This window comes from Pseudomonas sp. GQ91, from assembly GCF_059758795.1.
On sequence record NZ_JCAXED010000012.1, the window covers coordinates 57,248 to 112,103 of the forward strand.

Consider the following 54,856-nt stretch of genomic DNA (forward strand, 5'->3'; position numbering starts at 1 on the left):
ACGGCTGGATGGAAAGCCGGCGGGGTGGTCGTGGGACGGTGCCGCTGGTGGATGTAACCGATTGATCAACCAAATGTGTTAACTGTCTCCCTCTTTCTTGATGGGGTAAGTCATGGTTGGCAGGTGCTTCTAACGTCATAGGGCAGTAACGTTGCGGTTTCATATTAATCGGCAGGCCCGGCTCTCCGGTGCGGGTGGCTACTCGGTCTATAGCGATAGTCTGCTTCTGACCGGAAACATCTCCCCAGGCCAGAGCCCAACTTCACTTATACAAAATCGCCTGATGAATATCCTCCAACGCCATGATGCGCTGGGCGGCGTTGAGCTTGATGGCTTCCTTGGGCATGCCGAACACCACGCAACTGGCCTCGTCCTGGGCCACCGTGGCGGCTCCGGCCTCGAGCATTTCTTTTAGTCCGCGTGCGCCGTCGTCGCCCATGCCGGTCATGATGATGCCGGTGGCATTCTTGCCGGCGAACCTGGCGACCGAGCGAAACAGCACATCCACTGAAGGCCGATGTCGGTTGACCAGCGGCCCGTCGATCACCTGGGCGTGATAATAGGCGCCACTGCGGGTGACCATCAGGTGCTTGCCGCCAGGGGCGATCAGGGCCAGGCCGGGGAGGATGCGGTCGTTGTTGCGCGCCTCGCGCACTTCGATCTGGCAGACGCTGTTGAGGCGCTCGGCGAAGGAGGCGGTGAATTTCTCGGGCATGTGCTGCACGATCACCATGCCTGGGCACACCCGCGGCAGTGCCGTCAGCACCGCCTCCAGCGCCTGGGTGCCGCCGGTGGAAGTGCCGATGGCGACGATACGTTCAGTGGTCTGCGCCATGGCATGGCCATTGGCGGCGGGCAGGATCGCATCCGCACTGAGCTTGCCGGCCGGGGCAAGTGTTGGCGTCGGCCTGACGCTGCGCTTGCCCAGGTTCCTGACGTTGGAGTTGGCCGCGGCGCGGATCGATGCGACCAGTTCGGCGGCTGATTCGATCAGGAAACTCTTCAGCCCGGTCGTGGGTTTGGTGATAATTTCCACTGCGCCCGCCGACAGCGCCTGCAAGGAAGTTTCCGCGCCTTTCTGGGTCAGCGAGGAACAGATCACCACCGGCGTCGGCCGCTCGCTCATGATCTTTTTGAGAAAGGTGATGCCGTCCATGCGCGGCATTTCCACGTCCAGCACAATCACATCCGGCCATTCCCGGGCGAGTTTGTCCATGGCGAAAATCGGGTCGGAGGCGGCGCCCATGACGTGGATATCCGGCGTGTCGCTTAAAATCGCCAGCAGCACCTGGCGCACCACGGCCGAATCATCGACCAGCAGCACACTGATTTTTTTGGTAGGCATCTTGGTTAAGTGTTCCCATTGGTTGGTGCCGAACCCAGACGTTGCCGTTCCACAGGTCGAACATGATTGTGCGGTAACCGGTACTGCCCATGTCCTGGGCGGTCAGGTGCAGTTGATGCTGCTCGGCCAGGGCCAGCGCCGCGCGGATATTCAGGCTGGCCACGTCCTGCGCCGGCAGGTGGCGCTGCTGCTCGGGGAACATCTGACCGCCGCCGAACAGCTTGACCTGATACTCCTGCGCCCGCGTGCCATTGGCGTGGGCGTGGTGCAGCAGCAATTCGAGCGCCTCGTCGGCGTATTTGCCGTCCAGCGGTTGGTCCTTGCGCGAGCGTGCCGGCAGCATGAAGTGACACATGCCGCCGATTCGCCGTTGCGGGTGCCAAAAGGTGATTGCCACGCAGGAACCGAGCAAGGTGCGCAGGCGCGTAGGCCGCGTTGCAAAGCTGACCTGGCCAGGTGCCAAGATCACTTCGGTCGCACCGACAGGCTTGTTCATGGCTTGCGGTAAATCGACGGCGCCACCAGCTTCAAGGTGTCATTGACACCGTTGAGGCTTTCCGAGTGACTGATGATGAAGTAGCCGCCTGGCTTGAGCAGCGGCAGCAGACGCGCCACCACCTGGCTTTTGGTCTGCTGGTCGAAATAGATCATCACGTTGCGCAGGAAGATCACCTCGAATTCCCCGAGGCCGGGCAGCGGTTCGTTGAGGTTGACCTGGACAAAGTTGACTCGGTTGCGCAGGGTCTTGTCGATCAGGAAGGTGCCCTCCTGGCGGCCGATGCCCTTGAGGCAATACTTGGTCAACAGCGGCTGGGGCAGCGTCGCGGCGCGCTCCATGGAGTAATGGCCGTTGCGCGCCTTGGCCAGCACTTGGGTGCTGATGTCCGAGCCGATCACTTCCCAGGGTGTGGTGCCCAGGGTCTCGGCCAGGGTCATCGCCAGGCTGTAGGGCTCTTCACCCGAGGAGCTGGCCGCGCTCCACACGCGAAACACCTTGCCCGGCGCGGCCTTGGGCAGCACCTGCTGACGTAGGAAGTCGAAGTGCTTGGGCTCGCGAAAAAAGTAGGTTTCGTTGGTGGTCAGCAAGTCCAGCGCGACTTGCAGCTCGCCCTTGCGCTGATCGCTCATGATCAGCTTGAAGTACTCACCATAGCTCTGCAGCTCATAGTGCTTGAGGCGCTTGAACAGGCGCCCGGCCACCAGGGCTTTCTTGGCGGGAGACAGGTTGATGCCTGCCGCGCGGTACAGCCAGGCCTGGAACTGACCGAATTCACGATCGTCGATGGAGGTGGTGTCGGGCATGATCGGGCCTCAACGCGGGTCGAAGTCGAGGGCCTGCGCCTGGCCGTTCTCGGCGAGGCTGGACATCTCGTCGATGGACAGCACCTTGTCCACTTCCAATACGATCACGAACTTGCCGTCGACCTTGGCCATGCCACTGATGAAATCGGCGCGAATCCGCGCGCCGAAGCTGGGCGGCGGCTCGATCTGCGCGGTCGGGATCTCCTGCACGGCGGAAACAGTATCGACGAGCAGCCCGATGTCCTGGGATTGGCCATCTTCAATACTGGCTTCGATGATGATCACGCAGGAGCGTCGGGTGATCGCCGAGTTGGCCCGCCCAAAGCGCGCCGACAGGTCGACCACCGGCACCACCGCGCCGCGCAGGTTGATCACTCCGCGCACGAAGGCTGGCATCATCGGCACCACGGTCAGGCTGCCGTATTCGATAATTTCCTTGATCCCCAGAATGCCGATGGCGAACATTTCGCCGCCGAGCATGAAGGTCAGGTATTGCGCATCCTCATCTACTGCAACTGCGGTATGACGAGTAGTCATCACTGCGCCCATGTCATTCTCCCTGTAAGCCCGCATCGATTCTTGCGATCAGAAACGGGTGAATTCCGATTCGTCCGGGGTGCTGGCCGTAGTGTAGGCAAAGGCCTTGCGCGGTGCCTGTTGTACCGGGCGTGGCGCCTGGCGGCTGGGCTTGCCGGGGGTGTCCACGTTGCTGCCTTCAGGGGCGGCCTTGGACGTTGAATCGAGCACGAAGAAGCTCATCGCCTGTTGCAGTTGCTCGGCCTGGCCGCTCATTTCTTCCGCGGTGGCCGCCAGTTCCTCGCTGCTCGACGCGTTCTGCTGGGTGACTTGGTTGAGCTGGGTCATCGCCGTGTTGATCTGCGCGACACCCGCCGCCTGTTCTTCGGATGCGGCGCTGATTTCCTGCACCAGGTCGGAGGTCTTGTTGATCGACGGGACCATTTCGTCAAGCAACTTGCCGGCTTTCTCGGCCATGTCCACGCTGCTGGAGGACAGTTCGCCGATTTCCTGGGCGGCTACCTGGCTGCGCTCGGCCAGCTTGCGCACTTCGGCGGCCACCACCGCGAAACCCTTGCCGTGCTCGCCGGCCCGAGCGGCCTCGATGGCGGCATTGAGGGCGAGCAGATTGGTCTGGTAGGCGATGTCATCGATGATGCTGATGCGCTGGGCGATTTTCTTCATCGCCACCACCGTCTGCTGTACCGATTCGCCACCGTCGGTGGCTTCCTTGGCGGCCTTGCTGGCCATGCCATCGGTGACCTTGGCGTTTTCGGTGTTCTGGTTGATGCTGGCGCTCATCTGTTCGACCGAGGCACTCGTTTCCTCGACGCTGGCCGCCTGTTCACTGGTGGCTTGGCTCATCGATTGCGCGGTGGCGCTGACTTGCTCGGAGGCGCTGGCCAGGTTATCGGCGGCATTGCGCACTTCGCCGATGATATGCGCCAGCTTGCCGACCATGTTGCGCATGGCGTTGAGCACCATGCCGGTCTCGTCTTTTGCGCCAGGCTCGATGTGGGCGTTGAGGTTGCCTTCGGCCAATTGTTCGGCGGCGGTCGCGGCTTGCCTCAGCGGACGGGAAATGATCCGTGCGATGAACACCGCCAGGCCCAGGCCGATCAACAGCGCAGCGACCAGCACCGCGATGATCGACAGGCGTGCGCTTTCGTACAGCGCCGTGCCCTTGTCACCGGCGACGGTAGCGCCGGCGTCATTGAGTTCGACCATTTTCTGCAGGTGGCTGGTCACCTCATCGAAATGCACCTTGGACTCACCCCTGAGCAAGCCGCGTGCCTGGGCATCCTGGTTCTGCCGGGAAAATTCGAACAACGCCTTGCTGCTCGCCAGGTAGGCGGTCCAGGCGCTGTTCATACTGGCCAGGAGCTGGCGATCTTGATCATTCGACAGCAACTGCTCGTAGGTGCCCATGCGGGTTTCGAACTGCTGGCGCGCCTCGGCGGCTTCCCGCTCGGCCTGCTCCTTTTCCTCCACGACCTCGGTGCTGATGTGGTTGTTTTCTTTCAAGCGATAGTTGGCGGCAAAAAAGCGCATGCCCGCCGCCGCGCGCATTGAGGGCATCCAGTTGCCCTTGATGTCCTGGGCCGCCTGGTTCACGGCGCCAAGCTGGAGGACGGCGAACACCCCCATCACCGCTGTGAGTGCCAGGACCACCAGGAATGAGCTGATCAACTTGGTGGAAATCTTCAGATCGTAGAACCATTTCATCGGGGAACCTCCATGGAATTGCAAATGCGTCAGCGAACGACGACCGGTGGCGACTGAGGTGCCTGGGGCGTGCGGGCTTCCAGTTGTACGAGTTGGTTGAGCAGTGCCGGTACATCCAGGATCAACGCCACCGCGCCACTGCCCAATATGGTCGAGCCGCTGATCCCGCGCAGTGCGCCGAACAGCTTGCCCAGGGGTTTGATCACGGTCTGGAACTCGCCGAGCAGGTCATCCACCACCAGCCCGGCCTTGTGCTCGGCGTAACGCACCACCACCACATTCTGGCGGCGAGCGGCCGGACCTTCGTGGCTGAAGTGGTCGCGCAAGTCCACCAGCGGCAACACCTCGCCACGCAGGTCTGCATAACCCTGGTCGCGGCTGGACTGGCGCTGGTGTTCATCCAGCTCGATACATTCCTGGACCATGTCCAGCGGGATCACGTAGGTGGATTGGTCGACGCCGACCAGGAAGCCATTGATGATCGCCAGGGTCAGCGGCAAGCGAATGCGCACCACGGTGCCCTGGCCGGGCCGGCTGTCCAGGTCGACGGTGCCGCGCAACAGGGTGATATTGCGCTTGACCACATCCATGCCCACGCCACGCCCGGACAGATTGGTCACCGCCTCGGCGGTAGAGAAACCTGCTTCGAAGATCAGGTTGTAGATCTCCTGATCGGTGAGCACCGCACCGCTGGCGACCAGCCCGCGTTCCTGGGCCTTTTCCAGGATGCGTTCGCGGTTGAGCCCGGCGCCGTCGTCGGCGATTTCGATGACGATGCTCCCCGAGTCGTGGTAGGCATTGAGACTCAGATGGCCCTTGGTCGGCTTGCCAGCCGCACGCCGGACATCGGCGCTTTCGATACCGTGGTCCATGGCGTTGCGCAGCAGGTGCATCAGCGGGTCGCCGATCTTCTCGACAACGGTCTTGTCCAGTTCGGTTTCCGCGCCGTTGATGATCAGTTCGATGTCCTTGCCGAGTTCCTGGCTGACATCACGCACTACGCGGCGGAAACGGTTGAACGTGTCGCCGATGGGGATCATGCGCAGGTGCAGGGCGCCATCGAGAATCTCTTCCACCAGCCCCGAAACCATCGAAGTGGCCTCTTGCAGTGGGTCGTTGTTACAGGAGCGGGCCAGCAGGCTCGCGCCGGCGCTGGCGATGACCAGTTCGCCGACCAGGTTGATCAACTCGTCGAGCTTGTCGGCGTTGACCCGCACGTAATTGCCATCCCGGGCTTTCGGCTCGCTGGTCGCTGGCAGGCGCTGCGGCGAGGTCGTCATGGGGCCTTGCTCGGTCTGCGTGACCAGCTCGGTACCTGGGGTGGCGATGCTGTCGGACGCTTCGTCGACTGCACTGATGTGCACTTCACAGTCGTCGCGCACGAAGTCAAACACTTCGTTGAGGGTGGCGTGGCTGGCCGTCGAGCGCAGGTCGATCTCGAACCCCAGGTAGCAGCTTTCCGGGTCCCAGCTGTCCATGGCCGGGATGCTGTCGGTCAGGGTGCTGACCTGCACCATCTGCCCCAAGGTATCGAGGTAGCGCAGGAACGACAGCGGGTCCATGCCATTACGAAACACGTCCACGCCGAAGCGCAGGGAAATGTGCCACAGCACTTCGGCGGCCGTGTCTGCAGCGGCTGCGACGGTTTCGACGCTTTGAGCGGGGGCGCCGGGCGCCTGATAGGCACTCAACGCCTCGCTCAATGCCGCCTCTCGTTCCAAGGCCGCGGGCTGGAGCGTCTCGCCCCGGTGGGCGACGACCTCGATCAGCTCGAGCATATGATCGCCGCACTTGAGCAACACTGCGATCAGCGGGGCATCCACGGCCACGCTGCCGTCGCGCAGCCGGTCGAGTACGTCCTCTACAATATGTGTAAAGTTCACGATAGGCCCCAGGCCGAACAGGCCGGCGGAGCCCTTGATGGTGTGCGCGGCGCGGAAAATCGCGCCGATGGCATCCTGGTCGGCGGGCTCGCTTTCCAGTTGCAGCAGGGATTGCTCCATGGCCTGCAACAGTTCGCGTGCCTCGACGATGAATGTCTGCTGTGCCTGATCGAGATTGATGCTCACTTGGACTTTCCTTGTCGATCAATGAACGAGGACGCGCTGACTACACGGCGGCGCTGCCACACAATTGGAGTACCTGCGTAACCGCCTGGCTCTGGCCGGTCACGCTCAACGCTGTACCGGCGACGCCGGCTTCACGCTGGATGACCGCGAGCAACTGCAGGCCGGCGCCATCCATTTCTGTGACCTGGGACAGGTCCAGCTCCAGGCGTGGCGCCGCGCCAATCCGCGGCAGCAGCGCGCCCGCCAGTTCTGCCACGGTGTAGATCGTGAGTTCGCCGTCAATGCCCACGCGGGCGGTGTCGTCAAGTGTTTCACGGGTGATCGGCATGGGAGCCTCCCTGGCGCCGGGTGTCACGGCAGGATCAGTTTTGATACCGCTGCCAGCATCTGCGCCGGCTGGAACGGCTTGACCACCCACGCCTTGGCGCCGGCGGCCTGGCCTTCGGCCTTCTTCGATTCCTGGGACTCGGTGGTAAGCATGATGATCGGGGTGAACTTGTAGTTGGCCAGCTTCTTGACCTCCTTGACGAAGGTGATGCCGTCCATGTTGGGCATGTTCACGTCGCTGATGATCAGGTGCACCTTCTGCCCGGTGAGCTTGCCCAAGGCATCCCGGCCGTCGCTGGCCTCGATCACGTCGTAACCGGCGCTTTTCAAGGCAATGCCGACCACTTGCCGCACGCTGCTGGAGTCGTCGACCACTAATACACTCTTCGCCATGATGTGCTCCTAAAAGAAGGTGATGTCTTGAGAATTCTGCTGCACGGCTGCTTTTCCATGATGGGTGCGCCGTTGCTCGTCGGTGGCGTAGGTGGCTTCCATGCGCTCCAGCCACTGCCGGGCATCGACGCCCACCGCCTGGTCCGGGGCCTGGCGGGCCTGCAATAGGTGGTCATGCAAGGCGTGCATGTTGTCGCGCACGTGGCTGAGGATCTGGCTGACCCGATCCTGGAATTGCAGGTTGACCAGCACCTCGGTCATCTCGTCACGAATGCCGTAGCTTTCCTGCTTGAGCAGGTCGGCGGATTCGGCCAGGCGCCCGGTGATGTTCTGGAAACGCTCGAGCACCAATTGAATACTGTTTTCGGACGCGGCCACCGACTGGCTGTCCTGGTCGGCGCTGCTGGACGCGGCCTGCACCAGTTCGGTAATGGCGTTATTGATGATGTCGACCTTGGCCGACATCTGCTGGCCGGTTTCGCTGGATTTGCTCGACAGGCTGCGCACCGCATCGGCCACCACCGCGAAGCCGCGACCGGCTTCACCGGCACGCGCCGCCTCGATGGCCGCGTTGAGTGCGAGCAGGTTGGTTTGCGCGGCAATCGCCGCCACGTCGGCGGCCATGGTGCGCAGTTCGCCGGTATAGGCAGTGAGGCTGCGCACTTGGACCAGGGTCTGGTCACGGCTGGTTTGAGTGGCCTTGAGTGAGTTGATCACCTGGCTCAGCTCGCTGTCACTGCGCGCCAGTACCTTCAGTGCGCCGTCGGCCGCCTGTCCATCCAGTTCACCGGCAGCATGCTGCGATGCCTGGACCGTTTCCTGCAATCGCGTGGCGATCCCGGTAAAACGGTTGGCCAGGCTCACAATCGCTTCTTCGGTCTGCTGGCGCGAGCTTTCTACCTGCTTGGCCCAGATCGGCATGGCACCCAGCAACACCTCATCGAGCTGCGCCCGCGAGGCCATGCCGTTGTGCGCCGCGTCTGCCTCTGACTGATCCGCCAGCGTCCCAGCAGTGGCTCGCAGCAGCGCGTCACGCTGCGACCGCGTGCTCCAGACGCAGGCGCCGAGACCGATCAGCACCAGCACCGCGCAGGCCGCCAGGTTGGACAGGGAGGTTGACTGCAGGAGTATCCACATGACGGCGGGCACGACCGGGATGAAACCGAACCAACGAAAACGCGGAGGACCGGGAAGGGGAGTGCGGCTGGATTGGCGCGGGATCATGGGTTCGGTCCTTGAACGTTGTTGCGGATATAAATGACATAGGGGTTATCTGCCCTGTGCGCCGCAACTTTAGACCCTCCTGGATACCTTCCGTCTGGTTATGACCAATAGGTTACCGATCAGGGCGTTACGGTCGCCCTAACCGTTGAGACTGAGGTGCAAATGCTGACGCCAGCCACTCAAACTCCTCGGGATCAGCTCGAGAGGGGGGATACCGCCCGATCTGGTTAGCGTCGGTGACGGGTTAAAACGTGACCTTGGGACGGCGCGGAACCTGACATCGGCGCACGTTGGGGACCCGGCGCGATGTTGCGTCCAGAAAGGCCTGGAGCCTTTAAACCGGCCGGCTGAGCAACAACAAACGTGCTGCCAGAACGGTCATTACCGCAGCGAAGCAATAAGAACCCAGGCGTTTGTGGATCGAGCCTTTGCGAAGGCTCGCATGCAGCCGTCCGGCGCAAAATCCGAGCAGGGAATGAAAGACCAAGGCGATCAGCGCAAGCAGCAAACCCAAGAACATCAATTGCAACGTGACGCTGCTGGTGCCGACGCTGACGAATTGCGGTAGGAACACCATGAAGAACAACAGCGCCTTGGGGTTTAACAGGCTGTTGAGCGTGGCCCGGATCAAGATCTTCCGCAATGAGGCCTGCGTAGGCTGAGTCTCAGTATCCGAAGGGGGCGTCCTCAATGCTTGCCAGGCCAGCCACATCAGATAACAAGCGCCTGCCCACCGCAGCACGTCGAACGCCGGTGCCCAACTCATCACCAATGCCCCTAAACCCGCGCTAACCATGACGGTCATCAGAACATCGGCCAGGGTTATTCCCAGCGCCGCCGCGAGACCGGCGCGCCAGCCGTGCGCGACGGCGTGGCTGGTGACGATAGCCATGTTAGGGCCTGGCACAATCAGCAGCAGCAAGGCGGCAACGATGAAAAGATAGAGATTAGTGCTGTCCGGCATGGCGCAATACTTCCTTGGATGAAAAGTAATGCTAACCGGGAATGTTCAGGTAGAAGCAGATACAGCGAGGACGGATTTGGCCGCAACAGTCTGGTGTAGAGAGGCAAATTGACAGTTGTTAAGGTTGACGGGCATTGGGCGACTCGTAATGGAGATCCCTTTGACGCTTGGTAATCATGCGGGGTGGTCCAAAGGACCTATCCCGCAAGCCTCACCCACACGATCTGTGTACCGGAAAAGGCCGGCGAAGAAGCGCTTTACTTCATCTGCCGTGTGCGCTTCCAGAGACTGCCCGTCATGCACGGTTTTCCAGTCCAGGTGCGAGATCAGCTTGTCCCTTGCATGAGTAGCGTGCGCTGCAACACGGCTTTGCCAGGGGACAGTGGTGCATACTGGGCTGGGCAAGGCCTGTACACGTGAGATGTCTAGAGTTCGCCTGCGGGTTTTTTCAGCACAATGAAACCTGACAGCAGAATAAGGACCAGGCCGGTAGCGGTTCGGCTGTTCAGCATTTCGTTGAACAACAGGGCGCCCCAGGCGATGGCAAAAATCAGGTAGGTGTAGTCAAACGCACCAATGACCGAGGTCTCACCAACCTGGTAGGCCTTGGCGAGCCCGATGCTGACGACCACCATCAGGACCGCCAACACGATCATGATCCACCAGTCGGCCTGGCCCATGGCCGACCAGCCCCCAATCAGGAATCGCAAGCCGTCATCCGCCGGAAAATGCGGGCCGGTCTGCAGCACTACCAGGCTGCCCACCACTCCAATGATCAGCAACGCGACATTCATGGCCAACGCCAATAATACGGGGTCCTCATCGGCACATTTGCCCTTGGTCACCACCACGGCAAGGGCGTATAGAATGGCGGCGAGTACAGGCAGTAGCGCGTAGGTATTGAAGTCTTCGGTGCTCGGCGCCAGGGTAATCACGACCCCGACAAAACCCAGGCTGATCGCCAGCCATTTGCGTATGGTCACGTTCTCCTTCAAGGAGAGGGCCGAGAACAAAGCGATGAACAGAGGTGTGGTATAGATGGCCAAGGCGGCGACGGTCAGGCTGATGAAGGGCAGTGCGCCGTAAAAGGCGATCCACATCAACGACAGCAGCAGGCTTCTTATCACCACCCACAGGGGAGACAGCGGCCACAACTGCGGGGCGCCGCGCAGGTGAACCACCAGGGCCATCAGAATGCCCGAGGCCAGGAAAGAACGGATTACATACAATTGCCACATTGAAGTATCGGCACTGGTGGCCTTTATGATGGCGTCTGACACCGAGAGTAAAAATACCGAACCTACAATGATAAGAATGCTTTGTCGGTTATCGCTGGCGGTTATCGTAGTGCTTCCAGACATGAGTTTTCCTTGATTAACTGCTTTAAGGATTCTGGGTGTGCACTGGCTGTATTTAAAGTGACTTATGGTTACGCAGCAGGACTGAAAGTTATGGATAATTTCAAACGCTCACTGCCCCCGCTGTCCAGCCTTGTGCCTTTTGAAGCGGCGGCGCGACTTGAGAGCTTTTCCAAAGCCTCTGAAGAGTTGAACTTGACCCAGGCCGCAATTAGCAAACAGGTACGTACTCTCGAAGAGTTCCTGGGGGTTGCTTTATTTACCCGCAGAAATCGGGCGGTATTCCTGACGGCGGCGGGTGTCGAATTTCGCGATACTGTTCGGAGCGCATTCCTGGGGATTGCGTCGCGAGCCGAAGACCTGAAGAAAGGCCGGGATAACAGCGAAGTAGTTCTGGTGGCACAGTTGTGCGAAGCTTTTTATTGGCTGACGCCCAATATTCCCGCGCTGCATAGGAAGTACCCGGATATGGAGGTGCGCCTTAACGCATCGACCCAGCCCATCACCGCAACCGCTGAAAAATTTGATATCGCCATCCAGACCTCAGGCCGGGCTTCTGGCGATCACACGCGGTTGTTTACCTTGAGCGACGACATCTATCCGGTCTGTAGCCCGCGCTACCTCGCTTCTTTTGGCAGTACACCGCCGGCCTTGACGGACTTGGCCAACCTGCCGTTGCTGCACCACGTTGCGGTGCCGCAAGACTGGAGCACCTGGAATGATTGGTTGCTGGAATTCGGCATCAAGGCAGGTGACCCCAAGGACAAATTCTTCGACAGTTATCCGGTGATGATGCAGGCCTGTGTCGAGGGGTTCGGTTTTGCCTTGGGATGGCGCCGGACCACCGAAAAAATGCTCGCCAGCGGCGATCTGGTACGGCCCTTTGCCGAATCCACCCATCTGCCGGACGCCCTGAGCGTCTACAAATGGCGAGACGCCAACCTGCGCCCGGCAGCCCGGCAGTTGCTGGATTGGTTGAAGTCATCCTTTGGTGACTGAGCCTGCGTTCGACCCTTTGGACTGCCCCTCGGCAGCGTAGACATCTCCAGCCTATGCTTGGACGTCTAGAAACAAGAAAGCCCGCACGAGGCGGGCTTCTTGAGGTGATTCATAGACTGCTGTAGACATCTATGGATCGGTACTTGGTGGCTACACAGGGACTTGAACCCCGGACCCCAGCATTATGAATGCTATGCTCTAACCAACTGAGCTATGTAGCCAAGTGGCGCGCATTATTCGCGTAGAACGAAGATGCGTCAAGCCTTTTTGTTGAAAATTTTTCTACGCTTTCAACCGTTTAACGAAAATCACCGTTACGGACGACGAGTGGCCGTTGAAACGGCTGGGTGTTGAGTAACTCGTTAGCACCCTAAGGGGATAGCCAGCGCGCAGCGAAAAGTGGCACATTGTCGCTCCTGCACCTGTGCATCCATCTGCTGTACGGAAACGCTCTTCATGGCTCTCACCCATCCCCAGCCTTCAGTGGCTACGGCGTCAGCCGCCGGGCAATCCAGCCCGTTGGTCATGCGTGTCATCGGCGCGGTGGCGCTGGCGCATCTGATCAATGACTTGATCCAGGCGGTGTTACCGTCGATCTACCCAATGCTCAAGGCCAGTTATGGCCTGACGTTTACCCAGGTCGGCCTGATTACCCTGACATTCCAGCTTACCGCTTCCTTGCTTCAACCTTGGGTGGGGTATTACACCGATCGTCATCCCAAGCCGTTTCTGTTGCCGTGCGGGATGATTTGCACGCTGATCGGGATATTGATGATGTCTCAGGTCGGCAGTTTCCCGATGATCCTGCTGGCGGCGGGGTTGATTGGGGTCGGTTCGTCGACCTTTCACCCTGAAGCGTCGCGGGTTGCGCGCCTGGCGTCCGGCGGGCGCTATGGCCTGGCGCAGTCGACCTTTCAGGTGGGAGGCAATGCCGGTTCGGCCTTCGGGCCATTGCTGGCCGCCGCGATCATTATTCCCTTTGGCCAGGGCAATGTGGCCTGGTTCGGCCTGTTCGCGGTATTTGCCCTGGGTGTGCTGTACGCCATCAGCCGCTGGTACCGCAATCATCTGAACCTGTTCAAGCTCAAGCAAGGCCAGGCGGCGACTCACGGCCTGTCCAAGGGGCGGGTGCTGAGCGCCCTGATCGTGTTGGGGGTGCTGGTGTTTTCCAAGTATTTTTACATGGCAAGCTTCACCAGTTACTTCACCTTTTACCTGATCGAGAAGTTCGACCTGTCAGTGGCCAGTTCCCAGTTGCACTTGTTCCTGTTCCTCGGGGCGGTGGCGGCAGGCACATTCTTCGGTGGGCCGATTGGCGACAAGATTGGGCGCAAGGCGGTGATCTGGTTTTCGATTCTGGGCGTGGCGCCGTTCACCTTGCTGCTGCCCCATGTCGACTTGTTCTGGACCAGCGTGCTCAGTGTGGTCATCGGTTTCATCCTGGCCTCGGCATTCTCGGCGATCGTGGTGTACGCGCAGGAGTTGGTGCCGGGTAACGTCGGGATGATCGCCGGGGTGTTCTTCGGTTTGATGTTCGGCTTTGGCGGGATTGGTGCGGCGTTGCTCGGGCATTTGGCGGACATTCATGGCATCGAGTACGTCTACCGGCTGTGCTCGTACCTTCCCTTGCTTGGCGTCCTTGCCATCTTGTTGCCCCGTTCGAAAAAAGCCTGATGCGTCTAGGGGCAAAACTGCAAGCGCTGGGAAGTCAGTGTGCTGGAAGCGTCAGGCCGTAAAGGTTGACGCTTCGTTGCTGCTCACCGAAGCGTGCGACACCGGGTAAATATCCCCAGCGTTCCAGGCCCATTGCCTTGGCGATTCGCAGGCTGCTGTCATTGCCTTCCAGTACCCAGACCACGATGGAGCCGAAGCCGTAGCGGCTGGCAAGAGTGAGGGCGGCCCTGGCCAGGACCACGCCGGCCCCACGACCTCGATGGTCCTTGCGTATGTACAACACCGTTTCACCGGTACGCTTGCAGGCATCCCCGCCCCAGCAAAAACTGTGCACCCAGACGAATCCGATCACCTCGTCTCGACGCTTGAGGACATAAATCGGAAAGCCCTGGCGCTGATAGCCATTCACCACATAGGCGAACTGCTCCGCGCAAATTTTTTCCGTCAAGGTGGAGTTGAACCCGGTCTCGATGGTTTCATTCAGGATGCCGCGCATGGCTTCCAGATCCTCGGGTGCGAAGGCCTGCAGCCCTTTGGGCAGTGGTGTGCGGTGGCTGATCGGGTTCATCGACTCAGCCCGCCATACGTGGCTCGCTTGAGCTGTTCACGGGCCCTGGACAGTCTTGAGCGGACCGTTCCGATCGGGATATCCAGCACATTGGCGGTGTCCTGGTAGCTGCCGTCGGTTTCCAGGGAGGTGTAGAGCGTCACGCGCATTTCCGTGGGCAGGCGATTGATCGCCTGGAGCGCACGTTCAAGTCGACGGTTGATCTCGAACTCCCACCCCAGGTCGCGCCCTTCGTCCTGGCCATGCCAGAGCGCCTCATCGAATTCGCAATGCACGGGCTTGGCATACAAGCGGCGAAAATGATTGCGGATAAGGTTCTGGGCAATCCCGCACATCCAGGTACTCAAGGTGGCCTGGCCGCTGAAATTCGCTCTGCTGCGCCAGGCTTCCAGATAGGTTAATTGCAGAATGTCATCCGCATCTTCGGGATTGAGGATGCGTTTGTGAATGAAGTTACGCAGCTTTTTCCGATGGTCATCGGAAAGATCGAGCATCGATTGTGGAAAGCCAGGGCGGGTTGGTTCTACTGCATCGAAAGGGTTTTCCATTTTTTGTTCCTCAGGTAATCGCCATCGAATGGGTTTCGATGGAGACCTCCTAAGCAGCGCTTATGCCAACCTCGCTTGAATCATAGGTTGTTGATATATCTATATATTTTTTATTGCTTGAGCGTGTTGCATGCAAGATCTGGCACTGAGACTTATGAAACCGTGCCAGTTATTACGCGGGCAATAAAATGTTTCAGCAGTGGGAACTGTTTGAATGGCGGTGGCCACACAGAGGCATGAAAGATCACTCCCGGCCCCCTCTATGAAAGTTGAAGCACGCCATAGCGAAGTTGAAAAAATCAATCAACTGAACCGTGCTTCGGCCGTGGCTCAGTCACCTTTGCCGACGCCCCATGCCGCGCAGCACAACGCGGCAGAGGAAGTTGGCCTGCTCTTCAGTCAGCAGATGGAGCGCCGTAGTAAAAGCCTGGATCAGCGTCAGTTGGTGGTTGCGGGACCTGGGCAACGGGTGCAGAAAATCGAGCACTTGGCCCAGTTATACGAACAGCTGGGGCATCCCGGACAAGAGAGCCTGGCTCACCTGGCGCGACAGGTCCGGGTGTTGCTGTTACAGAAAACCAGTGTCGAAGGATTGCTGGAATTGACGGGAGGCGACCCGGCCAGGACGTATGTGGTGTTGGAGCACATCAGTGCTCAAGCCGAGGCCGAGGCGCGCCAGGTGGAAGCGGCGCGGGCCCGCGATTGCCTGACAACGCTGACCGAGCGCTACCAGGCACAGATTCAAGCTGCCCTGAATATCGCGCTGTCGTTGCAAAAAGGTACCGATGACCAGGCGTTACGCCAAGCCGTCCGCCAGTTGTATTACTCCAGTGTGGTGGTGCGCCAATCCTTGGCGACGATGATGCAAGCGTTGCTCGAACTGTTCGGCGGGGAGCAGTTCAATCACGGCTTGCAAGTCATGCGTCGGGCGCTGGCGGATGATGTCGGAGCCCAGGTTTCCTCCGTGCCCACGGCCAAGTTACGTACGTTATTGCTGGGGCTGCAGGCCTGCGGACAGCTCAACACGGTCTTGCGCGACTGTGCCGGGCTGGCCTTGCGCCTGACCCCGCAAGCCGTCGACAGCAACCAGCAGGCGGTGGTGCTGTTGCAACGTTTGCTGGGGTACGCCAGCACCGGTATTGCGCCCAGGGAGGTCGAGCGTCTTGGCTGCGAGTTCGGCGGGGAAGCGCTGTCGAGCCAACTGGTCTCACTGAATGCGCTCTACCCCTTGATGCAGCGCCTGCCAATGGCGTTGTGGCGCGATAGCCGAAGCCGCCAGGAAAGCTTGAGCAATTTCCTCTTGTGCATGGGGCGAAGCACAGCGGTGGAAGGGCGCACCACCGGCAGCCTGGCGGAGGTGTCCACGTGACTTCGCTTCAATGGCTCAACGCGGTGCTGTTGAGTATTGCGCGCCGCGCCGAAGTCATGGGCGCGGTGATTGTGCTGGCCATCGTGTTTATTTTTATCGTGCCGCTGCCCACCTGGTTGGTGGACATTCTGATCGCGCTCAATATCTGCATTTCCTGCCTGTTGATCGTGTTGGCGCTGTATTTGCCCGGGCCTCTGGCCTTCTCTTCGTTTCCGTCAATCCTGTTGTTGACCACGATGTTCCGTTTGGCGCTGTCGATTGCCACGACTCGGCTGATTCTGCTGGAGCAGGATGCAGGCGACATTGTCGAGGCGTTCGGCAACTTTGTGGTGGGCGGCAACCTGGCGGTGGGCCTGGTGATTTTCATGATTTTGACCATCGTCAACTTCCTGGTGATTACCAAAGGCTCGGAACGTGTCGCCGAAGTGGCGGCCCGCTTCAGCCTCGATGCGATGCCCGGTAAGCAGATGTCCATCGACAGCGACTTGCGTGCCGGCCTGATCGATGGCAACCAGGCCCGCAACAAGCGCGAGCAGTTGTCCCGTGAAAGCCAATTGTTCGGTGCGATGGACGGCGCCATGAAGTTCGTCAAGGGTGACGCGATCGCCGGGCTGGTGATCGTGGTGATCAACCTGTTGGGCGGGTTTTCCACCGGTATGTTTCAGCATGGCATGAGTGCTTCCGACTCTATTGCGTTGTACTCGGTGCTGACCATCGGCGATGGGCTGATTGCGCAGATTCCGGCGCTGCTGATTTCGTTGACTGCCGGCATGATCATTACGCGGGTCGCGCCGGACGGGCTTAACCAGGGCGCCAGTCACGTGGGTGCGGAAATTGCCCGGCAGATGACCAGCGAACCCAAGAGTTGGATGATCGCCTCGGTCGGCATGCTGGCGTTCGCCGCGCTCCCCGGCATGCCGACCGGCGTGTTCATTGTCATTTCGTTAATGACCGGGGCATTGGGTTATCACCTTTCACGTCAACGTGGGAAAGACCAGGCGCCTGAGGGACAAGGCGCGCCGCCGGTGGCGCCGCAAGACAATGGTCATGAAGACTTGCGCGGTTTTGATCCGTCTCGGCCTTACCTGCTGCAATTTGCCGCCGCGTGCGCGGGCGATGCCCGTGTCGCGGGGTTGATTCAGGCGATTCGCCAAGCACGTAATGCGATTGTCACCAGCGTCGGATTGACCCTGCCCCCGTTTGAAATCGAATACAGCCCGGCGCTCGCGGTGGACGAATTCCGCTTTTGCGTGCATGAAGTGCCGATGTTCAAGGCCTCACTGAGTGAGCGCTTGGCGGTGGCGCGGACCGACTGCACCCACGAACCGCCCCAGGGAATCCAGGGCCTGGCGGCTCGGGATGAACAGGATTGGTGGTGGCTGCCCGCGGATGACCCGTTGCTGGCCGACGAACAGTTGGAACGGCTTAGCGCTCAAGAGCTGATTGTCGACCGTATGAAGCGCGCCATGATGCTTAGTGGGCCTCAGTTTCTAGGCATTCAAGAAAGCAAATCAATCCTCAGTTGGCTCGAGTTCAACCAGCCTGAACTGGTCCAGGAGCTGCAACGCATCATGCCGTTGTCGCGCTTTTCCAGCGTGCTGCAACGCTTGGCCAGCGAAGGCATATCCCTGCGTGCGGTGCGCCTGATTGTCGAGGCGCTGATCGAGCACGGCCAGCATGAACGTGAGCCGGAAGCCTTGGCGGACTACGCTCGAATCGCCCTCAAATCCCAGATATATCACCAGTACAGCGAGGCCGACGGCTTGCATGCCTGGCTGTTATCGCCCCACACCGAAAACATCTTGCGCGAGGCGCTGCGGCAGACCCAGACCGGTGTGTTCTTTGCCCTGGACACTGAACACAGTGCATGGCTGGTCAGTCTGCTGAACGAAGGTTTCCCGCCGCGGGCCAAAATCAAAAGCGTACTGCTGGTGGCCCAGGATCTACGCAGTCCGTTGCGTACGTTATTGCTGGAGGAATTCAACCATGTACCGGTGGTGTCCTTTGCCGAGCTGACGAGTGCGGCGAAGGTCAAGGTCCTTGGCCGGATTGATCTGAACCAGGACGGTTTGCAGCATGAGGAGGTGGCGTGAACCCGCCCACGGCTGTGTCTGTGGGCCTGCGCTTACGTGTTGCGGGGAGGCCTGGTTTTGTTTGAGTTGCGGGTACTCACGGGGCTGCATCAAGGGGCCGCATTGCCGCTGTTCGGCGAGCAATGGAGCATCGGCGCCAGTCAGGACGCCGATCTTGCGCTGTACGATCCAGGCATTTCAGAACGCCACGTACAGTTGCGTTGCGCAGCCGGCCGATGGTCGGTGCAAGCGGAGCAAGGCCTCTTGCAAGATGACACCGGCCAGCCTCAGGCACAGATTCCCGACCTGGGGACGAATACGCTCTTTTCCATCGCTGAGGTTCGACTGTATGTCGCCGATGCCGAGCAGCCCTGGCCCCAGGTTCCGACGCCTGCTTCCACGCCAGCGATCGACGTCGAGGATTCCCCGCAATCGCCGCCGTCCTCTGCGCCGACGCTGCGGCACAAGCGCTTCCTGGGGATTTCGGCGGTCGTGGCGCTGGTCATCATCGCGCTGGGCCTGACCCCCACCGAGGAGAGTCAGTCCCAGGCCTCGCTGAGGCCGACGCTGGAGCAAAAAAACCTGCTGTCCAGTGCGTATGAGGTACGCCAACAGCTGTTGAAGATGCTGGAGGCGCGTGAGTTGGCCGATCGCTTTGCGCTGGACGTCATCAATGGCCAGATAACCATCGACGGCACCGGTTCCCGGGATGAACTCGCGTTGATTTCACGGATGCTCGACCGCTTCCAGGAGCAATTCGACACGCCTGTGCCTGTGATCAGCCGGGTACATGAACGCAATACCCGGTTGCCCTTCAAGATCGTCCAGATCGTGGGCGGTAAAAATGGCCACGTCGTTCTGGAGGATGGACATCGATTGTTTCTCGGCGATGAAGTGGAGGGGCTGCGCCTGACCGCCATCGACAACGACAAGGTGGTGTTCGACGGTCAACAGCGCTATGAGGTGAAGTGGTGAGTAATCCGTTCACGGGGCGGCTCGAGCGTTGGCAGCAGCGCCAGTCGGAGACGCTGGCGGGCTATTCGCCGGTGGCGATGCGCGGGCGTATTCAGCGGGTCAATGGCATGTTGCTGCAATGCCGTTTGCCGCAGTCACGTATCGGCGATTTGTGCCTGGTGGAAAAACTGGGTGACGACAGCATGCTGGCGGAGATTATTGGTTTTGATCAGCAGGACGCTGTGCTCAGTGCCCTGGGCAACCTGGAAGGCGTGCAGGTGGGGGCCAGCGTGCAACGCCTGGGCGTACCGCATCGGGTGCGGGTGGGCGACGATTTGCTGGGGCAGGTACTCGATGGCTTCGGTCGCTCGATTGACGGCACCGGCCCCAGTGCATTCGCTGGCGCCGATACGGAAGGGGCGACTACGGTGCTGTGCGACGCACCGCTGGCCACCGAGCGTCCGCGCATCCAGCGGGCGTTGTCCACCGGCGTGCGCTCGATCGATGGCTTGCTGACCCTGGGCGAGGGGCAGCGTGTGGGGCTCTTCGCGGGCGCCGGTTGCGGCAAGACCACATTGCTGGCGGAGATTGCCCGCAACGTCGATTGCGATGTGATTGTGTTTGGTCTGATTGGTGAGCGCGGTCGTGAGCTGCGCGAATTTCTCGACCATGAACTCGATGAGACGCTGCGGGCCAAGGCGGTGCTGGTCTGCGCTACCTCCGACCGCTCCAGCATGGAGCGCGCCCGCGCGGCGTTCACCGCGACCGCCCTGGCAGAGGGCTACCGGAGCAAGGGGCAACGGGTGTTGTTGTTGATTGACTCCCTGACCCGTTTCGCCAGGGCCCAACGCGAGATTGGGCTGGCGGCCGGCGAACCGTTGGGGCGCGGAGGCCTGCCCCCTTCGGTTTACAGCTTGTTGCCGCGCCTGGTGGAGCGCGCGGGCTTGACGCGCCAGGGCGTCATCACTGCCCTCTACACCGTGCTGATCGAACAGGATTCGATGAGCGATCCGGTGGCGGATGAAGTGCGCTCGCTGCTGGACGGCCACATCGTGCTTTCACGCAAATTAGCCGAGCGCGGTCACTACCCGGCGGTCGACGTGCTGGCCAGCCTCTCGCGGATTCTCAGCAACGTGGCCCGACCGGAGCACATCCAGGCGAGCACCGCATTGCGGCGGCTGTTGTCGGCCTATCAGCAGATTGAATTGATGCTCAAGTTGGGCGAATACCAGGCCGGCGCCGATGCGCTGACGGACCTCGCCGTGCAAAGCAGGCAAGCAGTGGATGCGTTTCTGCGCCAGGACCTGAGAGAGCCTTCGCCGATGGCCCTGACCCTGGATCAACTCAGTGAGCTGACAGCCTATGTTCCTTTCTGAAATAGAGACGTTGCGCCGTCTGCGCCGGCACCGGGCCGAGCGTGCCGAGCGCACCCTGCGTGATGCCAAAAGACTCCAGGGCAGCCTGCAGGACCAGCTCCACCAGGCACACGCGGCCCTGGACCAGACCCGCCAGCAGGCTGCGCAGAAAACCGCCGAGCTGGTGCGCAGGCACCAGGGGCAAGTGGTGTCGCTACAGGACTTGAAGACCTGGGGCAATCAGGAGCGCCGGTTGTTGGCCGGCACTGCGCGTGAAGAGGGTGAGCTACGGGAGCTGTACCAGCGGCAGCAGCGGCAAGTGACGCACGTCGAGACGGCGCAGCGGCAGGTCACTCAATGCCTGCGCGAAGTTGAAAAACTTCAGGAGTTGGCGCACTTGCTGGCGCAGGAGGAGTTATGAAGCCGTTGTCGATGGAAAAAACCGAGCGCCGGCATGCACCTGAATCGGATGCCGAGGCAGGCGTGGGCCACACCGTGTCTCTGGAACAGAGCCGATTATTTGCCTGCTACTTCAGTGACGACAGCGGGCGCGAGGGTTTTTCCAGCCGTTCGCCGGGGCAAGTGGCACCGGCCAGTGAGCCGACGATCGAGGCGCTGGTCGAACAGTTGGAGATGCGCCTGAGCGGCGTTTCCCAGTGGCCCTTGAACATGACGCTGTACTTGCCGCGATGGGGACGGATCAACGTCTGTGCCGGGCATGAGAACCAGTCCTGGGACATCACCCTGGAGGCTGAAGAGGCGCGAACCTCGATCTGGCTTGCCGGTGTTCGTCAGGGTTGCCAGGAACGACTGTGCCGGGGACTCGGGCAGCCGGTCAGCCTGCGTCTGCGGAAAATCGGCCAGACATGATGTTGCCTGCATTGAAGTTGCCGGTGGTCGATGGCACCAAAGTGCTCGCGCGGCGTCGCTTGGGGCGTGGGCTGCGCTTGCCGTTCGAGGTCGCCGGCCAGTCGGGCGAATTGCTCCTGGAGCCGGGAATCGCCCCCGCGGGCAAGCGGCTGATGTCATTTGAGACGGCTCGCGGAGTATTGACGTTCAGTGATTCTGGCGCCGTCTTGAGTCTGTTTGGCGAGTGTCCGGTCGGGCTGGCCGAGGCCGGCAATGATCCGGCTTCCTGGGTCTGGGCCTTGTTCCAGCAAAGCTTGAGTGCGCAGTTGAACGACCTTTTTGGATATCTGCAGCCCTTGGGGCAACTGCATCGCCAGACGTTCGGCTGTCGCTTCACGGTAGCGCTGGGAGCCTCCAGGGTCGTGGCGCGCCTGATGCTGGCGCCTGCCAGCCTGCTGGCATTGTGTGATGCCGCCCCGTGGCGCCCGATGGCGAAGGCCTTGCCCGGTTCACTTGCGCTCTCGATACCGGTGACGCTGGCGCGCTTGCAACTGGCCGCTTCGCTGTTGCAGGCGCTGCGCCCTGGCGACGTGCTGGTGCTCGAGAGTCCGCTGTTCAACACCCAGGGTGATGGGCGTGTACGCCTGGGCAAGCACCTGTTGCAAGGGCGTATCGATGATCAAGCCGATGCGTTGCAACTGACACTTTTTTCGATGAGGGAAACGGCGGTGGATGAGGATTTTGCTGAACAATCCCATGAGCAAGGATGGGACGGACAGAGTGAGTACGAGAGCGACGAACCGCTGGAGGATGTTTTTGGTCATGAGCCGTTCGATGAGCTGTCCATGGCCCTCACGGTACGCTGCGGCACGCTGCAATTGACCCTCGGCGAGCTACGCCAATTGGCCCCGGGAGCGGTATTGGGGGTTTGCGGGTATGGGCCCGGGTTGGCCGGACTTTATTACGGCGAACGGCCTATCGGCCAAGGGCAGTTGGTCGAGGTGGATGGCCGGCTGGGCTTGCAGTTGTCACGTGTGATCTTTTCCCGATGACGGTTCAGGGGGTTGACCCGCTACTGTTCGCACTGCTGCTCGGCTCGTTGGCGCTGATGCCCATGCTGTTGATCATCTGCACGGCTTTTTTGAAGATAGTCATTGTGCTGATGATCACCCGCAATGCCATCGGCGTGCAGCAGGTACCGCCGAGCATGGCCTTGAACGGCATCGCGCTGGCGGCCACGCTGTTTATCATGGCGCCCGTGGGTTACGAGATCAGCCAGGTCATCGAGGCGTCCCCGCTGGATACTTCCAGCGTGCAGGCATTCCAGGACACCGGCCTGGTTGCGATAAAGCCGCTACGGGCGTTCATGCAACGCAACACCGATCCGGACCTGTTGATTCATCTGCATGAAAACACCACCCGCATGTGGCCACCGGAGATGAGCCAAGGCACCCATCGCGATGACTTGATTTTGCTGATCCCGGCGTTTGTCCTTTCACAACTGCAAGCCGGCTTTGAAGTGGGCTTTCTGATCTATATCCCGTTCATCGTGATCGACTTGATTGTCTCCAACTTGTTGCTGGCGCTGGGCATGCAGATGGTGTCGCCGATGACCATCTCGCTGCCTCTCAAGTTGCTGTTGTTCGTCCTCGTGTCCGGGTGGTCGCGGTTGCTCGACAGCCTGTTTCTTTCCTTCCTGTGAGTGACACATGGACCCTATTCAGCTGTTCAAGCAGGGCATGTTACTGGTGGTGGTGTTATCGGCTCCACCGTTGATTGTGGCGGTGATCGTCGGGGTGCTGACTTCACTGGTGCAGGCATTGATGCAGGTACAGGATCAGACATTGCCCTTTGGTATCAAGCTGGTGGCGGTGGGCGTGACGTTGGCGTTGACCGGGCGCTGGATTGGCCTCGAGTTGATCAAGTTGATCAACCTCACCTTCGACATGGTCGCGCGCTCAGCGCTTTGAGGAGGGTGCGCGTTGGTCATTCCTTACCTTGAGTACTTGCCCAGCCTGGTGATTTGCATGGCACGTATTTATCCCTGTGCCTTCCTGGTACCCGCCTTCTGTTTCCAGCATGTGCGCGGGATGCCGCGCCATGTGATCGTGATGGTGCTGGCGCTGTTGCCCGTTCCCGGTGTGCATGCCGCGTTGCTGGGGCAGGAGTTGACTCATCTGTTGATCGTCGGGTTGGTGCTCAAGGAGATGGTCCTGGGCTTTTTGCTCGGAACGCTGCTGTCGATGCCTTTCTGGCTGTTCGAGGGCGTGGGGGCGTTGCTCGACAACCAGCGTGGCGCCTTGATCGGCGGCCAACTCAACCCGTCTTTGGGGCCGGATGCGACGCCTATCGGGCACATGCTTAAACAACTGAGTATCTTTCTGCTGATCGTTTCGCTGGGCCTGGGCGTGGTGACTCAGGTGATCTGGGACAGCTACCTGATCTGGCCTGCGACCGTCTGGCTGCCAACGCCGGCGGTCAACGGGTTCAGTGTTTTTCTGGGCTTGCTCGGCGATACGTTTACGCACATGACCCTCTACGCCGCGCCCTTTATCGCGTTATTGCTGCTGATTGAGTTCGCCATCGCCTTGCTCAGCCTTTACAGCCCGCAGTTGCAGGTCATGGTGCTGTCGATGCCGGCCAAGAGCCTGGGGGGCCTGGCGTTTCTGCTGTTGTATCTGCCGGTGCTGCAAGACCTGATTGTCGGGCGCATGAGTCTGCTGTCCGAGTACAAGCACGCGCTGGGGCTGCTGTTCAAGGTGGGCGCATGAGTGATTCGGGCGAGAAAAAACACCCGGCGACCGCCAAGAAACTGCGCGACCAGCGGAAAAAAGGCCAGGTCGCGCAAAGTCAGGACATCGGCAAATTGCTGGCGTTGACGGTCTTGAGCGAGATTGCCTTGTTCTCGGCAGAAAGCAGCATGCAACGCCTCCAGCAACTGTTGATGTTACCGGTGTCGCGGATCGGGCAACCGTTCATGCGAACCTTGGAGGAGGTCGTGGTGGATAGCGCGGCCGTGTTCTTCAGCTTCGCGCTGTTGATGGCCGCCGTGGCGATTGTGACAAAGCTGATCAGCAGCTGGGGGCAATTCGGCGTTCTGTTCGCGCCTGAAACCTTGAAGCCGGACTTCAACCGCCTCAACCCTTTGAACCAGGTCAAGCAGATGTTTTCGGCGCAGTCGCTGATGAACCTGGGCATGGGAGTGGCCAAGGCGCTGCTGATCACGTTGATCCTGTATGGGGTGATCGGTCCGGCGTTGGGCGCGCTGATTGGTTTGACCAGCGGTGACTTGCCTGGCTACATCTCGGCCTTGATCGTGCTGTTCCGGCATCTGCTGCATACCTGCCTGGGATTCTTGCTGGTCATGGCGCTGATCGACCTGGCCTTGCAAAAGCACTTCTTCGCCAAACGCATGCGCATGACCCAGGTCGAGCTGATCAAGGAATACAAGGACATGGAGGGCGATCCCCATGTCAAGAACCAGCGTCGGGCCCTGGCCCAGCAACTGGCTCAGGAGGAGCCGAAGGTCAAGCTGCCCAGGCTGGAAGAATCCGACATGCTGGTGGTCAACCCCACGCATTTTGCAGTGGCGCTTTATTACCGGCCGGGGAAAACCCCGTTGCCGATGCTGGTGGAAAAAGGCACGGATGGCGAGGCGCTGAAGCTGATCGACAGGGCCAAGGCGGCGGATGTACCGGTCATTCAGTGTGTGTGGCTGGCCCGTACGTTGTATCGGGAGGAACTCGGCAACCACATCACCCGGGAGACCTTGCAGGCGGTCGCGCTTATCTATCGCACCCTGCGTGAGCTGGATGAGGAGGCCAAGCGCGAGACGCTCCAGTTACCTGAACTGGATGTGCGGTGACTGGACTTGGCGTGTTCAGTCGCGGCTGCGGTCTTCGTCCAGTCGTTCGAGGTTCGCCAGTGACAGCGCAGCGCTGACGTGTTTATCGAGCGCACGCGCATCGTGCGGTGCAGGCAGGCGCTGCCAGATCACCAGCGCCTGTTCGATGTCCAGGTAGATGAACAATCCCCTGAAGGCGTGCGCGTGTTCGAAGCGTCGTTCCAGTACCTGCCGCACCTGCCCGTGCCTCAGGGCATGCGGTTTGATCTGTAACGCCAGCCCGGGCGTTTCGCCGATGGGCGCGTGAGCGAATGTGACGCCATCGCACAGTGACCAGTGAGCGGCATTGCCGCTCATCAGTTCGTCGAGGAACGCCTGCCGGTGCGGGGCATCGGCAGTCAATCCTGAAGGCTTCATCGCTCGAGGGAGACGCTCTGGTAATCCGCGCGCGGGTTGGACGGACCGGACTCCGCGCGCATGTGTTCAGGCCACCAGATGACCATTTCAGCAGCGTTTGATTGCGGTCGTGAGCAAGAGTCACCCTGGCAGGTCGGGGTGCAGCCGGCCGCCAACAGAACGGTGCCCAGCAGGCCAAGGATCGGGAGGGCGTTTCTCATGGTGCGGTTTTCCTGTTCGTTGTCAGCAGGGAGGGGCGCGACACCCCGATGTGCGCGTCTTTCACTACGGGGCGCATCGCAATAAACACTTCTGCCTCTTCCCCGGGCTTGAGCCAGGCCCGCGGCCAGACGGTGACTGCCAGGGCGTGCGAGGTGCTGCATTCCTTTTCATCGATACGCACATTGCGGTTGAACTGATTGCGCACTACTACCACCGCCACGTTGTACCGTGGGCCGGCATACCATTGGCTGCGCTGCGGATTGAGCGCCAGGAGGTCGCGCGTTCGGCACAGGGTGTCGAGTGCCAGTGGCATCGGCTTGGCCTTGAAACCCTTGGGTACCTGTCCGGTGACCAGATGTGCCAGGGTCGATGAAACATCGCTGCGCTTGATCACGGGTTGATGCGCGGCGTAGCGTCGGGCCAGCGGCTTGAGCGCTGCCTGCAACTCGAGCTGATCGGCTTGCGGCAAATAACGCGAAGGATCGGACTGATCGCCGATGACTCTGGGCGTCAGGATAAACAGGCGCTCGCGCCTGTTGTTTTTGCGCTCAGTGGATGAAAACAGCGCCTTGCCCAGCAGCGGGATATCGCCCAAGAGCGGGATCTTGTTGAGCTTGTCGGTATTTTCGGTGACATGAAAACCGCCCACTACCAATGAGCGTCTTTGCGCCATGACTGCCTGGGTGCTGACTTTACCCTTGCGTACATCGGGCCCGCTGCGTTGCGGGTTGGACTCATCGAAACTGCCGTCTTCGATATCGACCGACAGATGGATCTGGTGCTTGCCTCGGCTGGTGATCACCCTGGGAACCACCTGGAAGCTGGTGCCCACCGTGATCGGCAGAATGGTGGCGTTCTCGTTGCCGGCGGTGAGGTATTGGGTGCGATTGAAATCGATCACCGCGGGTTGGTTTTCCAGGGTCAGGATTGAAGGATTGGACACGATGCTCGCCAGGCCTCGGGCTTCCAGGGCCCGCAGATCAGCGGCAAAGCGATCCATGTTGCTGATCGACAACTGAGAAGAGGTTCCGGGCGCCACGTTGTTCACGCCGGTCTGAAAACGGCTGTTCTGGAAGCCCCAGTTGACGCCCAGCTCGCGCAGTTGAGTGCGCTCGATATCGAGGATGATGGCGTCGATTTCCACAAGCTTGCGCGCCACATCGAGCTTGGCGATAAGCTCGCGATACATCGCTTGGCGCACTGGCAGGTCGTAGATCAATACCGCGTTGTTTCGCGTGTCGGCCTCGACCCGGATTTTGCCGCTGGCGACGGGTGCCCGTGGCGTGATGGCAGCGTTTGCAGCGGGTTGCCCCAGCGTGGCGGGCGGGCTGAGCATCTGTCCCAGCAGCGGATTGCTCAACCGTGGGAGTCCCTGGAGCACGGGCGCCGCGACCAGGGGCGAGGGCGCTGACGTGCGGCTCATGCTGGAGAGCGCGGAGGTTGAGCGGGGCTCCAGCAAGCCACGCAGCATGTTGGCAACGCCGGGGATGGTGAGTTTTTCACCGCGATAATCAATCTGCCGATCTGCCGCATTGGCGAACTGCAGCGTGAAGGTCATTACACTCTGCTTGGCATCTGGGCTTTCGCGTTGGCTGCTGAATTGCCTGATCTGTTCGATGTAGCGTTTCGGACCTGAGACCAGGACCACGCTGTCATCCGGCAGCTCACCCCAACCGAAACGGCTATCGAGCAGGCCAATGTCGGTCAGCGCTTTTTTCAGGTCGGCGATGCTTTCCGAGGAGACTTCCAGGCGTGCAGACTCCTGTTGGTCCAGGGTGCTGATGTACAACGTGTTGTTGTACATGAACCACTGGAAACGATGCTCGACCGCCAGCCTGTCGAGTAGCGACTGTGGCGTGTTGCCGCGTATCTTGCCGTTCACACTGCCTTCAAGGAGTCCGTCGATCTGCAATTGGGTGCCGAATGTCTGGCTGAAATCCTCCAGTACCTCGTGCAGGCTGGTGCTGTCGGCCTCATAGGCGTAGGCGGTGGTCTTCCATTCGGCAGGTATGGCGGCATTGGTCACAGGGGACAGCATCCAGCCAATCGCGGCGATTGCTCCCCAGCACAGGCGTGCGGGCATGCGCTGCGCAGTGGCGTTTTTTTTCTGCGAGCAGGTGCGCTCGACAAGTGCTTCGGGCATGAAAGGGCCTCGGTCTGTTACGACAATGAATGGATCGGCAAATGGGGGCGCCGGGCAGCGGGTTGAACGCCGCGCTCGGCCAGGGCGCGCCAGGTGTCGCGCTGATTCAGAAGGTCTGTCAGGCCTGTGCGTAGCGTGCGCAGATCGGCGCTTTTCTCGAGTGTCAGCAGGATCCACAAACCACCATCATCGGCGGCTTGGGCGAGCGCTCCCTGAAAGTACGCCAGGCTGGAGCGACCGAGCATCAAGTACTTCTCCACCTGCAGCGTGTCCGCCTTGCCCGCGCAGAGTTGAGCGCTCAGCAACACGCCTTCAGGGCTACGGTCAAGGGTGACGGCATCCGTGTTTTCGCACAGTTGCAGCCACGCGTGACCCGAGTTCCACCAGCGTTCGAGCGTGGCGTCCAACTCATTGGATGGCATCGATAATGGTTTTCGAGAGGCTGGACTTCAGGCGTGTCTGCTCTTTCAACGCCGCGGAGGCGAACTGCAGACCTTTCATGGCCTCATGAAAGCGTTGGACGTCCTCAAGGCTGCCCGTGTTGTTCATTGCGATGTCATCGACAGTTTTTTGCGCCTGCAAAAAACGCCTGTCGATTCCCCGTTGGACAGATTCATAAGTTGCCATGGTTTTACTCCACTGGATCGTCCCGAGTGTGTGGCTAATGATGTGGAGTTGGTTCCAATGGTTCGTGTTCATTGAGCAGTAGCCGGCTGACGGCGGTTTCCCAGTCGATGCGCAGGTCTCCCTCTTCGGTTTCAAGCACCAGGGCCAGGGCGCACAGGCTTGGATCCGGCTGCAGATGCCAGGCGTTTGCACCATCCCGCGCCAGCCAGCCCTGGATCTGGGCATAGGTTTGTGGGTTACAGCGCAGTGTGACTTTCACTTGAGTGCTTTTTGCCTGGATCAACTGCCGTAGCAGCGCGTTCAGGCGTTGCGGCGCTACCACCTCTCCCAGCAACTGTTGCAGCGCTGTGTTGACGAGGTGGGTGGCGTGATTTTCCAGCGCGCTGTTCATTGCCTGGCGTTCAGCTTCCCAGCGCTGGAGCTGAGTGTTTGCCTGCTTCCAGAACTCCGCTCGTGCTTGTGCGATCAAGCGTTCGCGGTCCTGTTCAGCGCGCTGCAGCATCTCTTGCGCTTTCACCTGGGTGCTTTTGAGGAGTGCCTCGGCGCGGCCGCAATCGATTAAGGTTTCCCGTGAAATCACAGGCTGTGATAAGCCCGCGGCTTCTGGATGAAGTTTGATTTTGCGTAGCGATAACATGATTGCGTACCTTATGGCGCCTGACTGCGATGGCTCAAATCCGCGAGGAAAGGGTCCGCCAGATGACGGCCTGCCACAGGGCATCCAACTTGGCCGGGGACAGGAGGAGAGGGCGGGCCTGTTCAAGTTCGAGGATGCGCTCGCGGGCAAAACTGATCCGTAATCGTTGCCAGCATTGCGCGGCGACCCAGGCTCGCAGCAGTTGCAGGGGATCATCGGTAGGGGCCAGCCAGGACTCGGTGTTCATGGCTTTGGCGATGCGGCAACACCATAGGCCTTCGTCCTCACTCAGTTGCAGTTGAACCTGCGGGCGACACGCTGCTTCTACCCGTTGCAGGATCACTTGCCTCTCATAGAGGTCGGCCAGGACGAAGCGCAAGTGAGCAGGGTGGGGTTTGAGCGGTTGGCAGGGCTCTATCGCAAACGCGTGTGCCAAGCTCATATGTCGGGCTTGAGCGAGGTTCTGCAACGACTCGGGTTTCACCGCGGCTAAACCTTGAGGCAGCCAATCGGGATGTGCCTCTTTCCAGGCGTGCGCCCACCACCGTACCCAACTGAGTTCATCGTTCATGGCTGCGGGTTTTCGGGCCGCTCATAAGCAGGAACAGATTGTCGCGGTGATTCCGCAGGATGGCGCGGAACCTCGGCCGAGCGCCGTTTGAACCATAGCACCACGCCAAAGCCGGCGAGAAACGGCAACACCATCAGCATGAACAATATGCTTCGCCAAAAGCTGGCGTCTTCACTGGCGATCAGGAATGGGCCTACATAGCTCAATGCTCTTTCTTCCTGATAGGCAGCGGCCGGGACGAAGACGACGGTCAGCTTCTGTGGGTTATCCACAGCGGTCGCCATGCCGGGGATGCCGCTGGCCACCATACGCCGCACGCGGGGGCGTATGCTGTCGGGCTCCAACTGGGGATCGTGTTTGATGAATATGGAGGCAGACGCCGGCTGGACCGGTTCCCCTGGCGCAATACGCTCTGGCAACACCACATGCACGCGGGCGACGATGACGCCGTCGATGTTGGTCAGCGTGGATTCAAGCTCCTGGGACAGTGCATAGATGTAACGTGCCCGCTCCTCAAGGGGCGTGGAAATGACGCCTTCCTTGCGAAAAATATCACCGAGGGTCGACCTGGCATGGTGCGGCAGTCCAACCGCTTCCAGCGTACGCACCGCCCGGCCGATGTCCTTCGCTTCTACCCGCACCACCACACCGTCTTTGGCTGAGGCTTTTTGAGCCTTGATCTGTTTGCTTTCCAGCTCGGCAATCACTTCGTTGGCTTCTTGTTCGGAGAGCTGGCGATGCAGCTCAACGCTTTCACCGCATCCACCGAGCAGCAGCATGAGTAAAAACACACAGTATTTAGACTGAAAGCCTTGCATACAGTTACCTATGACAGGTTGGTGAGCTTTTCTACGGCCTGTACGCTTTTGTTGACAATCTTGGCTGCCAAGGTCACTTCAGTGCTGAGCGACGACAGCGATCGGGTCGTTGCGACAATATCCATGGGATCGGAGCTTTTACTGAGCCGCTTCAAATCATTACCCGCCTTGCTCGACAACGAATTCAAAAGATTCGAGGACTGGGCGAGCGACGAAAGCGTAGGCTTTGCCTCATGGGATGGTGGCGACGCGATAGTCGCACTGAACCAATTGATATCGGAGGTCGCCGGGGCGTTGGCAGGCGTTTCGTATGGGCGGACGCGAGCGTAAGTTCTATCGGTGTCTATTTGCATCTTCATGTTCCGTTAGTCGCTGGGCGGCATCTGTGGATTAGAGAACACACAGGCGTTGAGACATGCAGTTGCCAGGTGCGAAGTAGCTCTTCCCTTCTGCCTTGCAAAAGGGAAGAGCCTTTCGATTAATAGCGAACGCCGCCCGCAGTCGCCAGAAGGCCGCTGATCAATTGGTTGGTCTCCTCACGCTGGCTTTTGGCGATCCCGTTTTGCACGTCTGCCAGCTTTCTGCGTGCATCTTCGGCCGCTGCCATACCCGCGGCTGCATCACCTGCCGCCATGCTGCCTGCTTGTCCAAGCATTGCTAATGGACCCATTTGAAACTCCTTGCTTATTACGGTTATAGGAAAGGAAAAAACTGTCACGTGAACGCAGAGTTTTTGTTGAGAGCGCACCTCGCTTTATCGGTCTGGGTTTAGGAGTCTGCTTTCATTCAGTTTGGATTAGCCAATCGGTGGGAAAGGCGGCCGCGATGTCGTCGCCAGTGGCCAAGAGGCCGGGCTTTGCAGTGACGTTGTTGTGGGCGCACTGACGGTGTTTCCCCTGATCTCGGGGGAGTAACCAGGCAAGCCCGGCTGAGTGAGGGCGAAAGGTTTTATTGATTCTGAAATCGACGCGATAGACTGCTTGATCGCTCTGTTGGTCTCTTCAAGCGATTGCTTCATTTCCCTGACAAGTTCTGCGTTTTCCTGAGTGTTTTTGTTAACCTGGGTCATATCAGGTTTTTTGAATAAGTTGATGATAGGCTCGATAACAAACGCCATATATCTCTCTCCAATAAAACAGTGGATATCTGTCAGAATCATTGTTCGGTTGATTCATGCTTCTGTGAGTGGGAAGAGGCCAGTCAAGGGTTCCGCTGTATCATGCCAGTGGTATTTCTAATTGTTTCATCCGGTGATAGAGCGTTCGGCGTGGGACGCAAAGCTCAAGGGCCGCTGCTTCTACGCTCATTGAGTGACGGCGTAACGAGTCCAGGATCAGGGTTTTTTCTATATGACCCAAACGCTCTTTTAGCGTCATTGTTATTTTTCTGGGCTTTTCGCAACTTGATGAAATGGCCGGCAGCCCGAGTATGAAACGTTTGGCTGCCGAACGCAGTTCCCGAACATTACCCGGCCAAGAGTAACAAAGTACTTCTTGAAGCAAAGAGTGACCAGGCACGGGAGCCGTACACTTGAATTGCTTCGCTTCGTGGTTGATCAGCTTCAGAAATAACGGGATTATTTGCTCGCGTCGCTCGCGTAAAGGCGGAAGATTGATGCTGACGACATTCAGTCGAAAATACAGGTCTTGCCTGAATCGCCCCCGCTCGACCATTTCCTGAAGCGAGTTTTGGGCCGAGGCGATGACGCGCATGTCAACGGCAATGAACTTGGTTGACCCCAGGCGTTCTACACCGCGTGACTCCAGTGCACGCAACAATTTGGCTTGCAGGGGCAACGGCATGCTATCGATTTCATCCAGATACAAGGTGCCCAGATGGGCCGCCTCAATAAAGCCTGCCCGCGATTGAACCGCGCCGGTGAATGCACCATTGGTGACACCAAATAGTTGGCTCTCGGCAAGACTCTCTGGAATGGCGGCACAGTTTATTGCGACAAAACTGCCTCGGCGGCCAGATAAACGATGAATTCGCTCTGCCAAGGTGTCCTTGCCGGTCCCGGTTTCTCCCAATAGCAAAACATCAATATTGCGTGCTGCCATGCTCTGGATGGTTGTTTCCAGGTCTGCGTGTTCGCGTGTATGCGCTGGGCTTTCATCGTTGGCCAGGGATACCGGCATTGTCCGTGCTCCAACAGGGGGATGCCTGTGATTTCTGGGTTTTTAATGGGCGGAGAAAAGCGGCAGTTGAAAACATTCGCTGCTGACCTGCAAGTTCCTGATGGCTTTCAAGCAAAGCCTGTTTAGTTACAGTTAAAGTTATGGGGTTTTACCTTTGAGGGATGTAGGCGCAGGTTCAATGCCGCTCATTAAGTTCAGGGTAAAAACTATTCCGGGGTTTAGATGTCAGTTGTCGACATCCCTGGTGTGGGATTTGTCTTAAGATTATTCATGTGTTTCATGCAGTGTTTTTATCGTTGTTTGTGGCTGTTGCAGTTTTTAGCGGGCATAAAAAAACCGATGCCAGGCATCGGTTTTTTTCGGGATAAGTCTCTTCAGCAAGACTTACACGTTAAAGCGGAAGTGCATCACATCGCCATCTTTAATGATGTATTCCTTGCCTTCCAGGCGCCACTTGCCGGCTTCCTTGGCTCCCGCTTCACCCTTGTACTGAATGAAATCGTTGTAGGCGATGACTTCGGCACGGATAAAACCTTTCTCGAAGTCGGTGTGGATCACGCCGGCGCCTTGAGGGGCGGTAGCGCCCACGCGGACAGTCCATGCGCGAACTTCTTCGACACCTGCGGTGAAGTAGGTCTGCAGGTTGAGCATCTCGTAGCCGGCGCGGATCACACGGTTCAGGCCAGGCTCTTCAAGACCGAGGGCTTCGAGGAACATGTCTTTTTCTTCGCCGTCATCCAGCTCGGCAATTTCCGCTTCGATCTTGTTGCAGACAGGCACGACCATGGCGCCTTCTTCTTCGGCAATGGCCTTCACCACATCCAGCAGCGGGTTGTTCTCAAAGCCGTCTTCGGCGACGTTGGCGATGTACATCACCGGCTTGGTGGTCAGCAGGTGGAAGCCACGAATCACCGCTTTTTCATCGGTACTCATGCTCTTCATCAAACTGCGTGCCGGCTTGCCTTCGGTGAAGTGAGCGATCAATTGCTCCAGCAGGCCCTTCTGGACCACTGCGTCCTTGTCACCGCCCTTGGCGTTGCGCGCGACTTTCTGCAGCTGTTTTTCGCAGCTGTCGAGGTCGGCGAAGATCAGTTCCAGGTCGATAATCTCGATGTCGCGTTTCGGGTCAACGCTGTTGGAAACGTGAATCACGTTCTCGTCTTCGAAGCAGCGGACCACGTGCGCGATGGCATCGGTTTCGCGAATGTTGGCCAGAAACTTGTTGCCCAGGCCTTCGCCTTTCGACGCGCCGGCCACCAGGCCTGCAATGTCGACGAATTCCATGGTGGTCGGCAGGACGCGCTTGGGGTTGACGATGGCCGCCAGTGCGTCCAGGCGCGGATCGGGCATGGGCACGATGCCGCTGTTGGGTTCGATGGTGCAGAAGGGGAAGTTCTCCGCCGCAATACCGGATTTGGTCAGGGCGTTGAACAGGGTGGACTTGCCGACGTTGGGCAGGCCGACGATGCCGCAATTGAATCCCATGGTGTTTCCCCTCGGATAAAAGTCAGGCCTTCTGGCTGTGCAGGTTTTTCATCGCGCGGTTCCATTCACCGGCGAAGATATCCGGCAGCACGCCGAGGGCAAAATCGATGCTGGCATCGAGTTTTTCCTGTTCGGCGCGTGGCGCACGACCCAGGACGAAATTTGAAACCATACTGGCAACGCCTGGGTGGCCAATGCCGAGCCGCAGACGGTAAAAGGTATTCTGATTGCCCAACTGCGCGATGATGTCACGCAGACCATTATGACCGCCATGGCCGCCGCCTTGTTTGAGCTTGGCAACGCCGGGTGGCAGGTCCAGTTCGTCATGGGCCACCAGGATTTCTTCGGGTTTGATCCGGAAGAACCCCGCAAGTGCCGCGACAGCCTGGCCGCTGCGGTTCATGTAGGTGGTGGGAATCAGCAGACGAACATCCTGACCCTGATGCGAGAAGCGTCCGGTCAGGCCAAAATATTTGCGATCGGCCACAAGACTGACGCCTTGCGCGTGGGCGATGCGCTCAACAAAAAGGGCCCCCGCGTTGTGCCGGGTCTGTTCGTATTCAGCGCCTGGATTTCCCAGGCCAACGATCAGTTTAATGGCAGTCACGACAGGGGCCCTTCCTTTGGAGTTGTGGATAACATCGCCGCAACCGTTGTGCGGCGAAAGGGGACGAAAGGAGCTAACTTATCCAGAGATAAACTTCGCGTTATCGCCCGCTTTCTCGCTACGTTCCGGTCCGCGATGTTCCTCAAGCTCCGACGTTACAGAGAGAAATTACTCTGCAGCGGTTTCGCCAGCTTCTTCATCTGCAGCGACTACACGTGGAGCGTGGACGTTGGCAACAGCCTTGTCGTCATCGTGAGCCAGGGCAACGAACTCAACGCCTTTAGGGGCCTTGAGGTCGGACAGGTGAATGATGGTGCCGATTTCAGCGGCCGACAGGTCGACTTCGATGAACTCAGGCAGATCTTTCGGCAGGCAGCTTACTTCCAGCTCGGTCGTGGTGTGGGAAACAACGCCACCTTTCTTGATCGGAGCTTCTTCACCAACAAAGTGCACAGGCACGATAGCGGTCAGTTTCTGACCGGCTACAACGCGTACGAAGTCGGCGTGCAGCACGTGACCCTTGGACGGGTGACGTTGCAGGGCCTTGATGATGACGTTCTGCTTCTTGCCGCCAACGTTCAGCTCGATGATGTGGCTGTAAGCCGCTTCGTTTTCGAGCAGTTTGGCAACTTCTTTAGCCAGCATGCTGATGGACTCAGGGGCTTTGTCGCCACCGTAGACTACAGCTGGAACCAGGCTTGCGAGACGACGCAGGCGGCGGCTCGCACCTTTCCCCAGGTCGGAACGCACTTCAGCATTCAGAGTAAAATCGTTCATGTTGTATCTCCAAAATAACCAGATTCGCCCCAGCGTTTGCGACCAGCGCTAAAGGCGATATGGGCAAAAAAGCCCCGCCCCAACAGAATGCTGGGGCGGGGCGCTTTTCGTCAGGTTGATGTCGCTAAGGTTTGACCCTTAACGGAACATCGCGCTGATCGATTCTTCATTGCTGATACGGCGAACCGCCTCGGCAACTACCGGTGCGATATCCAGTTGACGGATACGCGCACAGGCTTGAGCAGCAGCGGACAACGGGATGGTGTTGGTCACCACCAGTTCGTCCAGTACAGAGTTTTCGATGTTCTCGATCGCTCGGCCCGACAGCACAGGGTGTGTGCAGTAGGCGAAGACTTTAGCCGCACCGTGCTCTTTCAAGGCTTTGGCCGCATGGCACAGGGTGCCGGCGGTGTCGACCATGTCATCAACCAGAATACAGGTACGCCCTTCGACATCACCGATGATATGCATCACTTCAGAGTGATTGGCTTTCTCGCGGCGTTTGTCGATGATCCCGAGATCAACGCCCAGGGATTTGGCCACGGCCCGTGCACGCACGACGCCACCAATGTCCGGGGACACGATCATCAGGTTTTCAAAGCGCTGGTCTTCGATGTCATCCACCAGAACGGGGGAGCCATAGATGTTATCTACCGGAATATCGAAGAATCCCTGGATCTGGTCAGCGTGCAGGTCAACCGTGAGCACACGGTCGATGCCTACCACGGTGAGCATGTCAGCCACGACTTTCGCGCTGATAGCCACACGTGCGGAACGCGGACGGCGATCCTGACGGGCATAACCAAAGTAGGGGATTACAGCTGTGATTCGAGTCGCTGAGGAGCGGCGGAAGGCATCAGCCATCACGACGAGTTCCATCAGGTTATCGTTGGTCGGAGCGCAGGTCGGCTGAATAATGAAGACGTCTTTACCGCGGACATTCTCATTGATCTCGGCTGTAATTTCGCCGTCGGAAAATTTACCGACAGAGATGTCACCGAGAGGGATATGCAGCTGACGTACGACACGTCGAGCCAGATCGGGGTTGGCGTTCCCCGTAAAGACCATCATCTTGGACACGCGCAGTACCTAGAGGCTGAGGGTAACCTGGATGAGTATAGGAAAATGGCAGGGGCGGCTGGATTCGAACCAACGCATGGCAGGATCAAAACCTGCTGCCTTACCGCTTGGCGACGCCCCTGTATCTGTTGCAACGAGTACCCAGTACTCGGTTCCTTTTTAGAGCAGACTTTGCAGCTTGCGATGCAACATCGAAACGTTGCTTCCCTTTGCTACAAACCCTGTAAGGGTCTCTGTAAGAAGGGCCGAGACTTTATCAGCTTCAGCTTTGCTTGGGAAGCCCCCAAACACACAACTTCCAGTACCAGTTAATTTTGCTTCGGTAAATTTACCTAACAAATTCAAAGCGTTACGTACCTCTGGATAACGCCTTGCTACAACCGGTAAGCAGTCATTTCGACTGTTTCCCTTGGGAACGGGGCGCACTTTAATGGGAGAAGAGTTACGTGTCAACAACCGATCTGAAAAAATTTCTGCTGTACTTACAGATACTTGCGGCACAAGCACGACATACCACGGCTCTTCGGGTTCTACAGGGGTGAGTTTCTCCCCGACGCCCTCGGCAAAAGCGGCGTGCCCACGCACGAAAACCGGGACGTCGGCACCCAGCGTCAGGCCCAACGCGGCGAGGCGATCCTCGTCCCAGCCTAATTGCCACAAGTGGTTCAGGCCGAGCAGGGTGGTCGCGGCGTTGGAACTGCCACCGCCGATGCCGCCGCCCATGGGCAGGATCTTGTCGATCCAGATATCGATGCCCAGCGAGCAGCCGGACTGTTCCTGAAGTTTTTTGGCCGCTTTCACGATGAGGTTGCTGTCGTGAGGCACGCCTGCAAATTCCGTGTGCAGTTGAATCACGCCGTCGTCGCGCACGGCAAAGGTCAGTTCGTCGCCGTAGTCGAGAAATTGAAAGAGTGTCTGCAGTTCGTGATAACCGTCTTCACGACGACCAAGAATATGCAGCATCAAATTGAGTTTGGCCGGCGAGGGCAGGCTCAGGCGTTCGCTCATGTCACTGCCCCAGCTTGCGCGGTTGCCAGTCCTTGACCACCAGCGTGACGTCGAGATCGGTGCCGTGCAGCTTGATGCGTTCGGGCAGCCAGTAACCGTTCTGTTCGGCATAGCTCAAGTATTCGACCTGCCAGCCATCCTGCTCCAGGGTGGCCAGGCGGCTGTCGCCGTTAAGGCTCAGGCGGCTTTTGCTGTCAGGTGCGGGCAAGCCACGCACCCACCAGACCAGATGCGAGACCGGCAATTTCCAGCCCATCTGTTCTTCCAGCAAGGCTTCCGGCGTCGGTGCTTCATAACGGCCCTGATTGGCCACTTCAAGGCTGACTTGCCCCGGGCGACCGGTCAGGCGCGCGGCACCACGACCCAGCGGCCCGGACAGGCGAATATCGTAATAGTCCTGGCGTTGTAGCCAGAACAGGGTGCCGCTGCCCGAATCCTTCGGGGCGCGAATGCCGACCTTGCCGTTGATCTGCCAGCCGTCGAGGCTGCTCAGTTGCGCCTTGTGCTGGCGCCATTGTGCCGGGTTGCCCTGGCCTTCAACGGACTCGCGAGCCCCGAAGCCCGCGCAACCGGCGAGCAGGGCGATAAAACTGAAAACGATGGCGTGGCGCAAAAACATAGAATTAAAGAGTCTCGGATCCGGTCAGGCGCTTGATGGTGCTGCGCAGGATAGGGCTTTCGGGTTGTTCCTTGAGGAACTTGCCCCAGATTTGTCTGGCTTCGCGTTGCTTGCCCTGAGCCCAGAGTACTTCGCCCAGGTGAGCGGCGATCTCCTGATCGGGGAAGCGCTCCAGCGCCTGGCGCAGCAGGCGTTCGGCTTCCACCAGATTGCCCAGGCGGTAATTCACCCAGCCCAGGCTGTCGAGCACCGCCGGATCTTCCGGGTTGATGCGGTGTGCCTGTTCGATCAGGACTTTGGCTTCGGCATAACGCGTTGTGCGGTCAGACAGGGTGTAGCCCAGGGCGTTCAGTGCCATGGCGTTGTCCGGATCGCGCTTGATGATCAGGCGCAGGTCTTTCTCCATCTGTGCCAGGTCATTGCGTTTCTCGGCCAGCATGGCGCGGGTGTACAGCAAATTCAGGTCGTCGGGGTATTGCAGCAGAGCCTGCGCGAGGATTTTCCAGGCACGGTCTCCCTGGTTGTTAGCCGACAAGGTCTCGGCCTGGATCAGGTAAAGCTGGATGGCGTAGTCGGGCTGTTCCTCGCGCGCCGTTGCCAGGCGCTTTTCCGCTTCGTCGGTGCGACCGTTGCTCATCAGGATGTCGGCTTGGCGCAACTGGGCCGGCAGATAGTCGTTGCCGGGGCCGACCTTGGCGTACTCGATCAGCGCACCTTGCGGGTCATCCAGCTCCTCGGCGATACGCCCCAGGTTCAGGTGCGCCGAGTCGACATGGCTTTCCCGCGCGATCAGCTCTTCCAGGTAGCTCTTGGCCTCTTGCCAGGCCTTGGCTTCGAGGCAGACCAGCGCCAGGGAATAGCGCAATTCGTCGTCGTCCGGGTATTGCTGGACCAGGCTGGCGAACTCCACTTTGGCGTCCTCCATGCGGTCTTGCTCTACCAGCATGCGCGCGTAGGTCAGGCGCAAACGCTTGTCGTCCGGGTATTGCTTGATGCTTTTTTGCAGCAGTGGCAAGGCCTCCTTGCCGCGATTGAGGCTTTGCAGCAGGCGCGCCCGCAGCAGCAGGGGAGCCACTTCACCGGCTTCCGGCGGATTTTGCTCCAACAGCTTCAGCGCCGCCTCGGCTTCGTCATCCTGTTGCAGCAACAGCGCCTTGCCAAACACCAGCTGGCTATTGCTCGGGTGCTTTTGCAGCAGGCGGTCAAAACTTTTCATCAAGCCATCGCGTGTGTCCTGGTCGGTGTCGGCGGCCGACAGCGCGAGGAAGTCGAAATGCGTGTCACCTTTGCCCTGGAGCACTTTCTCCATATAGAACATGGAGTCGTCGTAGCGTCCGGCCCGCGCCAGCTGGATCGCGGCGGCGCGCTGCGCTTCAAGGTCGTCCGGGGCATTTTTCGCCCAGATCATCGACGTATCCAGTGCGGCCTGATCGGCCCCCAGGTACTCGGCGATACGGAACGCTCGCTCGGAGATGCCTGGATCCTGGGTATTGATGGCCTGGGTGACATAGTTGTCCAGGGCAATGTCAAAACGGTTGCGCTGACCAGCCAGCTCTGCGCTCAGCAGGCTGAACACCGTTTCTTCACTGAACGAGGAGTAAACCTTGGGCTTTTCAGGGACGGGAATGCTGTCTTCCGCCGGCGGGGAACTCTCCGGCGGCACCGGGGCCATGGTCTGGCAGCCGCTGAGGAAGACAAAAGCGAGGAGCAACGCGGAAGATCTATTCATATAGGAAGAGGACGACTAACCTGCGGTCGGATCATCATGACACAAGCCCTCGGCCAAACATAACCGGGGGCGCCGTAATACGTATATTGCCTTCTCGTGCAGGCGCGAGGGGCGCCTGGCCCGATTCTGGATCAGCCCATTGTATTGGGGTTTTTCGCGAGCAAGCTCGCTCCTGCATAGGCACAAGGTATTGGGACAATAGACAAGGGTGGTTGTTCTGGCTCTTTCGAAGTAGGACAATTGTCGGCTTCCCGACATCATCAGCGATATTGAATGGCCTTCCTTGCTCTAGGTATCAACCACAAGACTGCTTCTGTAGACGTCCGCGAGCGCGTGGCGTTTACTCCGGAGCAATTGGTTGAGGCCTTGCAGCAGCTCTGTCGGCTCACCGACAGCCGCGAAGCTGCGATCCTTTCCACCTGCAATCGCAGCGAGCTCTATATAGAGCAGGAGCATCTTTCAGCGGATGTCGTGCTGCGCTGGCTGGCCGATTACCACCATTTGAGCCTCGATGACCTGCGCGCCAGCGCCTATGTGCATGAAGACGATGCGGCCGTTCGTCACATGATGCGCGTGGCCGCCGGCCTCGATTCGCTGGTATTGGGCGAACCGCAGATCCTCGGCCAGATGAAGTCGGCCTACGCCGTGGCCCGTGAAGCCGGGACCGTCGGGCCGCTGTTGGGACGCTTGTTCCAGGCTACGTTCAATTCGGCCAAGCAGGTCCGGACCGACACCGCTATCGGTGAAAACCCGGTGTCGGTGGCGTTTGCCGCGGTGAGCCTGGCCAAGCAGATCTTCAGCGACCTGCAACGCAGCCAGGCGCTGCTGATCGGCGCGGGCGAGACCATCACACTGGTCGCCCGGCACCTGCATGACCTCGGGGTCAAGCGTATCGTGGTGGCCAACCGTACCCTGGAGCGCGCCAGCATCCTCGCCGAAGAGTTTGGCGCCCATGCGGTGCTGCTCGCGGACATTCCGGCCGAACTGGTGCGCAGCGATATCGTCATCAGTTCCACTGCCAGCCAACTGCCGATCCTGGGCAAAGGCGCGGTGGAAAGTGCCTTGAAGCTGCGCAAGCACAAGCCGATTTTCATGGTGGATATCGCCGTTCCCCGGGATATCGAGCCGGAAGTCGGCGAGTTGGACGATGTTTACCTCTATAGCGTCGACGACTTGCACGAAGTGGTCGCTGAAAACCTCAAGAGCCGCCAGGGCGCTGCCCAGGCCGCCGAGGAAATGGTCGCGGTGGGCGCCGATGATTTCATGGTGCGCCTGCGTGAACTGGCCGCCGTGGATGTGCTCAAGGCCTACCGCCAGCAAGGCGAGCGCCTGCGGGACGAGGAATTGAGCAAGGCCCAGCGTATGCTCGCCAATGGCAGCAGCGCGGAAGAGGTCCTGATGCAATTGGCCCGTGGCCTCACCAACAAGTTACTGCATGCACCCAGCGTACAGCTTAAAAAACTGACTGCCGAAGGCCGCCTCGATGCGCTGGCCATGGCCCAGGAACTCTTTGCCCTCGGTGAGGGCGCGTCGGATAGCTCTTCGGATAAAAAACCGCAATGAAAGCGTCACTGCTCAATAAACTGGACGTTCTCCAGGATCGCTTCGAAGAATTGACCGCCTTGCTCGGCGATGGCGAAGTCATTTCCGATCAACACAAGTTTCGCACCTATTCGAAGGAATACGCGGAAGTTGAACCCATTGTGGCCACTTATAAACAGTTGCTGAAGGTTCAGGCCGACCTCGAGGGCGCTCAGGCGCTACTCAAGGACAGCGACCCGGACATGCGCGAAATGGCTGTCGAAGAAGTCCGCGAAGCCAAGGACAAGCTCGCCGAACTGGAAGGCGACCTGCAACGCATGCTGTTGCCCAAGGACCCTAACGATGGGCGTAACGTGTTCCTGGAAATTCGTGCCGGTACCGGCGGTGACGAGGCGGCGATTTTTTCCGGCGACCTGTTTCGCATGTACTCGCGCTATGCCGAGCGACGCGGCTGGCGCGTGGAAATTCTCTCAGAAAACGAAGGCGAACATGGCGGTTATAAAGAAGTCATCGCCCGCGTGGAGGGGGAGAACGTCTACGGCAAGCTGAAGTTCGAGTCGGGTGCTCACCGCGTACAGCGGGTCCCGGCGACTGAATCCCAGGGCCGCATCCACACCTCGGCCTGCACCGTGGCCGTGTTGCCCGAGCCGGACGAACAGGAAGCCATCGAGATCAATCCGGCGGACTTGCGCGTCGACACTTACCGTTCATCGGGAGCTGGTGGGCAGCACGTCAACAAGACCGACTCGGCGATCCGCATCACGCACTTGCCATCCGGGATTGTGGTGGAATGCCAGGAAGAGCGCTCCCAGCACAAGAACCGTGCGCGGGCCATGTCCTGGCTGTCGGCCAAGCTCAATGACCAGCAGACCAGCGCCGCCGCCAACGCGATTGCCAGCGAGCGGAAATTGCTGGTGGGGTCGGGCGACCGCTCCGAACGCATTCGTACTTACAACTTTGCTCAAGGTCGGGTCACCGACCACCGGGTCAACTTGACCCTGTATTCCCTGGACGAAATCCTCGCCGGCGGCGTGGACGCGGTGATCGAGCCGTTGCTGGCCGAGTACCAGGCCGATCAACTGGCCGCGATAGGTGAATAAATGACCATTATTGCCAGCCTGCTACGCGCCGCCGAACTGCCAGACTCGCCCACCGCGCGTCTGGATGCGGAGCTGTTGCTGGCCGCGGCCCTGGGCAAGTCCCGCAGCTATCTGCACACCTGGCCGGAAAAGATCGTCAGCAGCGAAGACGCGCTGCTCTTTGCCGATTACCTGCAGCGTCGCCGCACGGGTGAGCCGGTGGCCTATATCCTCGGCCAGCAAGGTTTCTGGAAGCTCGACCTGGAAGTCGCGCCCCACACGCTGATTCCCCGCCCGGAAACCGAGATGTTGGTGGAAGCCGCACTGCAATTGCTGCCCGCCACATCCGCCAAGGTCCTCGACCTGGGCACCGGCAGCGGCGCGATTGCCCTGGCCCTGGCCAGCGAGCGTCCGGCCTGGAAGGTGACCGCGGTGGATCGTGTGCTGGAGGCCGTGGCCCTGGCCGAGCGCAATCGCCAGCGCCTGCACCTGAACAACGCAACGGTGTTGAGCAGCCATTGGTTCAGCGCCATGAAGGATCACACTTACCACCTGATCATCAGTAACCCGCCCTATATCGCCGCCACCGACCCGCATCTGGTGGCCGGCGATGTGCGCTTCGAACCGGCCAGCGCCTTGGTCGCGGGCCACGACGGTCTCGACGACCTGCGTTTGATCATCGCCCAGGCGCCTGCGCATCTGGAGAGCGGCGGCTGGCTGTTGCTGGAACACGGTTATGACCAGGCAGCGGCTGTTCGCGAACTGCTGCTGGCGCAAGGTTTCGAGGCGGTTCACAGCCGTGTCGACCTCGGTGGGCATGAGCGTATCAGCCTGGGGCATCGGCCGTGCTGACCGATCAGGAGCTGCTGCGCTATAGCCGACAAATTCTGTTGCAGCATGTCGACATTGAAGGTCAGTTGCGCCTGAAAAACAGTCGCGCGCTGATCGTCGGCCTGGGTGGCCTGGGCGCGCCGGTCGCCTTGTACCTCGCGGCGGCCGGTGTCGGCGAACTGCACCTGGCGGATTTCGACACGGTCGACCTGACCAACTTGCAGCGCCAGATCATCCACGATACCGACAGCGTCGGCCTGAGCAAGGTCGACTCGGCGATCCGCCGCCTGAACGCGATCAATCCCGAGATCCTCCTGGTTGCGCATCGTACGGCACTGGACGCGGATTCGCTGTCGGCCGCGGTTGCCGGCGTGGATGTGGTGCTCGATTGCTCGGACAACTTCTCCACGCGCGAAGCGGTGAACGCGGCGTGCGTGGCCGCTGGCAAGCCCTTGGTCAGCGGCGCGGCGATTCGCCTGGATGGGCAGCTCTCGGTGTTTGATCCGCGCCGCCCGGAAAGCCCGTGCTACCACTGTTTATACGGGCACGGCAGTGAAACTGAACTGACCTGCAGCGAAGCCGGTGTCGTCGGCCCGCTGGTGGGGTTGGTCGGCAGCCTGCAAGCCCTGGAAGCCTTGAAGCTGTTGGTCGGTTTTGGTGAGCCGCTGGTAGGCCGCCTGTTGTTGATCGATGCCTTGAGTACGCGTTTCCGTGAGCTGCGAGTCAAGCGCGATCCGGGTTGCAGCGTGTGCGGCAGCCATCATGGTTAAGGATGCACCGATTGGTGTGTTCGACTCCGGTGTCGGCGGTCTCTCGGTACTGGACGAAATCCAGCGTCTGTTGCCCCACGAGTCACTGTTGTACGTGGCGGATTGCGGGCACATTCCTTACGGTGAGAAAACCCCTGAATTCATTCGTGAACGGTCGCACCTGATCGCCGGATTTTTCCGTGAGCAGGGCGCCAAGGCCTTTGTGATCGCCTGCAACACCGCAACGGTTGCCGCGGTGGCTGAGCTGCGTCGGGATTTTCCCGATTGGCCGTTGGTGGGAATGGAACCGGCGGTCAAGCCTGCTGCGGCAGCGACTCGCAGCGGCGTGGTTGGCGTGCTGGCCACCACCGGCACCTTGCAAAGTGCCAAATTCGCCGCGTTGCTGGACCGCTTTGCCAGCGATGTGCGGGTGGTTACCCAGCCGTGCCCGGGTCTGGTGGAGCTGATCGAGACCGGTGACCTCGACAGCCCGGCGCTGCGTCAGTTGCTACAGAGGTATGTCGAACCGCTGCTCGACGCCGGGTGCGACACGATTATCCTGGGATGCACCCATTATCCTTTCCTCAAACCGCTGCTGGCCCAGATGCTGCCCCCCTCGATCATCCTGATCGACACCGGCGCCGCGGTGGCCCGTCAGTTACAACGCCTGTTGGCTGAAGGCGACCTGCTGGCTGAAGGCAATCCCCACGCTACACAATTCTGGACCAGCGGCGATCTGCAGCATCTCCGAAATATCCTACCCAAGCTCTGGAAAACTGCCGGCATTGTGCGAAAATTCGGTCTGTGAAAAATTCGTGAAATAACGGTTTATTAGACTGAACTTCTGCGTAAACGTCGGCTTCTATAGCTCTTGAGCGGTAAACCTCTATAACCTCGTTGGGAAGGATGTTTCATATGAAGCGCTTGTTCTGTTTGGCTGCGATTGCAGCCGTAGTGGTGGGGCACTCGGTTTCAGCCCAGGCCGCAGGCCTGGAATTCGGTGTAGGGCATACCAGCGATTCGACCATGACCTATCGCCTGGGCGTGCAGTCGGACTGGGATAAAAGCTGGTGGCAGAGCGATGTCGGGCGCCTGACCGGTTACTGGAGCGGCGCTTATACTTTCTGGGACGGTGACGAGCGTGCCAGCGTGAGCAGCCTGTCGTTTTCGCCGGTGTTTGTGTATGAGTTTGCCGGGGCGTCGGTAAAGCCCTACATCGAAGCCGGGATCGGGGTGGCCTTGTTCTCCCGCACCCAGATCGAAGACAACAACATCGGCCAGGCTTTCCAGTTCGAGGATCGTCTGGGTTTCGGCCTGCGGTTTGCTGGCGGGCATGAAGTGGGCATTCGCGCCACGCACTACTCCAATGCTGGAATCAGCAGCCATAACGACGGTGTCGAAAGCTATTCGCTGCACTACACCATGGCGCTGTAAATCCTGACGACGCTCCGTAGCAGTTGCCTTGGCCCGGCAACTGCTACGCGATAAAAACGCAGCTATTGCATCAGCGATACATCGTCGCAAGCCCTTGGCGTTCCTCAATGCACTCCGGCGCGCCCATTTCGAACTCCCGGCAAATCAACGGTCGCTTCTCATAGATCGTGCACATCATCGTGTCGCGGTCCAGTGCGGCGCACCAGCCGTCGTCCAGGCGCAGCATGACCTCGCCGCCCCAATCGTCAGTGTCGATAAAGCGATCGGGCACGCCCGTGTCGGTGATCAGCATGACTTCCAGCTGGCAGCAGCACGCCGCGCAGGTGGAGCAGGTGACAGTAGGATCGGCAATTTGAGTGTGTGGGATTCGGGTCATAGGCGCGCAGTGTAAGGCAAGCCGGCGCTGAGCGTATGAAAGTCCTGACGGGCGTTAGTACAAGACGTTGAGCATTGCATGCCCGAGTCATGTCACTGTCGGCAATGGCGACTTTTTCACAGGTCGTCCTTGTGTGGCGGCGGGCTGCGCAACATGCGCTTGCCGATGATCAGTTGGGCTCGGCTCGGCGGTTTCGACAGCGGCCAGAGCGTGGCGATGGACAACGCCGGGAAGGCGATGTCCAGTGGGCGGCTGTCCAACTCGGCGAAAATATGCCGGGCAGCCTTGTCTGCCGACCAGCTCAACGGCATCGGAAAATCATTGCGCGCGGTCAGCACGGTGTCGACAAACCCCGGGCTGACGACGGTGACGTCGATGCCTTCGGATGACAGATCACTACGCAGGGATTCAAACAAGTAACGCAGGCTGGCGCGGGAAGTGCCAGACGCTTCGATGCGGGGCATCGGCAGGTAGGTCACGGCGCTGGCAATCCCCACAAGATGAGGCGCCTGCCCACTGCGTAAAAGTGGCCGCGCGGTGTCGATGCAATAGCTGCTGGCTAACAGATTAGTGCGTACCACATGCTCGATGATCGTGGTATCCAGTTGCCTGGCATCGACGTATTCGCAGGTGCCCGCGTTGAGAATCACCGTGTCCAGGCTGCCCCAGGTTTGCGCAATCCGCTCGCCGATTTCACGTACAGCCTGGCTCTTGGTCAGGTCCCCGGCGACCACCAGCACTTGCCCAGGATAGTGTCGGGCAAGTTGTTCCAGGGGCTTGCTGGAGCGAGCACTGAGTGCCACCTGCGCGCCACTGCCGAGCAGCACGTCGGCCAGGGCCAGGCCGATACCACTGCTGGCGCCGGTCAACCAGTAACGACGAGGCACGGTCGGACTCATACGATTTTCCTTTTCAGGCAGCGAACGAGGCGGTGCGGGAAATTACTCATCCGCACCTCCCGCAGCCTGGCGCGACGGCAGGCTGCGGAACGCGGCCAGGGCGCGCTCGCGGGATTTTTTCAGATCGACGATGGGCCGTGGATAATCGGCCACGCCAAACAGGCCGCCGACGGCATCGGGAGTGTGAACTTGTTTTTTGTTCAGGTCCGCCAGCTGCGGCAACCACTGCTTGATAAAACGCCCTTCGCCGTCGAATTTTTCCGACTGGCTCAGCGGGCTGAAAATCCGGAAATAAGGTGCCGAGTCGGTGCCGGTGGATGCACTCCACTGCCAGCCACCGTTGTTGGCTGCCAGGTCACCGTCGATCAAGTGGCGCATGAAGAAGCGCTCACCTTCGCGCCAGTCGATCAGCAGGTTCTTGGTCAGGAACATTGCCACCACCATACGCAGGCGATTGTGCATCCAGCCGGTTTCCAGCAGTTGGCGCATGGCGGCGTCGATGATCGGCAGACCGGTGCGTGCCTGCTGCCAGGCGGCCAGGTCCTCGGGTGCATTGCGCCAGGCCAGGGCCTCGGTTTCCGGGCGGAAGGCGCGGTGCCGCGACACCCTCGGGTAGCCCACCAGAATATGCTTGTAGAACTCGCGCCACAGCAGCTCATTGATCCAGGTGACCGCACCGACATCACCGCTTTCGAACTCGCCGTGATTGCTTTGCAGGGCCGCATGCAGGCACTGGCGCGGTGAGACCACGCCTGCGGCCAGGTAGGCGGAAAGCTGGCTGGTACCGGGTTTGGCCGGAAAGTCGCGCGCATCCTTGTAATAGTTGATCTGGCCGTCGCAGAACTGCTCGAGGCGCCGCCGCGCTTCTTCTTCGCCGGCAGGCCACAGGGCACGCAAGCTCTCGCCGGGAGCGGCAAACCCGCTCACCTGTTGTGGGATCGGATCGCTGCCGATCGACAGCGGCGCCTGGGCCTTGGGTGTCGCCACCAGACGCGGCAGGGCTGTGTGCAGGCGTTCGTAACAGACTTTGCGGAACTGGCTGTACACCTGGAAGTAGCTGTCGGTCCTGGTCAATACGCTGCCGGGTTGGAACAGCAACTGATCCAGATAACGGTGGAAAGTCACCCCGTCAGCGTCCAGGGCCCGGGCAACCTGCGCGTCACGTCGGGTTTCATGGATTCCATACTCATCGTTGACGTGGACCGCCTCTATGCGCAGCTCTCGGCACAGCTCACGCAGCACCTGGGGCGCCAGGTTCCAGGTGGCGGCATGCCGGACCAGCAGGGGAATATTCAATTTATCCAATGCCTTGCTCAGGCACTGCAGATTTCGCAGCCAGAAGTCCACCTTGCACGGCGCATCGTCATGGGCCAGCCATTGATCCGCGCTGATCAGGTATACGGCCACCGTCGGGCCGCGCTCGCAGGCGGCGGCGAGGGCGGTGTTGTCATGCAGGCGCAGATCGCTGCGCAGCCAGATCAAGTGCATTTAGAGAAGTCCACGCTGGATCAATATCTGATGGGCCGATAACGGGTCTTCGGCCAGAAACAATTCGGGAATCTCATCGGTCAATCCGGACAGTTCGGTTTGGTGGATGCGCACCGTTGGTCCGGCGATCCCGATGGGGCAGTTAACGCCGCTCAACAGCTTCGGCAGTGCCCCCCAATTGATCGACGTGCTGGAATGTAGCAGCACTGCGCGCGGTTGCAGGTGTCCGACCGCCAGCGCCAATTCGCCTGTCGGCAGCGGCCAGTCGAAGACCTCCACGGGGCAATTGGCGCTGCTCGCCAGCCAGGCGCTCAACCACAGATGGGGCTCAAGCGGCAGGTCGGAGTGATTGATCAGCAGCAGCGGCGCGCCATTGAGCTGGCGATTGTTGTGATACATCCGCGCGCCAAACTTGCTGCGCAGCCAGGAATAGAAAAACACCCGTTCCATCTGCGCGCCGAATTGCCCTTGCCAGCGCTGTTCGAGGTCCTTGAGCAACGGCAGCAGCAGGTGTTCACACAGTGTGCGTGGCGGGTACAGCGCCATGGCTTGATTGAAGGTGTCGTCGACCCGACGCTCGGCCAGTTGGCTGATCGCCTGCAACAGGGTTTGTCGCAAACCGTGCCATTCGGTTTCGAGGCTGTCATTGGCGGTCTGCGCGTTGTCGATCAATTGTTTGACCTGGCTGACCGGCACGCCTCGATTGAGCCAGGTAAGAATGGCCTGGATGCGCTGCACATGCTCGGCACCAAACAGCCGATGCCCCTTGGGCGTGCGTTGCGGCACGATCAGTCCGTAGCGTCGCTCCCAGGCGCGCAGAGTCACGGCGTTGACACCGGTCTGGCGCGCCACTTCGCGAATCGGCAGCCAGCCCTGTCGCAGTGCCTCGGCCATGTCGTGCGACGATTCGGCGGGATCTTGCACGGACATCTTCATGGGCTAAATCGCATTACGCAGGCTGAGATTTTCCGGGTGCGGTTGCAGGTAGGCCTGCTGCGCGATGTAGCGGTCCGGATGCTGGCGAAAGTGATGCTTGAGCAAGGTCAGCGGCACCACCAACGGCACGATGCCGTGGCGGTATTGGCCGATGAGGGTTTGCATTTCCTGCTTGTCTTCGGCACTGATGACGTGTTTGAGATAACCGCTGATGTGTTGCAACACATTGGAGTGGGTGCCACGGGTGGCGCACTTTTTCAGCCCTGTCATCAACTCGCTGAAATAGCGTGCCGCGAGGTTATCCAGATCCTCAGCCTGGCCCATGTTGCCGAGCATGTTGCCGAGGCTTTTGTAGTGGGCCGGGCTGTGGGCCATCAGTTGGTATTTGTAGCGCGCGTGGAAGCTGAGCAAGCCATGGCGGGTCAGGCCTTCGGCCAGTAACTGTTGCCAGTCGGCGTAGACGAAGACCCGGGTCAGGAAGTTTTCCCGCAGCACCGGGTCGTGCAGGCGACCGTCTTCTTCCACGGGCAAGTTGGGGTGGCGGGCACAGAACGCCTGGGCGTAGATACCGCGCCCACCGCCTTCGGCCGGCGTGCCGTTGTCGCGGTAGACCTTGACCCGTTCCAAGCCGCACGACGGCGATTTTTGCATGAAGATATAACCACACAGATCAGTGTGTTCAGCGGCCATTTGCCGAGCGTAATCGTGCAGCGGCTGCGTCACGTTCAATTCGCGGTGCACGCTTCCAACGGCTTGCGGTTGTTGCGGATCGCCGACGAGGCGGATGGCTTCGCGGGGGATGCCCAGGCCGATGGCGACCTCCGGGCACAGCGGCACAAAATCGAAGTAGTCGCTGAGGGTCTGGCTGCACAAAGGGGATTGCTTGTGTCCACCGTTGAAGCGCACGTTCTCGCCCAGCAGGCAGGCGCTGATGGCGATCTTGGGTTTTCCGCTGGTGGACGCTGTGTCGTGCATGAGCAAACCTCTGGGAGATTCCTATACAGAGTGCGTTATCTGTACAACTAAGGATCATCATAGGTTTGATATTGTACAAGTCAAATATTTTGTACAAGTTTAGGCGACGTGATTATTTCCAGCCCATTATCCAGGCGTCAGCGTTCCGCAAGGTTTGCCAGGGCAGGCGTTCTTCGCGTCGGGTCAGCACGGCTTGCAGTTCGATCTCCACTACCGAGCCTTGCTCATCACGAAACAATTTGCTCACCAGGAAGTGCTTTTCCTTGTGCCGAGGCTGGGCGGCGGTCCATTTTGACAGCAGCAATTTGGCCGGACTGATGCGGTTCATTGCAGATGTTCCATCAATCGTCGAGCCGCCTCCTGGCCACTCAGCCAGGCGCCTTCAACCCGTCCTGACAGGCACCAGTCGCCACATACGTAGATACCCAGATCGGCATCCGCCAGCACCCCCCATTCATGGCTACCGGCCGGCCGGGCATAGAGCCAGCGGTGGGCGAGGCTGAAGGACGGCGCGGGCATCGGGCAATGCAGCAACTCGGCGAAGGCGCCGTGCAACAACTCAATCACCGCTTCCTTGGGCAGGTCCAGATGCTCCTTGCTCCAGGCGCTGGTGGCGTGCAGCACCCAGGTATCGAGGGTGGTGTCGCGTCCCGGTTTGCTGCGGTTGCGGGCCAGCCAGTCGAGTGGGCTGTCTTGCACGAAGCAGCCTTCCATGGGGGTGTTCAGAGGTGTGTCGAAGGCCAGGGCAATGGCCCAGGTCGGATCCATTTTTACCCCGGCCGCGACGCTTGCCAGTTTGGGCGCGGCCGCCAGCAGTGTGGTGGCTTGATGCGCTGGCGTGGCGATGATCACGTGGCTGAAGGGGCCGTGGTTGCCGCCGTCGGCGTCCAGCAGGTTCCAGTGCTGTTTGCCCTGGAATACCTCGGTGATGCGGCAACTGAACGCCACGGGCAAATCATCCAGCAGGGCGCGGGTGATGGCGCTCATGCGCGGTGTGCCGACCCAACGGGTCTGCTCATCGGGAGACGGGCTCAACTGCCCGGACTGGAAGTTGTACAACTGCGGTTTCCACTGTTCAGCCCAGCCATTGAGCTGCCAACGCTGCACTTCCTGGACGAAGCGCCGGTCGCGGGCGGTGAAGTACTGGGCGCCCAGGTCCAGCGCGCCGGCAGCGCTACGCTTGCTGGACATGCGTCCGCCGCTGCCGCGGCTTTTATCGAAAAGCTGGATAACGTGCCCGGCGTCTTTAAGCGCTCGAGCGGCCGAGAGTCCGGCAATGCCGGTACCGATGATCGCGATGGGGACAGTCATGGGAGGCCTCGTTTTACCTTTGGGTACAGACTACGCCGACACCAATAGCTGTACAATATTGTTTTTTGGTATAAGTTTTGGTGTACCTGAACGTTTGGCATGTCCTATGGTTAAACCTGAGGGTTAAACCAACGTTGCGCCAGATTGAAAAAGAACCCTGTTAGTAAAATAGACCAGTGATGGCCGGCGAACGTTACACGAGGATGAACTCATGCATATTTTGCTGACCGGCGGTACAGGGTTGATCGGCCGCCAGTTGTGCCAGTACTGGCTCACCCAGGGTCATCGGCTGACCGTCTGGAGCCGACGCCCCGAACAGGTGGCCAAGCTCTGCGGTGCCCAGGTGCAGGGCGTGGCTCGGTTGGAGGAGGTGCCGGCCCCGGTGGATGTGGTGGTCAACCTCGCCGGTGCGCCGATTGCCGACCGGCCCTGGACGCATAAACGCAAGGCATTGCTGTGGAGCAGTCGGATCAGCCTGACGGAAACCTTGCTGGCCTGGCTTGAAAGCCTTGAGCAGAAACCGGCGCTGTTGATTTCCGGTTCCGCAGTCGGCTGGTATGGCGATGGCGGTGAACGTGAATTGACCGAAGACAGCGGCCCGGTGCTGGACGATTTTCCCAGCCAGTTATGCATTGCCTGGGAAGAAACGGCCCAGCGTGCCGAAGCGCTGGGCATACGCGTGGTGCTGATACGCACCGGCCTGGTGCTGGCCGCCGAGGGCGGCTTTTTGTCGCGCCTGTTGCTGCCGTTCAAACTGGCGCTGGGTGGGCCTATCGGCAACGGTCGGCAGTGGATGCCGTGGGTGCATATCAAGGATCAAATCGCCCTGATTGATTTTCTTCTGCACAAGTCTGACGCCAGCGGTCCTTATAATGCCTGCGCGCCTCATCCGGTACGTAATCGCGAATTTGCCAAGACCCTGGGCCAGGTGCTGCACCGCCCGGCGTTCATGCCCATGCCGGCCTTTGCCTTGCGCCTGGGACTGGGCGAATTGTCCGGCTTGTTGCTGGGCGGTCAGAAGGCCGTTCCCGAACGGTTGCTGGCCGCCGGTTTCACTTTTCAGTTCACTGAGTTGCACGCGGCCCTGGGCGACTTGTCCAGCCGCCTCTAGAGATAGGATGTTGCATGACGGATCACGCGTTATTACTGGTCAACCTGGGGTCACCGGCGTCCACTTCGGTGGCCGACGTGCGCAGCTACCTCAATCAGTTCTTGATGGACCCTTATGTGATCGACCTGCCGTGGCCGGTGCGGCGGCTGCTGGTGTCGCTGATTCTGATCAAGCGCCCCGAGCAGTCGGCCCATGCCTACGCCTCGATCTGGTGGGACGAAGGCTCGCCGCTGGTGGTGCTGAGCCGCCGCCTGCAACAGCAGATGACGGCTCAGTGGACCCACGGTCCGGTCGAACTGGCCATGCGTTACGGCGAACCGTCGCTTGAAAGCGTGCTGAGCCGCTTGGCAGCCCAGGGGATTCAGAAAGTCACCCTGGCGCCGCTGTATCCGCAGTTTGCCGATAGTACCGTCACCACCGTCATCGAAGAAGCCAAGCGTGTGGTGCGAGACAAAAAGCTCAACCTGCAGTTCTCGATCCTGCAGCCGTTTTACGATGAGCCGGAATACCTCGACGCGTTGGTGGCGAGCGCCAAACCGTATGTGGCGCAGGAATTCGATCACTTGTTGCTGAGTTTCCACGGCCTGCCTGAGCGTCATCTGAAAAAGCTCGACCCGACTGGCGAGCACTGTTTCAAGGATGCCGATTGCTGCAAGAACGCCTCTGCCGAGGTGCTCGCCACCTGCTATCGCGCGCAGTGCTTCAGCGTTGCGCGTAATTTCGCCGAGCGCATGGGCCTGCCGGACGGCAAATGGTCGGTGGCTTTCCAGTCGCGTCTGGGACGGGCGAAGTGGATCGAACCTTACACCGAGGCCCGTCTCGCAGCGTTGGCCGAGCAAGGGGTGAAGAAGTTGCTGGTGATGTGCCCGGCGTTTGTCGCCGATTGCATCGAGACACTGGAGGAGATCGGCGATCGCGGGCTGGAGCAGTTCCGCGAAGCCGGGGGCGAGGAGTTGGTGTTGGTGCCCTGCCTCAATGACGCTCCGCAGTGGGCGGCGGCGCTTAACACTCTCTGCGAAAGAGCGCCGGTGGCGTTGTAAGCGCCCACTCGATAACCGTGGCGAGCGGGCTTGTCCTGTGGCGAGGGGGCTTGTCCTGTGGCGAGGGGGCTTGTCCTGTGGCGAGGGGGCTTGTCCCCCGTTGGGCTGCGCAGCAGCCCCATTCAGGGCTGACGCGGTATATCAGGCTGTTCGCGGCACCTGGTGTTGGGGCTGCTGCGCAGCCCACCGGGACAAACCCCCTCGCCACAGGAGATTTTCGGCTTTAACTGAACGGCATTAACGAATTACAGGTCGAGGGTCAGGCTGACGGTTAAATTACGTGGCTCGCCGGGGTTGACCCAGTAGTTACTGTAGGAGCGCTCGTAGTACTTTTCATCGAACAGGTTGTTGAGGTTCAGCCCCACAGTGACGTTCTCGCTGGCCTTGTAATGGGCCAGCAGGTCGACGGTGTGATACGCCGGTAATTCAAAACTTTTACCGGCCTCGCCGGAGCGATCACCGACGTAGGTAAACGCCGCGCCCAGATCCGAGCCGCGCAGCATGCCGTCCTGAAACTCATACACGCCCAACAGACTGCCGCTGTGTTTGGCCACGCCTAGAATGCGACTGCCGGTGGGAATGTCCTTGTCGCCCTTGGTCACTTCGGCGTCGATGTAGGCATAGGCGCCGATTACGCGCACGGCGTCAGTCAACTGTCCGCTCAGTTGCAGGTCGAAACCCTGGCTGCGCGCCTTGCCGATGGCGCGCTGGGTGTCGGTGCTCGGATCGGTGGCAAGCACATTTTCCTTTTCGATATGGAAGGCGGCGAGGGT

62 protein-coding genes and 2 tRNA genes (2 of these 64 cut by a window edge) are annotated in these 54,856 nt (G+C 59.8%); 22 read left to right on the top strand and 42 right to left on the bottom strand.

Annotated elements, in window-relative coordinates:
• Positions 1-65 carry the final stretch of an RrF2 family transcriptional regulator gene (locus AC6CIA_RS18495; protein WP_498314030.1) on the top strand. It extends 475 nt beyond the left edge of the window, so 65 of the gene's 540 nt are visible here — the last part of the coding sequence; its start codon lies off the left edge, out of view; its stop codon occupies positions 63-65.
• A gap of 197 nt (positions 66-262) precedes the next feature.
• On the opposite strand, the gene AC6CIA_RS18500 is transcribed toward AC6CIA_RS18495, so the two are convergent.
• From AC6CIA_RS18500 to AC6CIA_RS18550, 11 genes are all read right to left on the bottom strand, one after another.
• Positions 263-1,345, bottom strand: coding sequence for a protein-glutamate methylesterase/protein-glutamine glutaminase (locus AC6CIA_RS18500; protein ID WP_498314031.1), 1,083 nt, complete (start codon positions 1,343-1,345; stop codon positions 263-265).
• On the bottom strand, positions 1,308-1,841 hold the full coding sequence (cheD, locus tag AC6CIA_RS18505; RefSeq protein ID WP_498314033.1) for a chemoreceptor glutamine deamidase CheD: 534 nt from the start codon (positions 1,839-1,841) through the stop codon (positions 1,308-1,310). Before cheD ends, AC6CIA_RS18500 begins: the two co-directional genes overlap by 38 nt.
• A complete protein-coding gene (locus AC6CIA_RS18510; protein WP_498314035.1) occupies positions 1,838-2,647 on the bottom strand; it encodes a CheR family methyltransferase in 810 nt (269 codons plus the stop codon). The genes cheD and AC6CIA_RS18510 overlap by 4 nt, the downstream gene beginning before the upstream one ends.
• Positions 2,648-2,656: 9 nt before the next feature.
• The gene (locus AC6CIA_RS18515; protein ID WP_339532606.1) at positions 2,657-3,196 is read right to left on the bottom strand and encodes a chemotaxis protein CheW; all 540 of its coding nucleotides are present in this window, start codon (positions 3,194-3,196) and stop codon (positions 2,657-2,659) included.
• Positions 3,197-3,232: 36 nt separating this feature from the next.
• The gene (locus AC6CIA_RS18520) at positions 3,233-4,888 is read right to left on the bottom strand and encodes a methyl-accepting chemotaxis protein (protein ID WP_498314037.1); all 1,656 of its coding nucleotides are present in this window, start codon (positions 4,886-4,888) and stop codon (positions 3,233-3,235) included.
• A 29-nt stretch (positions 4,889-4,917) separates the two neighbouring features.
• Positions 4,918-6,957, bottom strand: a complete 2,040-nt coding sequence (locus AC6CIA_RS18525) for a chemotaxis protein CheA (RefSeq protein ID WP_498314039.1) — start codon at positions 6,955-6,957, stop codon at positions 4,918-4,920.
• Positions 6,958-6,997: 40 nt separating this feature from the next.
• Positions 6,998-7,285, bottom strand: coding sequence for an STAS domain-containing protein (locus tag AC6CIA_RS18530; RefSeq protein ID WP_498314041.1), 288 nt, complete (start codon positions 7,283-7,285; stop codon positions 6,998-7,000).
• A gap of 23 nt (positions 7,286-7,308) precedes the next feature.
• On the bottom strand, positions 7,309-7,677 hold the full coding sequence (locus AC6CIA_RS18535) for a response regulator (RefSeq protein ID WP_073166955.1): 369 nt from the start codon (positions 7,675-7,677) through the stop codon (positions 7,309-7,311).
• Positions 7,678-7,686: 9 nt separating this feature from the next.
• Positions 7,687-8,901 carry a methyl-accepting chemotaxis protein gene (locus AC6CIA_RS18540; RefSeq protein WP_498314043.1) on the bottom strand — a complete coding sequence of 405 codons (1,215 nt, stop codon included), beginning with the start codon at positions 8,899-8,901 and terminating at the stop codon, positions 7,687-7,689.
• A gap of 334 nt (positions 8,902-9,235) precedes the next feature.
• Positions 9,236-9,865, bottom strand: coding sequence for a LysE family translocator (locus AC6CIA_RS18545; protein WP_498314045.1), 630 nt, complete (start codon positions 9,863-9,865; stop codon positions 9,236-9,238).
• A 425-nt stretch (positions 9,866-10,290) separates the two neighbouring features.
• On the bottom strand, positions 10,291-11,226 hold the full coding sequence (locus AC6CIA_RS18550) for a DMT family transporter (protein ID WP_498314047.1): 936 nt from the start codon (positions 11,224-11,226) through the stop codon (positions 10,291-10,293).
• A 90-nt stretch (positions 11,227-11,316) separates the two neighbouring features.
• Here AC6CIA_RS18550 and AC6CIA_RS18555 point away from each other — a divergent pair, with 90 nt between their 5' ends.
• Positions 11,317-12,222, top strand: a complete 906-nt coding sequence (locus AC6CIA_RS18555; protein WP_498314049.1) for a LysR substrate-binding domain-containing protein — start codon at positions 11,317-11,319, stop codon at positions 12,220-12,222.
• A gap of 144 nt (positions 12,223-12,366) precedes the next feature.
• On the opposite strand, the gene AC6CIA_RS18560 is transcribed toward AC6CIA_RS18555, so the two are convergent.
• Positions 12,367-12,443, bottom strand: a tRNA-Met gene (locus tag AC6CIA_RS18560).
• A gap of 235 nt (positions 12,444-12,678) precedes the next feature.
• Between AC6CIA_RS18560 and AC6CIA_RS18565 the strand changes: the two genes are divergently transcribed.
• On the top strand, positions 12,679-13,896 hold the full coding sequence (locus AC6CIA_RS18565) for an MFS transporter (RefSeq protein WP_498314051.1): 1,218 nt from the start codon (positions 12,679-12,681) through the stop codon (positions 13,894-13,896).
• Between the two features lie 34 nt (positions 13,897-13,930).
• On the opposite strand, the gene AC6CIA_RS18570 is transcribed toward AC6CIA_RS18565, so the two are convergent.
• Together AC6CIA_RS18570 and AC6CIA_RS18575 are read right to left on the bottom strand one after the other, a co-directional pair.
• Positions 13,931-14,464, bottom strand: coding sequence for a GNAT family N-acetyltransferase (locus AC6CIA_RS18570; RefSeq protein ID WP_498314053.1), 534 nt, complete (start codon positions 14,462-14,464; stop codon positions 13,931-13,933).
• Positions 14,461-15,012, bottom strand: a complete 552-nt coding sequence (locus AC6CIA_RS18575; protein WP_498314055.1) for an RNA polymerase sigma factor — start codon at positions 15,010-15,012, stop codon at positions 14,461-14,463. The genes AC6CIA_RS18570 and AC6CIA_RS18575 overlap by 4 nt, the downstream gene beginning before the upstream one ends.
• Positions 15,013-15,274: 262 nt before the next feature.
• Here AC6CIA_RS18575 and AC6CIA_RS18580 point away from each other — a divergent pair, with 262 nt between their 5' ends.
• Genes AC6CIA_RS18580 through sctU form a run of 11 tightly spaced genes read left to right on the top strand, consistent with a single transcriptional unit; the run spans position 15,275 to position 25,476 of the window.
• On the top strand, positions 15,275-16,381 hold the full coding sequence (locus tag AC6CIA_RS18580) for a TyeA family type III secretion system gatekeeper subunit (RefSeq protein WP_498314056.1): 1,107 nt from the start codon (positions 15,275-15,277) through the stop codon (positions 16,379-16,381).
• 56 nt (positions 16,382-16,437) lie between these two features.
• Positions 16,438-18,474 carry a type III secretion system export apparatus subunit SctV gene (gene sctV / locus AC6CIA_RS18585; RefSeq protein WP_498314272.1) on the top strand — a complete coding sequence of 679 codons (2,037 nt, stop codon included), beginning with the start codon at positions 16,438-16,440 and terminating at the stop codon, positions 18,472-18,474.
• A gap of 57 nt (positions 18,475-18,531) precedes the next feature.
• Positions 18,532-19,428, top strand: a complete 897-nt coding sequence (locus tag AC6CIA_RS18590; RefSeq protein ID WP_498314058.1) for an FHA domain-containing protein — start codon at positions 18,532-18,534, stop codon at positions 19,426-19,428.
• On the top strand, positions 19,425-20,783 hold the full coding sequence (locus tag AC6CIA_RS18595) for a FliI/YscN family ATPase (protein ID WP_498314060.1): 1,359 nt from the start codon (positions 19,425-19,427) through the stop codon (positions 20,781-20,783). Before AC6CIA_RS18590 ends, AC6CIA_RS18595 begins: the two co-directional genes overlap by 4 nt.
• Positions 20,770-21,183, top strand: a complete 414-nt coding sequence (sctO, locus tag AC6CIA_RS18600; protein ID WP_498314062.1) for a type III secretion system stalk subunit SctO — start codon at positions 20,770-20,772, stop codon at positions 21,181-21,183. The genes AC6CIA_RS18595 and sctO overlap by 14 nt, the downstream gene beginning before the upstream one ends.
• Entirely contained in the window at positions 21,180-21,632 is a 453-nt protein-coding gene (locus AC6CIA_RS18605; RefSeq protein WP_498314064.1) for a type III secretion system HrpP C-terminal domain-containing protein, read from the top strand. Before sctO ends, AC6CIA_RS18605 begins: the two co-directional genes overlap by 4 nt.
• Positions 21,629-22,663, top strand: coding sequence for a FliM/FliN family flagellar motor switch protein (locus tag AC6CIA_RS18610; RefSeq protein ID WP_498314066.1), 1,035 nt, complete (start codon positions 21,629-21,631; stop codon positions 22,661-22,663). Before AC6CIA_RS18605 ends, AC6CIA_RS18610 begins: the two co-directional genes overlap by 4 nt.
• Entirely contained in the window at positions 22,660-23,313 is a 654-nt protein-coding gene (gene sctR / locus AC6CIA_RS18615; RefSeq protein WP_339532588.1) for a type III secretion system export apparatus subunit SctR, read from the top strand. The genes AC6CIA_RS18610 and sctR overlap by 4 nt, the downstream gene beginning before the upstream one ends.
• Positions 23,314-23,320: 7 nt before the next feature.
• A complete protein-coding gene (gene sctS, locus AC6CIA_RS18620; RefSeq protein ID WP_498314069.1) occupies positions 23,321-23,581 on the top strand; it encodes a type III secretion system export apparatus subunit SctS in 261 nt (86 codons plus the stop codon).
• 12 nt (positions 23,582-23,593) lie between these two features.
• A complete protein-coding gene (gene sctT, locus AC6CIA_RS18625; RefSeq protein WP_498314071.1) occupies positions 23,594-24,382 on the top strand; it encodes a type III secretion system export apparatus subunit SctT in 789 nt (262 codons plus the stop codon).
• Positions 24,379-25,476: a type III secretion system export apparatus subunit SctU gene (sctU, locus tag AC6CIA_RS18630; protein ID WP_498314072.1), complete on the top strand. Its 1,098-nt coding sequence runs from the start codon at positions 24,379-24,381 to the stop codon at positions 25,474-25,476. Before sctT ends, sctU begins: the two co-directional genes overlap by 4 nt.
• A gap of 15 nt (positions 25,477-25,491) precedes the next feature.
• Here the strand turns inward: sctU and AC6CIA_RS18635 are convergent, their stop codons facing one another.
• The 20 genes from AC6CIA_RS18635 to AC6CIA_RS18730 all read right to left on the bottom strand — a co-directional run bounded on the left by AC6CIA_RS18635 (position 25,492) and on the right by AC6CIA_RS18730 (position 40,312).
• Positions 25,492-25,857, bottom strand: coding sequence for a transcriptional regulator (locus tag AC6CIA_RS18635; RefSeq protein ID WP_498314074.1), 366 nt, complete (start codon positions 25,855-25,857; stop codon positions 25,492-25,494).
• A gap of 11 nt (positions 25,858-25,868) precedes the next feature.
• Positions 25,869-26,072 (bottom strand): HrpT family type III secretion system protein, encoded by a 204-nt coding sequence (gene hrpT / locus AC6CIA_RS18640; protein ID WP_498314076.1) that lies wholly within the window; start codon positions 26,070-26,072, stop codon positions 25,869-25,871.
• A complete protein-coding gene (gene sctC, locus AC6CIA_RS18645) occupies positions 26,069-28,156 on the bottom strand; it encodes a type III secretion system outer membrane ring subunit SctC (protein WP_498314274.1) in 2,088 nt (695 codons plus the stop codon). Before sctC ends, hrpT begins: the two co-directional genes overlap by 4 nt.
• A gap of 77 nt (positions 28,157-28,233) precedes the next feature.
• Positions 28,234-28,638, bottom strand: a complete 405-nt coding sequence (locus AC6CIA_RS18650; RefSeq protein ID WP_498314078.1) for a type III secretion protein — start codon at positions 28,636-28,638, stop codon at positions 28,234-28,236.
• Positions 28,625-28,843 (bottom strand): hypothetical protein, encoded by a 219-nt coding sequence (locus AC6CIA_RS18655; protein ID WP_498314080.1) that lies wholly within the window; start codon positions 28,841-28,843, stop codon positions 28,625-28,627. The genes AC6CIA_RS18650 and AC6CIA_RS18655 overlap by 14 nt, the downstream gene beginning before the upstream one ends.
• 34 nt (positions 28,844-28,877) lie before the next feature.
• Entirely contained in the window at positions 28,878-29,564 is a 687-nt protein-coding gene (gene sctL / locus AC6CIA_RS18660) for a type III secretion system stator protein SctL (protein ID WP_498314082.1), read from the bottom strand.
• Positions 29,515-30,051 carry a type III secretion protein gene (locus AC6CIA_RS18665; protein ID WP_498314084.1) on the bottom strand — a complete coding sequence of 179 codons (537 nt, stop codon included), beginning with the start codon at positions 30,049-30,051 and terminating at the stop codon, positions 29,515-29,517. The genes sctL and AC6CIA_RS18665 overlap by 50 nt, the downstream gene beginning before the upstream one ends.
• Positions 30,048-30,869 (bottom strand): type III secretion system inner membrane ring lipoprotein SctJ, encoded by an 822-nt coding sequence (gene sctJ / locus AC6CIA_RS18670; protein ID WP_498314086.1) that lies wholly within the window; start codon positions 30,867-30,869, stop codon positions 30,048-30,050. The genes AC6CIA_RS18665 and sctJ overlap by 4 nt, the downstream gene beginning before the upstream one ends.
• A gap of 8 nt (positions 30,870-30,877) precedes the next feature.
• Positions 30,878-31,222 (bottom strand): type III secretion system inner rod subunit SctI, encoded by a 345-nt coding sequence (gene sctI, locus AC6CIA_RS18675; RefSeq protein WP_498314088.1) that lies wholly within the window; start codon positions 31,220-31,222, stop codon positions 30,878-30,880.
• Between the two features lie 125 nt (positions 31,223-31,347).
• The gene (locus tag AC6CIA_RS18680; RefSeq protein WP_084379317.1) at positions 31,348-31,539 is read right to left on the bottom strand and encodes a hypothetical protein; all 192 of its coding nucleotides are present in this window, start codon (positions 31,537-31,539) and stop codon (positions 31,348-31,350) included.
• A gap of 126 nt (positions 31,540-31,665) precedes the next feature.
• Complete coding sequence (locus AC6CIA_RS18685; RefSeq protein ID WP_498314089.1) at positions 31,666-31,986, bottom strand: hypothetical protein; 321 nt, start codon at positions 31,984-31,986, stop codon at positions 31,666-31,668.
• A gap of 100 nt (positions 31,987-32,086) precedes the next feature.
• Positions 32,087-33,007: a sigma 54-interacting transcriptional regulator gene (locus tag AC6CIA_RS18690; protein WP_498314090.1), complete on the bottom strand. Its 921-nt coding sequence runs from the start codon at positions 33,005-33,007 to the stop codon at positions 32,087-32,089.
• Positions 33,008-33,391: 384 nt separating this feature from the next.
• Positions 33,392-34,492 carry a redox-regulated ATPase YchF gene (gene ychF, locus AC6CIA_RS18695; RefSeq protein ID WP_339532574.1) on the bottom strand — a complete coding sequence of 367 codons (1,101 nt, stop codon included), beginning with the start codon at positions 34,490-34,492 and terminating at the stop codon, positions 33,392-33,394.
• Positions 34,493-34,514: 22 nt separating this feature from the next.
• Positions 34,515-35,099, bottom strand: coding sequence for an aminoacyl-tRNA hydrolase (gene pth, locus AC6CIA_RS18700; protein ID WP_339532573.1), 585 nt, complete (start codon positions 35,097-35,099; stop codon positions 34,515-34,517).
• A 168-nt stretch (positions 35,100-35,267) separates the two neighbouring features.
• A complete protein-coding gene (locus AC6CIA_RS18705) occupies positions 35,268-35,876 on the bottom strand; it encodes a 50S ribosomal protein L25/general stress protein Ctc (RefSeq protein ID WP_498314093.1) in 609 nt (202 codons plus the stop codon).
• Between the two features lie 138 nt (positions 35,877-36,014).
• Positions 36,015-36,956, bottom strand: coding sequence for a ribose-phosphate pyrophosphokinase (locus AC6CIA_RS18710; protein WP_003171603.1), 942 nt, complete (start codon positions 36,954-36,956; stop codon positions 36,015-36,017).
• Between the two features lie 46 nt (positions 36,957-37,002).
• Positions 37,003-37,077: transfer RNA gene (locus AC6CIA_RS18715), tRNA-Gln, on the bottom strand.
• 38 nt (positions 37,078-37,115) lie between these two features.
• On the bottom strand, positions 37,116-37,964 hold the full coding sequence (ispE, locus tag AC6CIA_RS18720; RefSeq protein WP_498314094.1) for a 4-(cytidine 5'-diphospho)-2-C-methyl-D-erythritol kinase: 849 nt from the start codon (positions 37,962-37,964) through the stop codon (positions 37,116-37,118).
• Between the two features lies 1 nt (position 37,965).
• Complete coding sequence (gene lolB, locus AC6CIA_RS18725; RefSeq protein WP_084379324.1) at positions 37,966-38,583, bottom strand: lipoprotein insertase outer membrane protein LolB; 618 nt, start codon at positions 38,581-38,583, stop codon at positions 37,966-37,968.
• A gap of 4 nt (positions 38,584-38,587) precedes the next feature.
• Positions 38,588-40,312, bottom strand: coding sequence for a tetratricopeptide repeat protein (locus AC6CIA_RS18730; RefSeq protein ID WP_498314097.1), 1,725 nt, complete (start codon positions 40,310-40,312; stop codon positions 38,588-38,590).
• Positions 40,313-40,585: 273 nt separating this feature from the next.
• On the opposite strand from AC6CIA_RS18730, the gene hemA reads away from it, so the two are divergent.
• From hemA to AC6CIA_RS18760, 6 genes are all read left to right on the top strand, one after another.
• Entirely contained in the window at positions 40,586-41,875 is a 1,290-nt protein-coding gene (hemA, locus tag AC6CIA_RS18735) for a glutamyl-tRNA reductase (protein ID WP_498314099.1), read from the top strand.
• The gene (gene prfA / locus AC6CIA_RS18740; protein WP_339532568.1) at positions 41,872-42,954 is read left to right on the top strand and encodes a peptide chain release factor 1; all 1,083 of its coding nucleotides are present in this window, start codon (positions 41,872-41,874) and stop codon (positions 42,952-42,954) included. The genes hemA and prfA overlap by 4 nt, the downstream gene beginning before the upstream one ends.
• The gene (prmC, locus tag AC6CIA_RS18745) at positions 42,955-43,785 is read left to right on the top strand and encodes a peptide chain release factor N(5)-glutamine methyltransferase (RefSeq protein WP_498314101.1); all 831 of its coding nucleotides are present in this window, start codon (positions 42,955-42,957) and stop codon (positions 43,783-43,785) included.
• Positions 43,779-44,534 (top strand): molybdopterin-synthase adenylyltransferase MoeB, encoded by a 756-nt coding sequence (locus AC6CIA_RS18750; protein ID WP_498314103.1) that lies wholly within the window; start codon positions 43,779-43,781, stop codon positions 44,532-44,534. The genes prmC and AC6CIA_RS18750 overlap by 7 nt, the downstream gene beginning before the upstream one ends.
• Entirely contained in the window at positions 44,527-45,321 is a 795-nt protein-coding gene (gene murI, locus AC6CIA_RS18755; protein ID WP_498314105.1) for a glutamate racemase, read from the top strand. The genes AC6CIA_RS18750 and murI overlap by 8 nt, the downstream gene beginning before the upstream one ends.
• 107 nt (positions 45,322-45,428) lie before the next feature.
• Complete coding sequence (locus AC6CIA_RS18760; protein ID WP_339532564.1) at positions 45,429-45,947, top strand: acyloxyacyl hydrolase; 519 nt, start codon at positions 45,429-45,431, stop codon at positions 45,945-45,947.
• A 70-nt stretch (positions 45,948-46,017) separates the two neighbouring features.
• Here the strand turns inward: AC6CIA_RS18760 and AC6CIA_RS18765 are convergent, their stop codons facing one another.
• From AC6CIA_RS18765 to AC6CIA_RS18795, 7 genes are all read right to left on the bottom strand, one after another.
• The gene (locus tag AC6CIA_RS18765) at positions 46,018-46,323 is read right to left on the bottom strand and encodes a YkgJ family cysteine cluster protein (protein WP_498314107.1); all 306 of its coding nucleotides are present in this window, start codon (positions 46,321-46,323) and stop codon (positions 46,018-46,020) included.
• 116 nt (positions 46,324-46,439) lie between these two features.
• Positions 46,440-47,222 (bottom strand): SDR family NAD(P)-dependent oxidoreductase, encoded by a 783-nt coding sequence (locus AC6CIA_RS18770; RefSeq protein WP_498314109.1) that lies wholly within the window; start codon positions 47,220-47,222, stop codon positions 46,440-46,442.
• Positions 47,223-47,264: 42 nt separating this feature from the next.
• Complete coding sequence (phrB, locus tag AC6CIA_RS18775) at positions 47,265-48,710, bottom strand: deoxyribodipyrimidine photo-lyase (protein WP_498314111.1); 1,446 nt, start codon at positions 48,708-48,710, stop codon at positions 47,265-47,267.
• Positions 48,711-49,646 (bottom strand): MerR family transcriptional regulator, encoded by a 936-nt coding sequence (locus AC6CIA_RS18780; protein ID WP_498314113.1) that lies wholly within the window; start codon positions 49,644-49,646, stop codon positions 48,711-48,713.
• A 3-nt stretch (positions 49,647-49,649) separates the two neighbouring features.
• A complete protein-coding gene (locus AC6CIA_RS18785) occupies positions 49,650-50,621 on the bottom strand; it encodes a YbgA family protein (RefSeq protein ID WP_498314115.1) in 972 nt (323 codons plus the stop codon).
• Positions 50,622-50,733: 112 nt separating this feature from the next.
• Entirely contained in the window at positions 50,734-50,949 is a 216-nt protein-coding gene (locus tag AC6CIA_RS18790) for a TIGR02450 family Trp-rich protein (protein WP_498314117.1), read from the bottom strand.
• Entirely contained in the window at positions 50,946-51,932 is a 987-nt protein-coding gene (locus AC6CIA_RS18795) for an NAD(P)/FAD-dependent oxidoreductase (protein WP_498314119.1), read from the bottom strand. Before AC6CIA_RS18795 ends, AC6CIA_RS18790 begins: the two co-directional genes overlap by 4 nt.
• Positions 51,933-52,143: 211 nt before the next feature.
• Here AC6CIA_RS18795 and AC6CIA_RS18800 point away from each other — a divergent pair, with 211 nt between their 5' ends.
• Complete coding sequence (locus AC6CIA_RS18800) at positions 52,144-53,043, top strand: TIGR01777 family oxidoreductase (protein WP_498314121.1); 900 nt, start codon at positions 52,144-52,146, stop codon at positions 53,041-53,043.
• Between the two features lie 14 nt (positions 53,044-53,057).
• Positions 53,058-54,083, top strand: a complete 1,026-nt coding sequence (gene hemH / locus AC6CIA_RS18805; protein ID WP_498314123.1) for a ferrochelatase — start codon at positions 53,058-53,060, stop codon at positions 54,081-54,083.
• A 245-nt stretch (positions 54,084-54,328) separates the two neighbouring features.
• Here hemH and AC6CIA_RS18810 read toward each other — a convergent pair whose 3' ends face one another.
• Positions 54,329-54,856, bottom strand: partial view of a TonB-dependent siderophore receptor gene (locus AC6CIA_RS18810; protein WP_498314125.1) — the end only. Its footprint extends 1,581 nt past the window's final position; only the last 528 of its 2,109 coding nucleotides appear in the window; its start codon lies off the right edge, out of view; the stop codon is at positions 54,329-54,331.

Excerpts from the sequence above, each read along its gene's own strand:
- AC6CIA_RS18500 (WP_498314031.1), bottom strand. The coding sequence starts at position 1,345 with ATGCCTACCAAAAAAATCAGTGTGCTGCTGGTCGATGATTCGGCCGTG.
- cheD (WP_498314033.1), bottom strand. The coding sequence starts at position 1,841 with ATGAACAAGCCTGTCGGTGCGACCGAAGTGATCTTGGCACCTGGCCAG.
- AC6CIA_RS18510 (WP_498314035.1), bottom strand. The coding sequence starts at position 2,647 with ATGCCCGACACCACCTCCATCGACGATCGTGAATTCGGTCAGTTCCAG.
- AC6CIA_RS18515 (WP_339532606.1), bottom strand. The coding sequence starts at position 3,196 with ATGGGCGCAGTGATGACTACTCGTCATACCGCAGTTGCAGTAGATGAG.
- AC6CIA_RS18520 (WP_498314037.1), bottom strand. The coding sequence starts at position 4,888 with ATGAAATGGTTCTACGATCTGAAGATTTCCACCAAGTTGATCAGCTCA.
- AC6CIA_RS18530 (WP_498314041.1), bottom strand. The coding sequence starts at position 7,285 with ATGCCGATCACCCGTGAAACACTTGACGACACCGCCCGCGTGGGCATT.
- AC6CIA_RS18535 (WP_073166955.1), bottom strand. The coding sequence starts at position 7,677 with ATGGCGAAGAGTGTATTAGTGGTCGACGACTCCAGCAGCGTGCGGCAA.
- AC6CIA_RS18540 (WP_498314043.1), bottom strand. The coding sequence starts at position 8,901 with ATGATCCCGCGCCAATCCAGCCGCACTCCCCTTCCCGGTCCTCCGCGT.
- AC6CIA_RS18545 (WP_498314045.1), bottom strand. The coding sequence starts at position 9,865 with ATGCCGGACAGCACTAATCTCTATCTTTTCATCGTTGCCGCCTTGCTG.
- AC6CIA_RS18550 (WP_498314047.1), bottom strand. The coding sequence starts at position 11,226 with ATGTCTGGAAGCACTACGATAACCGCCAGCGATAACCGACAAAGCATT.
- AC6CIA_RS18555 (WP_498314049.1), top strand. The coding sequence starts at position 11,317 with ATGGATAATTTCAAACGCTCACTGCCCCCGCTGTCCAGCCTTGTGCCT.
- AC6CIA_RS18565 (WP_498314051.1), top strand. The coding sequence starts at position 12,679 with ATGGCTCTCACCCATCCCCAGCCTTCAGTGGCTACGGCGTCAGCCGCC.
- AC6CIA_RS18570 (WP_498314053.1), bottom strand. The coding sequence starts at position 14,464 with ATGAACCCGATCAGCCACCGCACACCACTGCCCAAAGGGCTGCAGGCC.
- AC6CIA_RS18575 (WP_498314055.1), bottom strand. The coding sequence starts at position 15,012 with ATGGAAAACCCTTTCGATGCAGTAGAACCAACCCGCCCTGGCTTTCCA.
- AC6CIA_RS18580 (WP_498314056.1), top strand. The coding sequence starts at position 15,275 with ATGAAAGTTGAAGCACGCCATAGCGAAGTTGAAAAAATCAATCAACTG.
- sctV (WP_498314272.1), top strand. The coding sequence starts at position 16,438 with ATGGGCGCGGTGATTGTGCTGGCCATCGTGTTTATTTTTATCGTGCCG.
- sctO (WP_498314062.1), top strand. The coding sequence starts at position 20,770 with ATGTTCCTTTCTGAAATAGAGACGTTGCGCCGTCTGCGCCGGCACCGG.
- AC6CIA_RS18605 (WP_498314064.1), top strand. The coding sequence starts at position 21,180 with ATGAAGCCGTTGTCGATGGAAAAAACCGAGCGCCGGCATGCACCTGAA.
- AC6CIA_RS18610 (WP_498314066.1), top strand. The coding sequence starts at position 21,629 with ATGATGTTGCCTGCATTGAAGTTGCCGGTGGTCGATGGCACCAAAGTG.
- sctR (WP_339532588.1), top strand. The coding sequence starts at position 22,660 with ATGACGGTTCAGGGGGTTGACCCGCTACTGTTCGCACTGCTGCTCGGC.
- sctS (WP_498314069.1), top strand. The coding sequence starts at position 23,321 with ATGGACCCTATTCAGCTGTTCAAGCAGGGCATGTTACTGGTGGTGGTG.
- sctU (WP_498314072.1), top strand. The coding sequence starts at position 24,379 with ATGAGTGATTCGGGCGAGAAAAAACACCCGGCGACCGCCAAGAAACTG.
- hrpT (WP_498314076.1), bottom strand. The coding sequence starts at position 26,072 with ATGAGAAACGCCCTCCCGATCCTTGGCCTGCTGGGCACCGTTCTGTTG.
- sctC (WP_498314274.1), bottom strand. The coding sequence starts at position 28,156 with ATGCCCGCACGCCTGTGCTGGGGAGCAATCGCCGCGATTGGCTGGATG.
- AC6CIA_RS18650 (WP_498314078.1), bottom strand. The coding sequence starts at position 28,638 with ATGCCATCCAATGAGTTGGACGCCACGCTCGAACGCTGGTGGAACTCG.
- AC6CIA_RS18655 (WP_498314080.1), bottom strand. The coding sequence starts at position 28,843 with ATGGCAACTTATGAATCTGTCCAACGGGGAATCGACAGGCGTTTTTTG.
- sctL (WP_498314082.1), bottom strand. The coding sequence starts at position 29,564 with ATGCCCTGTGGCAGGCCGTCATCTGGCGGACCCTTTCCTCGCGGATTT.
- AC6CIA_RS18665 (WP_498314084.1), bottom strand. The coding sequence starts at position 30,051 with ATGAACGATGAACTCAGTTGGGTACGGTGGTGGGCGCACGCCTGGAAA.
- sctJ (WP_498314086.1), bottom strand. The coding sequence starts at position 30,869 with ATGCAAGGCTTTCAGTCTAAATACTGTGTGTTTTTACTCATGCTGCTG.
- sctI (WP_498314088.1), bottom strand. The coding sequence starts at position 31,222 with ATGCAAATAGACACCGATAGAACTTACGCTCGCGTCCGCCCATACGAA.
- AC6CIA_RS18680 (WP_084379317.1), bottom strand. The coding sequence starts at position 31,539 with ATGGGTCCATTAGCAATGCTTGGACAAGCAGGCAGCATGGCGGCAGGT.
- AC6CIA_RS18685 (WP_498314089.1), bottom strand. The coding sequence starts at position 31,986 with ATGGCGTTTGTTATCGAGCCTATCATCAACTTATTCAAAAAACCTGAT.
- AC6CIA_RS18690 (WP_498314090.1), bottom strand. The coding sequence starts at position 33,007 with ATGCCGGTATCCCTGGCCAACGATGAAAGCCCAGCGCATACACGCGAA.
- ychF (WP_339532574.1), bottom strand. The coding sequence starts at position 34,492 with ATGGGATTCAATTGCGGCATCGTCGGCCTGCCCAACGTCGGCAAGTCC.
- AC6CIA_RS18705 (WP_498314093.1), bottom strand. The coding sequence starts at position 35,876 with ATGAACGATTTTACTCTGAATGCTGAAGTGCGTTCCGACCTGGGGAAA.
- ispE (WP_498314094.1), bottom strand. The coding sequence starts at position 37,964 with ATGAGCGAACGCCTGAGCCTGCCCTCGCCGGCCAAACTCAATTTGATG.
- lolB (WP_084379324.1), bottom strand. The coding sequence starts at position 38,583 with ATGTTTTTGCGCCACGCCATCGTTTTCAGTTTTATCGCCCTGCTCGCC.
- AC6CIA_RS18730 (WP_498314097.1), bottom strand. The coding sequence starts at position 40,312 with ATGAATAGATCTTCCGCGTTGCTCCTCGCTTTTGTCTTCCTCAGCGGC.
- hemA (WP_498314099.1), top strand. The coding sequence starts at position 40,586 with ATGGCCTTCCTTGCTCTAGGTATCAACCACAAGACTGCTTCTGTAGAC.
- prfA (WP_339532568.1), top strand. The coding sequence starts at position 41,872 with ATGAAAGCGTCACTGCTCAATAAACTGGACGTTCTCCAGGATCGCTTC.
- prmC (WP_498314101.1), top strand. The coding sequence starts at position 42,955 with ATGACCATTATTGCCAGCCTGCTACGCGCCGCCGAACTGCCAGACTCG.
- murI (WP_498314105.1), top strand. The coding sequence starts at position 44,527 with ATGGTTAAGGATGCACCGATTGGTGTGTTCGACTCCGGTGTCGGCGGT.
- AC6CIA_RS18760 (WP_339532564.1), top strand. The coding sequence starts at position 45,429 with ATGAAGCGCTTGTTCTGTTTGGCTGCGATTGCAGCCGTAGTGGTGGGG.
- AC6CIA_RS18765 (WP_498314107.1), bottom strand. The coding sequence starts at position 46,323 with ATGACCCGAATCCCACACACTCAAATTGCCGATCCTACTGTCACCTGC.
- AC6CIA_RS18770 (WP_498314109.1), bottom strand. The coding sequence starts at position 47,222 with ATGAGTCCGACCGTGCCTCGTCGTTACTGGTTGACCGGCGCCAGCAGT.
- phrB (WP_498314111.1), bottom strand. The coding sequence starts at position 48,710 with ATGCACTTGATCTGGCTGCGCAGCGATCTGCGCCTGCATGACAACACC.
- AC6CIA_RS18780 (WP_498314113.1), bottom strand. The coding sequence starts at position 49,646 with ATGAAGATGTCCGTGCAAGATCCCGCCGAATCGTCGCACGACATGGCC.
- AC6CIA_RS18785 (WP_498314115.1), bottom strand. The coding sequence starts at position 50,621 with ATGCACGACACAGCGTCCACCAGCGGAAAACCCAAGATCGCCATCAGC.
- AC6CIA_RS18790 (WP_498314117.1), bottom strand. The coding sequence starts at position 50,949 with ATGAACCGCATCAGTCCGGCCAAATTGCTGCTGTCAAAATGGACCGCC.
- AC6CIA_RS18795 (WP_498314119.1), bottom strand. The coding sequence starts at position 51,932 with ATGACTGTCCCCATCGCGATCATCGGTACCGGCATTGCCGGACTCTCG.
- AC6CIA_RS18800 (WP_498314121.1), top strand. The coding sequence starts at position 52,144 with ATGCATATTTTGCTGACCGGCGGTACAGGGTTGATCGGCCGCCAGTTG.
- hemH (WP_498314123.1), top strand. The coding sequence starts at position 53,058 with ATGACGGATCACGCGTTATTACTGGTCAACCTGGGGTCACCGGCGTCC.